Origin of the sequence: Nonomuraea solani (assembly GCF_900108335.1) — a bacterium.
Classification (GTDB): Bacteria; Actinomycetota; Actinomycetes; order Streptosporangiales; family Streptosporangiaceae; genus Nonomuraea; species Nonomuraea solani.
Window position 1 is genome coordinate 1 of the sequence record NZ_FNVT01000039.1, and the last position, 54,714, is coordinate 54,714.

At 70.0% G+C, this 54,714-nt stretch carries 46 protein-coding genes and 2 tRNA genes; 29 read left to right on the top strand and 19 right to left on the bottom strand.

Annotation, left to right across the window (positions count from 1 at the left end):
- Window positions 1–164: 164 nt before the first annotated feature.
- The 3 genes from C4V41_RS62565 to C4V41_RS57515 all read right to left on the bottom strand — a co-directional run bounded on the left by C4V41_RS62565 (window position 165) and on the right by C4V41_RS57515 (window position 2,289).
- Window positions 165–476, bottom strand: coding sequence for a hypothetical protein (locus tag C4V41_RS62565; RefSeq protein WP_160150499.1), 312 nt, complete (start codon window positions 474–476; stop codon window positions 165–167).
- A 443-nt stretch (window positions 477–919) separates the two neighbouring features.
- Window positions 920–1,228 (bottom strand): hypothetical protein, encoded by a 309-nt coding sequence (locus C4V41_RS62570; RefSeq protein WP_160150767.1) that lies wholly within the window; start codon window positions 1,226–1,228, stop codon window positions 920–922.
- 740 nt (window positions 1,229–1,968) lie between these two features.
- Entirely contained in the window at window positions 1,969–2,289 is a 321-nt protein-coding gene (locus C4V41_RS57515; RefSeq protein WP_103964516.1) for a hypothetical protein, read from the bottom strand.
- Window positions 2,290–2,482: 193 nt separating this feature from the next.
- Between C4V41_RS57515 and C4V41_RS57520 the strand changes: the two genes are divergently transcribed.
- The 9 genes from C4V41_RS57520 to C4V41_RS57560 all read left to right on the top strand — a co-directional run bounded on the left by C4V41_RS57520 (window position 2,483) and on the right by C4V41_RS57560 (window position 12,332).
- Complete coding sequence (locus C4V41_RS57520) at window positions 2,483–3,334, top strand: alpha/beta fold hydrolase (protein ID WP_235031043.1); 852 nt, start codon at window positions 2,483–2,485, stop codon at window positions 3,332–3,334.
- A gap of 45 nt (window positions 3,335–3,379) precedes the next feature.
- Window positions 3,380–4,561 carry an adenylyltransferase/sulfurtransferase MoeZ gene (gene moeZ / locus C4V41_RS57525; RefSeq protein WP_103964518.1) on the top strand — a complete coding sequence of 394 codons (1,182 nt, stop codon included), beginning with the start codon at window positions 3,380–3,382 and terminating at the stop codon, window positions 4,559–4,561.
- A gap of 37 nt (window positions 4,562–4,598) precedes the next feature.
- Window positions 4,599–5,342, top strand: a complete 744-nt coding sequence (locus tag C4V41_RS57530; RefSeq protein ID WP_235031044.1) for a hypothetical protein — start codon at window positions 4,599–4,601, stop codon at window positions 5,340–5,342.
- A complete protein-coding gene (locus C4V41_RS57535; RefSeq protein ID WP_235031045.1) occupies window positions 5,330–6,577 on the top strand; it encodes a S8 family serine peptidase in 1,248 nt (415 codons plus the stop codon). The genes C4V41_RS57530 and C4V41_RS57535 overlap by 13 nt, the downstream gene beginning before the upstream one ends.
- A gap of 158 nt (window positions 6,578–6,735) precedes the next feature.
- Window positions 6,736–7,536: a hypothetical protein gene (locus tag C4V41_RS57540; RefSeq protein WP_103964520.1), complete on the top strand. Its 801-nt coding sequence runs from the start codon at window positions 6,736–6,738 to the stop codon at window positions 7,534–7,536.
- On the top strand, window positions 7,530–8,684 hold the full coding sequence (locus C4V41_RS57545; protein ID WP_103964521.1) for a S8 family serine peptidase: 1,155 nt from the start codon (window positions 7,530–7,532) through the stop codon (window positions 8,682–8,684). The genes C4V41_RS57540 and C4V41_RS57545 overlap by 7 nt, the downstream gene beginning before the upstream one ends.
- A 22-nt stretch (window positions 8,685–8,706) precedes the next feature.
- Entirely contained in the window at window positions 8,707–9,075 is a 369-nt protein-coding gene (locus C4V41_RS57550; protein ID WP_103964522.1) for a hypothetical protein, read from the top strand.
- Window positions 9,063–9,377 carry an MGMT family protein gene (locus tag C4V41_RS57555; protein WP_103964523.1) on the top strand — a complete coding sequence of 105 codons (315 nt, stop codon included), beginning with the start codon at window positions 9,063–9,065 and terminating at the stop codon, window positions 9,375–9,377. The genes C4V41_RS57550 and C4V41_RS57555 overlap by 13 nt, the downstream gene beginning before the upstream one ends.
- Window positions 9,378–9,584: 207 nt before the next feature.
- Complete coding sequence (locus C4V41_RS57560) at window positions 9,585–12,332, top strand: CDP-glycerol glycerophosphotransferase family protein (RefSeq protein ID WP_103964524.1); 2,748 nt, start codon at window positions 9,585–9,587, stop codon at window positions 12,330–12,332.
- Here C4V41_RS57560 and C4V41_RS57565 read toward each other — a convergent pair.
- Together C4V41_RS57565 and C4V41_RS57570 are read right to left on the bottom strand one after the other, a co-directional pair.
- A complete protein-coding gene (locus tag C4V41_RS57565) occupies window positions 12,329–12,955 on the bottom strand; it encodes an NUDIX domain-containing protein (protein WP_103964525.1) in 627 nt (208 codons plus the stop codon). The two genes, C4V41_RS57560 and C4V41_RS57565, sit on opposite strands and share 4 nt — an antisense overlap.
- 78 nt (window positions 12,956–13,033) lie before the next feature.
- Window positions 13,034–13,696, bottom strand: a complete 663-nt coding sequence (locus tag C4V41_RS57570) for a class I SAM-dependent methyltransferase (protein WP_200824987.1) — start codon at window positions 13,694–13,696, stop codon at window positions 13,034–13,036.
- Window positions 13,697–13,940: 244 nt separating this feature from the next.
- Between C4V41_RS57570 and C4V41_RS57575 the strand changes: the two genes are divergently transcribed.
- Both C4V41_RS57575 and C4V41_RS57580 read left to right on the top strand, forming a co-directional pair.
- On the top strand, window positions 13,941–17,210 hold the full coding sequence (locus C4V41_RS57575; protein WP_407670175.1) for an ATP-dependent helicase: 3,270 nt from the start codon (window positions 13,941–13,943) through the stop codon (window positions 17,208–17,210).
- On the top strand, window positions 17,204–20,485 hold the full coding sequence (locus C4V41_RS57580) for an ATP-dependent helicase (RefSeq protein WP_103964527.1): 3,282 nt from the start codon (window positions 17,204–17,206) through the stop codon (window positions 20,483–20,485). The genes C4V41_RS57575 and C4V41_RS57580 overlap by 7 nt, the downstream gene beginning before the upstream one ends.
- On the opposite strand, the gene C4V41_RS57585 is transcribed toward C4V41_RS57580, so the two are convergent.
- From C4V41_RS57585 to C4V41_RS57600, 4 genes are read right to left on the bottom strand one after another with little or no spacing between them, the layout of a single operon-like run.
- On the bottom strand, window positions 20,445–21,509 hold the full coding sequence (locus C4V41_RS57585) for a type III PLP-dependent enzyme domain-containing protein (protein WP_103964528.1): 1,065 nt from the start codon (window positions 21,507–21,509) through the stop codon (window positions 20,445–20,447). The genes C4V41_RS57580 and C4V41_RS57585 overlap by 41 nt on opposite strands.
- Window positions 21,506–23,038: an IucA/IucC family protein gene (locus C4V41_RS57590; protein WP_103964529.1), complete on the bottom strand. Its 1,533-nt coding sequence runs from the start codon at window positions 23,036–23,038 to the stop codon at window positions 21,506–21,508. The genes C4V41_RS57585 and C4V41_RS57590 overlap by 4 nt, the downstream gene beginning before the upstream one ends.
- A complete protein-coding gene (locus C4V41_RS57595; protein WP_103964530.1) occupies window positions 23,039–24,499 on the bottom strand; it encodes an IucA/IucC family protein in 1,461 nt (486 codons plus the stop codon).
- On the bottom strand, window positions 24,496–25,635 hold the full coding sequence (locus tag C4V41_RS57600) for an ATP-grasp domain-containing protein (protein WP_103964531.1): 1,140 nt from the start codon (window positions 25,633–25,635) through the stop codon (window positions 24,496–24,498). The genes C4V41_RS57595 and C4V41_RS57600 overlap by 4 nt, the downstream gene beginning before the upstream one ends.
- Window positions 25,636–25,780: 145 nt before the next feature.
- Between C4V41_RS57600 and nudC the strand changes: the two genes are divergently transcribed.
- Entirely contained in the window at window positions 25,781–26,755 is a 975-nt protein-coding gene (gene nudC, locus C4V41_RS57605; RefSeq protein ID WP_103964532.1) for an NAD(+) diphosphatase, read from the top strand.
- Here nudC and C4V41_RS57610 read toward each other — a convergent pair whose 3' ends face one another.
- Window positions 26,756–27,004, bottom strand: coding sequence for a mycoredoxin (locus C4V41_RS57610; protein WP_103964533.1), 249 nt, complete (start codon window positions 27,002–27,004; stop codon window positions 26,756–26,758).
- 69 nt (window positions 27,005–27,073) lie between these two features.
- Window positions 27,074–27,973: an alpha/beta hydrolase gene (locus C4V41_RS57615; protein ID WP_235031046.1), complete on the bottom strand. Its 900-nt coding sequence runs from the start codon at window positions 27,971–27,973 to the stop codon at window positions 27,074–27,076.
- 144 nt (window positions 27,974–28,117) lie between these two features.
- On the opposite strand from C4V41_RS57615, the gene C4V41_RS57620 reads away from it, so the two are divergent.
- The 4 genes from C4V41_RS57620 (at window position 28,118) to C4V41_RS57630 (ending at window position 31,889) form a co-directional block, all read left to right on the top strand.
- Window positions 28,118–30,160, top strand: a complete 2,043-nt coding sequence (locus tag C4V41_RS57620; protein WP_103964534.1) for an ATP-dependent DNA helicase UvrD2 — start codon at window positions 28,118–28,120, stop codon at window positions 30,158–30,160.
- A gap of 82 nt (window positions 30,161–30,242) precedes the next feature.
- Window positions 30,243–31,112, top strand: coding sequence for an acyl-CoA thioesterase II (tesB, locus tag C4V41_RS57625; protein ID WP_103964535.1), 870 nt, complete (start codon window positions 30,243–30,245; stop codon window positions 31,110–31,112).
- 113 nt (window positions 31,113–31,225) lie between these two features.
- Complete coding sequence (locus C4V41_RS61450) at window positions 31,226–31,492, top strand: hypothetical protein (RefSeq protein ID WP_146104228.1); 267 nt, start codon at window positions 31,226–31,228, stop codon at window positions 31,490–31,492.
- Between the two features lie 127 nt (window positions 31,493–31,619).
- A complete protein-coding gene (locus C4V41_RS57630) occupies window positions 31,620–31,889 on the top strand; it encodes a WhiB family transcriptional regulator (protein WP_103964555.1) in 270 nt (89 codons plus the stop codon).
- A gap of 832 nt (window positions 31,890–32,721) precedes the next feature.
- Here the strand turns inward: C4V41_RS57630 and C4V41_RS57635 are convergent.
- A complete protein-coding gene (locus C4V41_RS57635) occupies window positions 32,722–33,345 on the bottom strand; it encodes a hypothetical protein (RefSeq protein ID WP_103964536.1) in 624 nt (207 codons plus the stop codon).
- A 70-nt stretch (window positions 33,346–33,415) separates the two neighbouring features.
- Here C4V41_RS57635 and C4V41_RS62575 point away from each other — a divergent pair, with 70 nt between their 5' ends.
- On the top strand, window positions 33,416–34,468 hold the full coding sequence (locus C4V41_RS62575; RefSeq protein WP_160150768.1) for a TetR/AcrR family transcriptional regulator: 1,053 nt from the start codon (window positions 33,416–33,418) through the stop codon (window positions 34,466–34,468).
- Window positions 34,469–35,611: 1,143 nt separating this feature from the next.
- Here the strand turns inward: C4V41_RS62575 and C4V41_RS57645 are convergent.
- Window positions 35,612–36,946 carry an ABC1 kinase family protein gene (locus tag C4V41_RS57645; RefSeq protein WP_103964537.1) on the bottom strand — a complete coding sequence of 445 codons (1,335 nt, stop codon included), beginning with the start codon at window positions 36,944–36,946 and terminating at the stop codon, window positions 35,612–35,614.
- A gap of 62 nt (window positions 36,947–37,008) precedes the next feature.
- On the bottom strand, window positions 37,009–38,577 hold the full coding sequence (locus C4V41_RS65715) for a ThiF family adenylyltransferase (RefSeq protein WP_160150769.1): 1,569 nt from the start codon (window positions 38,575–38,577) through the stop codon (window positions 37,009–37,011).
- 338 nt (window positions 38,578–38,915) lie between these two features.
- Between C4V41_RS65715 and C4V41_RS57655 the strand changes: the two genes are divergently transcribed.
- From C4V41_RS57655 to C4V41_RS57665, 3 genes are all read left to right on the top strand, one after another.
- Complete coding sequence (locus C4V41_RS57655) at window positions 38,916–39,698, top strand: enoyl-CoA hydratase/isomerase family protein (RefSeq protein WP_103964538.1); 783 nt, start codon at window positions 38,916–38,918, stop codon at window positions 39,696–39,698.
- A 67-nt stretch (window positions 39,699–39,765) separates the two neighbouring features.
- Complete coding sequence (locus C4V41_RS57660; RefSeq protein WP_200824988.1) at window positions 39,766–40,281, top strand: M48 metallopeptidase family protein; 516 nt, start codon at window positions 39,766–39,768, stop codon at window positions 40,279–40,281.
- A complete protein-coding gene (locus C4V41_RS57665) occupies window positions 40,278–40,874 on the top strand; it encodes a glycosyltransferase family protein (protein WP_103964540.1) in 597 nt (198 codons plus the stop codon). The genes C4V41_RS57660 and C4V41_RS57665 overlap by 4 nt, the downstream gene beginning before the upstream one ends.
- On the opposite strand, the gene C4V41_RS57670 is transcribed toward C4V41_RS57665, so the two are convergent.
- The 3 genes from C4V41_RS57670 to C4V41_RS57680 are packed head-to-tail and all read right to left on the bottom strand — an operon-like array spanning window position 40,855 to window position 43,704.
- Entirely contained in the window at window positions 40,855–41,847 is a 993-nt protein-coding gene (locus C4V41_RS57670; RefSeq protein WP_103964541.1) for an endonuclease/exonuclease/phosphatase family protein, read from the bottom strand. The genes C4V41_RS57665 and C4V41_RS57670 overlap by 20 nt on opposite strands.
- A gap of 37 nt (window positions 41,848–41,884) precedes the next feature.
- The gene (locus C4V41_RS57675) at window positions 41,885–42,445 is read right to left on the bottom strand and encodes an NUDIX hydrolase (protein ID WP_103964542.1); all 561 of its coding nucleotides are present in this window, start codon (window positions 42,443–42,445) and stop codon (window positions 41,885–41,887) included.
- On the bottom strand, window positions 42,442–43,704 hold the full coding sequence (locus C4V41_RS57680) for a zinc-dependent metalloprotease (RefSeq protein WP_235031047.1): 1,263 nt from the start codon (window positions 43,702–43,704) through the stop codon (window positions 42,442–42,444). The genes C4V41_RS57675 and C4V41_RS57680 overlap by 4 nt, the downstream gene beginning before the upstream one ends.
- A gap of 79 nt (window positions 43,705–43,783) precedes the next feature.
- On the opposite strand from C4V41_RS57680, the gene C4V41_RS57685 reads away from it, so the two are divergent.
- The 9 genes from C4V41_RS57685 (at window position 43,784) to C4V41_RS57725 (ending at window position 53,505) form a co-directional block, all read left to right on the top strand.
- Window positions 43,784–44,857, top strand: a complete 1,074-nt coding sequence (locus C4V41_RS57685) for an NAD-dependent epimerase/dehydratase family protein (protein WP_103964556.1) — start codon at window positions 43,784–43,786, stop codon at window positions 44,855–44,857.
- A gap of 17 nt (window positions 44,858–44,874) precedes the next feature.
- Window positions 44,875–45,300 (top strand): molybdenum cofactor biosynthesis protein MoaE, encoded by a 426-nt coding sequence (locus C4V41_RS57690; protein ID WP_103964544.1) that lies wholly within the window; start codon window positions 44,875–44,877, stop codon window positions 45,298–45,300.
- Between the two features lie 10 nt (window positions 45,301–45,310).
- Window positions 45,311–46,357, top strand: coding sequence for a YlbL family protein (locus C4V41_RS57695; protein WP_103964545.1), 1,047 nt, complete (start codon window positions 45,311–45,313; stop codon window positions 46,355–46,357).
- A gap of 129 nt (window positions 46,358–46,486) precedes the next feature.
- Window positions 46,487–49,441, top strand: a complete 2,955-nt coding sequence (locus tag C4V41_RS57700; RefSeq protein WP_103964546.1) for a UPF0182 family membrane protein — start codon at window positions 46,487–46,489, stop codon at window positions 49,439–49,441.
- A gap of 57 nt (window positions 49,442–49,498) precedes the next feature.
- Window positions 49,499–49,575, top strand: a tRNA-Met gene (locus tag C4V41_RS57705).
- Window positions 49,576–49,695: 120 nt separating this feature from the next.
- Window positions 49,696–49,769: transfer RNA gene (locus C4V41_RS57710), tRNA-Met, on the top strand.
- A gap of 86 nt (window positions 49,770–49,855) precedes the next feature.
- Window positions 49,856–50,323 carry a group II truncated hemoglobin gene (locus tag C4V41_RS57715; RefSeq protein WP_103964547.1) on the top strand — a complete coding sequence of 156 codons (468 nt, stop codon included), beginning with the start codon at window positions 49,856–49,858 and terminating at the stop codon, window positions 50,321–50,323.
- 9 nt (window positions 50,324–50,332) lie between these two features.
- Complete coding sequence (locus C4V41_RS57720; protein WP_103964548.1) at window positions 50,333–52,828, top strand: sensor histidine kinase; 2,496 nt, start codon at window positions 50,333–50,335, stop codon at window positions 52,826–52,828.
- The gene (locus C4V41_RS57725; RefSeq protein WP_103964549.1) at window positions 52,825–53,505 is read left to right on the top strand and encodes a response regulator; all 681 of its coding nucleotides are present in this window, start codon (window positions 52,825–52,827) and stop codon (window positions 53,503–53,505) included. Before C4V41_RS57720 ends, C4V41_RS57725 begins: the two co-directional genes overlap by 4 nt.
- Here the strand turns inward: C4V41_RS57725 and C4V41_RS57730 are convergent.
- Entirely contained in the window at window positions 53,475–53,666 is a 192-nt protein-coding gene (locus tag C4V41_RS57730; RefSeq protein WP_235031048.1) for a hypothetical protein, read from the bottom strand. The two genes, C4V41_RS57725 and C4V41_RS57730, sit on opposite strands and share 31 nt — an antisense overlap.
- A gap of 76 nt (window positions 53,667–53,742) precedes the next feature.
- Window positions 53,743–54,141 (bottom strand): hypothetical protein, encoded by a 399-nt coding sequence (locus tag C4V41_RS57735; RefSeq protein WP_103964551.1) that lies wholly within the window; start codon window positions 54,139–54,141, stop codon window positions 53,743–53,745.
- Between the last annotated feature and the right edge of the window lie 573 nt (window positions 54,142–54,714).

Genomic DNA, 54,714 nt, shown 5'->3' on the forward strand with positions numbered 1-54,714 from the left:
CAGGCGTAGTGCCCGTATTCGGTGGGTGGACGTCGTGCCGTGTGGTCGAGGTCGCTTCCGGTGAATACGGGCACTGATGGGCGTGTCGGAGTTCATCGTGTGGGGGGACTCCTGCGGCGTTGGTTAGTGCGCCGTGGGTTCAGCCCGTGTCTGCCTGGGGTCGCTCACTTGCCCCAGCCGTGGTGGTTGTGGTTGCGGTTGACGATGACGATGCGGATCCGGCCCACGCCGTGGTGACGGCGCCAGCCGCCCCAGCCGTGGTTGCGGCGCCAGCCGCCCCAGCCGCGGCCCCAGCCCCAGCCGCAGCGGCGCCGGGCCTGGCAGCCCCATCCGGTCAGGACCGAGGTCTGCGTGCCGGCCTGCGTACCGCTCTGGACCGCGCTGGCCGAGGCGGTGGTCGCACCCGCGGCCACCACACCCCCGCTCAACGCCGTGCCGATGGCCAGACCCGCGAGAACACTCTTGAACTTGGGCATTTGAGATTCCCCCCTAAAGGTTCGATTGCCCTGTTGCCCGCAGCCGCCACCGAAACCCTGCCAAGCGAAACGCGAGGACGGCGGACCCGGTAGCGGATGCCGCGGACACCCGGAAGAAAAACCGGGATCCGCACTCCTGCATATAACCGGGCGAAACACCAACAAACCGGCATTGTCTTCTTTTGCCCGATAACAGAAGAAACCACAACCACCCCCCTCTCGCCCCGGGCAACACGAAGAGGGCCCCCCGGCAGACGCCAGTGGAGCCCTCAATAAGAATTGCCGTGAAGACGAGGAGAAGGAATCTCAGGTCCGATCCGCACCCCCGTACGGGCCGCTCCCAAGAATTCGAAATCCTCCGGTCGAAATCCACGCCTAAAGTATGGACGGCGTCCATCAATGGATGGCGATCCCTCTCCCCTCGTCCTTAGAGCACGGTCATGTCACCATTTCCCGTTGCTCGGGCCGTTGTCGTTGCGGTTGTGGTTGCGGATGACGATGCAGATCTTGCCGTGGCCGCCGCGGTGGCCGTTGCCCCAGCCGCGGTGGCCGTTGCCCCAGCCACCCCAGCCGCCCCAGCCGCGGTTGTGGTGACGGCCGCAGCGGTTCTTGCGGCGGTGGTGGTGGCCCCAACCCCAGTTGTCGCCCTCGACGAAGGACGTGCCAGTGGTGACCGGGGCGGCGACGGCGGGTGTGGTCCCCATCGCGACCACGGAGCCGGTCATCGCCGTGCCGATGGCGAGTCCTGCCATAACACTCTTGAGCTTGGGCATTGTGTTTTCCCCCTAAAGGATGGATTGCCCCGTTCGAGACGTTTCCTGGTACCTGAAACAGGTCTTGGACGGCTGCTGAAGAGTCATCCGGTTAATGTCATTTCCGGGGCGACGGGCGGGCAAACAGGAATCACCCTATTTTGCTATGCATTAACAATCTTATTGCTTGGATTAAACATCTATCCCATGAAATGACACCATATGTCCGATTGGTCCGCAAACGGGAGGCGTCAGGGCGTGCGGGAACCCCCGGCCGTTGAATGGTGAAAGATTTCAGGCATGGCGAATGGTGCCCGCTTCAGGCGTGACGGCCCGGCTTTTCGCGTCACCATAATGGCGTCCGCCAGTATCGCCCGGCTGAATTTGAAATCGGGCATGGACGGCAATCGTCATTCTCCGAGGAGGGTGTCGATCCGCCCCGAAAAGGTGTCGCTCGCTGTTGTGCGTTCCCCGGCGAGGTCTCTGCCCGGCCCGCTCCACCAATACGGTGGGTGCCGGAAGCGTCGCTGACGGTGTCGCACTGGCAAAGATGCTTTCCGGCTGTGGCCGTCATAAACGACATACGGCAGCTTTTGCCACTCTGTTGCCCTGCCATGAGGCTGCTTGGACATCTATGAAGCGAAATATCAAGAAATGTCCGATGTTGAGCCGCGTCCCAGCGGAGGGCGGCATCGCGGCGCCGCGCCCCTCCCTGAGGGTCCGTGCCGCGAAGGTTCCGTCTAGCGCCGGCCGATCTTCTTCAGGTAGGCCGCAAAGGCGAACCCCCGCCGGCCCACCTCCGTCCCGTGGATCCTGCGCCACTTCCCGAGCTTCTTGCAGCTACCCCATGTGCGATCCCCCGGATACAGCTTGTCCACGATCCGCCCGCGCGGCGCGATCCGGACGTTCAGCCTCGTTATGACGTGCTGCACCTGATACCTGCAGCCCGGCCGTTCGAGAACGGTGACGGCGCCGGCCGGGCTCGCGCCGCCCAGCGCGACGAGTACGCCACTCGCGAGCGCCGCGGCCGCGAGGCTCGCGGTGATACGGATTGTGAGCATGCCATTACCCCTTGTCAATATTTGGGGTTGTAAACGCGCTGATGTCCTGATAGGTGGGGTAAAAACCGTTCTGTACGGAATCCAGACCCCCTCCGGGGGAGATGGTTATCGTTGAGAGGATGTTCAAGACCCAGGAGGTGGAACCCCCATGGCGGCGCCGATCCCACACTGGCCGGGACGCATGATCGGCCCGGTGCACGTCCGATCCACCCCGGCGGGACGCGCCGAGCAGGCGGTGTTCGTGCACGGCCTGGCCGGCTCGGCCACCAACTGGACCGACCTGATGGACGAGCTCAAGGACACGGTCACCGGCCACGCCATCGACCTGCCCGGCGCCGGGTTCTCGCCCGAGCCCGCCGACGGCGACTACACGGTCGCGGCCCACGCGGAGGCCGTGATCGGCCTGCTCGAACACACCGGGCCCGCGCACCTGTTCGGCAACTCGCTCGGCGGCGCGGTCGCCGTCAGGGTGGCCGCCGCGCGCCCCGACCTGGTCCGTACGCTCACGCTCATCTCACCGGCGCTGCCCGACCTGCTCCCGCGCTACGGCCCCGTCCGCGTGGCCGCCGCCGCGGTGCCCATGCTGGGCGAGTGGGTGGCCGACCGGCTCCGCCTGGTCCCGGCCGAGCAGCGGGTCAACGCCTCCCATTCCATGGTCTGGGGCAACGCGAAGTCCGTGCATCCGATCCGCCTGCGCGACGCCGTCGAGGAGCTCCGCAGGCGCGACGACCTCCCCTACGCCGGCCAGGCCATGATCGCCTCGGCCCGCGGCATCGTGGCCGAATACTTCCGGCGCGGCGAGGACAACCTGTGGAACCAGGCCGCCAGGGTCCAGGCGCGCACCCTGATCATCCACGGCCGGCACGACCGTCTCGTCCGGCCGGCCATGGCGCGGAAGGCGTACCGGACCTTCCGGCAGGTGCGGCTCGTGCTGCTGCCGACGGCGGGTCACGTGGCGCAGATGGAGATGCCGCAGGTGGTGGCGGCCGAAGCACGCCGTCTGATCGGTGAGACTCGATTGGGGAATGCCCCACTGCCCAGCTAGGTTTCACAGTGGAGATAAGACCCCCTGCAAACGGGAGCGTAGAAAGTGTCGTTGCCACCGCTGGTCGAGCCGGCCGCAGAGCTGTCCGTCGACGAAGTGCGCCGCTACTCGCGCCACCTGATCATCCCCGACGTGGGGATGGCGGGACAGAAGCGGCTGAAGAACGCCAAGGTGCTGTGTGTGGGCGCCGGGGGCCTGGGCTCGCCCGCGCTGATGTACCTCGCGGCGGCGGGCGTCGGCACCCTCGGCGTCATCGACTTCGACGTGGTCGATGAGTCCAACCTGCAGCGCCAGATCATCCACGGCCAGTCCGACGTGGGCAGGCCGAAGGCGGAGAGCGCCGCCGCCACCGTGCGCGAGATCAACCCGCTGGTCGAGGTCGTGATTCACAACGAGGCCCTGACCACCGAAAACGTCATGGAGATCTTCTCCGGCTACGACCTCATCGTCGACGGCACCGACAACTTCGCCACGCGCTACATGGTGAACGACGCCGCGGTGCTGCTCGGCAAGCCGTACGTCTGGGGCTCGATCTACCGTTTCGACGGCCAGGCGAGCGTGTTCTGGGCCGAGCACGGCCCCTGCTACCGCTGCCTCTACCCGGAGCCCCCGCCTCCCGGCATGGTGCCCTCGTGCGCCGAGGGCGGCGTGCTCGGCGTGCTGTGCGCGTCGATCGGCTCCATCCAGGTCAACGAGGCCATCAAGCTGCTGACCGGCATCGGCGACCCGCTGGTCGGGCGGCTGATGATCTATGACGCCCTGGAGATGAAGTACCGCGACGTCAAGGTCCGCAAGGACCCCGAGTGCGTGCTGTGCGGCAAGAACCCGACGGTCACCGAGCTGCTCGAAGACTACGAGGCGTTCTGCGGCGCGATCTCCGACGAGGCCGCGCAGGCCGCCAGCGGCTCCACGATCACCGCGCTGGAGCTCAAGGCCATGCAGGACAACGGCGAGAACATCTTCCTCGTCGACGTCCGCGAGGTCAACGAGTACGAGATCGTCTCCATCCCCGGCGCCACGCTGATCCCCAAGGGCGAGTTCCTCAACGGCTCGGCCCTGGAGAAGCTGCCGCAGGACAAGAAGATCGTGCTCCACTGCAAGTCGGGTGCCCGCTCCGCCGAGGCCCTCGCGGTCGTCAAGGCGGCCGGCTTCGCCGACGCCGTCCATGTCGGCGGTGGCGTGCTGAGCTGGGTCAAGACGGTCGACCCGAGCCTGCCCAGCTACTAGGGGTTTCTGGGGGCCTTGGCTGGTTAAGGTCGATGGCGTGAACTCTGCCCGCCCCTGGCCCACCCTCGTGGTGGCCTCCGCGCTGACGCTGGTCTGCGCGGTGGCCGCCGGAGTGGCGGGCAGCGCGGCGGGTACGGAGCTCACCCGTGGGCCGAGCACGGCCGAGTTGCACGAGGCCGCAAGGCGTGAGGTCGCCGACCGCTGGCGCACCTGGCCCACGGGCCGTATCTTCCCCGCCACATTGCCCTACTCCGCCGAGCAGGGCGGCCAGGAACGCGCCAGCCGGATCGGCATCTCGCCGCAGACCGCGTGCGGCGACTCGGTGGACGCCAAGGCGGTCAGGGCCCTGAGCGGGGCGGGCTGCAAGGGCGTGCTGCGGGCCACCTACATCGACGCGCTGCGCGGCGTGCTGGTCACCATCGGCGTGGTGGCGCTCCGCGACGAGCTGGGCGCCGTCCGAGCCAAGTCCGCCTTCGTCCGGATGGGCGCCGACGTCGGGGTCGACGACGGCAAGCCCGCGCCGGGGCTGCGGCCGCTGGCCTTCCGCGACACCGTGTCCGACCGGTTCGGCCCGGCCGTCCGTCAGTCGGGATCTGTCCGGCAGGCGGGCCCCTACCTGGTGCTGACCACGGCCGGGCAGGTGGACGGCCGGCCCGCCGACGCGGCGGCCGAGCCACGACCGGCCATCTTCGCCTTCGCCGGTGAGATCTCCGAGCACGTGTTGACCGGCCTGAGCACGCCCAAGATGCCCGACTGCGCGTCCCCGGAGTGGCAGTGCTGACCCGGCGGGCCGCCATTACGGTTCTGACTCGGCGGGCCGCCGTCACGGCCGTGGTCGCCGTGACGCTGCTGGCGGGGGCGGGGCCCGCGCGGGCGGACGACGTACGCGGGGGGCAGCAGGCGGTGATCAAGACGCTGGAGCTGACCCAGGCGTGGCGCGCGAGCAAGGGCGCCGGGGTGCTGGTGGCCGTGCTCGACTCGGGCGTCGATCCGCGCCATCGGGATCTCGCCGGGTCCGTACGCGTCGGCAAGGATTTCACCGAGGGCGCAAATCCGCCGGGTACGGCTCCCAGCAGGCTGCACGGCACGTACATGGCCTCGTTGATCGCCGGCCACGGTCACGGGCTGAACGGAAAGCAAGGGATCATCGGCGTCGCGCCCGAAGCGGACGTACTGTCTGTAAGGGTCATCCTCGAGGACGAGGAGCCGGGTTTCCGCGAGTTCAACTCGGCCGAGCGCTTCGAGCACGTGGTGGCCCGCGGCATCCGATACGCGGTGGACGAGGGGGCGGACGTGATCAACATGTCGATCTCCAAAGAGCTGGCGACCAGGGAGGAGCGCGCGGCCATCCGCTACGCGATCTCCAAGGGCGTCGTGCTCGTCGCCGCCGCGGGCAACGAGGGCGACAGGAAGATCGACGCCGACTTCGCCCCCTACTCCTATCCGGCCGCCTTCCCCGGGGTCGTCTCGGTCGGGGCCACCGACCGGCGGCTGAAGCGGGCCGCGTTCTCCAACTGGAACTCTTCTGTGCTGGTGGCCGCCCCCGGCGTCGACATCATGGGCGCGGGCCCCGGCGACGAATACTGGGTCGGCAGGGGCACCTCGCAGGCGACCGCGCTGGTGTCGGGAGTCGCAGCCCTCATTAAGGCAAAATTTCCGGACATGTCGCCGCCGCTCGTGGCACGCGCCCTCGCCGACAGCGCCACCGACCGGCCCCCGGGCGGCTACGACACCGGCACCGGCTTCGGCGTCGTCAACGCCGCCAGGGCCCTGTCGGAGGCCGGCGAACTGGCCCACCACACCGAGACCGCGAGAGTCGGCCGGGTCCAGGATCCCGCCGAACCGGTCGCGGGGGGCAAAGGAGGCCCGGTCAAGGTCATCACCAGGGACGAGCAGCGCGTCACGGCGTACACGGCGATCGCCGCGGCGGCCGCCGCCGGCGCGCTCGCGTCTTTGAGCGTCATATTCATCCTGGTCAGACGCGTACGCCGGGCACACAGCTCACAAGACGCATGATCCGCCCATCAAGGGGGACGAAATAGACACATGTCGAATGCGGGAACGAGGCGGTGGTGAAGGCACGTAGGTCGACCTCAGGGCTACCGCGCGCCGGGGGAGAAGCCACGCCGGGGGGGAGAAACCCGCTTGGTACCGCGACCGGCCGCCGCTCACGCGTGCGCTCGTGGCCGGCGGCGGACTCCCGCAGGCGAGCGGCCGCCAAAGAGCGCGCCGAACTGGTCAGCCTGCGCCAGGGGGTGCGCTACCGGCGCATGTTCGTGGCGCTGCTCGGCGTCATCGTGGCCGTGTCGGCGGTCGTCGTGCTGCTCGGCACGATCGGCCTGCTGGCCGAGACCCGGTCGCGCCCGTTGACGTCCTCTGAGCAGAACCAGTACAAGCAGGAGGAGATCGCCCGGCGCTGGCAGGCGTGGCCCGCCACCGGCGTCTTCCCCGACGAGGTCAAGTATCTCGGGCTCGACCGCGCCCAGCAGTACGCCAAGCGCGTCGGCATCGCCCCCGAGACCGAGTGCGCCAAGGGCGTGGACGCCTCCGTGGCCGGGGTGCTGCAGAGCCATGGCTGCCTCACCATGCTGCGGGCCACGTACATCGACCAGACGGCCTCGTTCGTGTTCACGGTCGGCGTGGCGGTGCTGAAGGACGAGGACTCCCGGGTCTCGGCCACCGAGGAGCTCACCCAGGACGACCGCGTCGGCGTGCTGCCCGTCGCCTTCCCCGGCACCGTCACCGAGCGCTTCGGCCCCGACCAGCGCCAGCGCACCGCGTGGGTGGGCGCGGGACCCTATGTCGTGTTCTCCACGGGCGGCTACGCCGACGGGCGCACCAGGGCCGCGATCCCGCCCGAGGAGATCCTGCACAGCGAGCTCTGGCCGGCCGCAAAGTCCATCGGCAACCAGATCGCCTACTTCCTGGCGGACCCGCCCAAGGTGCCGCCCTGCACTCAGGGGAACGTGTGCTGACCGCCGTACGCGCGCTCACGGCCGCGCTGCTCGTCCTCCCGGGCCCCGCCGCCGACCCCGTCAGGGAACAGCAGCAATGGGTGCTCGACGCGCTCAACGTCGAGCAGGCGTGGTCCATCACCAAGGGCGAGGGCGTCACCGTCGCCGTCGTCGACAGCGCCGTGGACGACCGGGTCAAGGAGCTGAAAGGCCGGGTCACCGCCGGTCCCGACATGAGCGCGGGAGCGGTCGAGCGGCGGCTGCCGCCCGGCAGGCACGGCACCGCCATGGCGGGTCTGATCGCCGGCTCGGGCGAGGACGACGGGCTGATCGGCGTCGCGCCGGGCGCGCGCATCCTGTCGCTGCCGATGATGACCGACGACGAGCCCGACGGCGGCGCCTTCCCGCCGATGGAGGACGGCGAGATCTCCGCCGAGAGCCCGCTGGCCCGCGCCCTCCGCTACGCCGCCAACCACGGCGCCCAGGTCGTCAGCATGTCGATCGGCTCGTACGGCCCCGTCAGGTCCGAGCGCGAGGCCGTCTCCTACGCGCTCGGCAAGGGCGTCGTCCTGGTCGCCGCCGTCGGCAACGACGGCCTGACCACCTACGCCAAGGACAAGGGCACCTCCTACTGGAGCTTCCCCGCCGGCTACCCCGGGGTCATCGGCGTGGCCGCCACCGACAAACAGGGCAAGCGGGCCACGTTCAGCAGCGACAACCTGTCCGTGCTGGTGGCCGCGCCGGGCGTGGACGTGCCCGTGGTCAAGCGCAAGAGCGGCTACGAGATGTCCGAGGGCACCAGCTCCTCCGCCGCGCTCGTGGCCGGCGTGGCCGCGCTGATCAAGTCGCGCCATCCGAAGCTGCCGCCCGAGCAGGTCGCCCAGGCGCTGGCCGCCGGCGCCAGGGGCCGGCCCGCCGCCGGATACGACGATCAGACCGGGTTCGGCGTGGTCGACGCGGCCGCCGCGCTCAACGCCGCCGAACGGCTGACCGGGGCCCAGCGCAGCGTCGTGCCCGGAATGCAGCATTTCGGGCAGGGGGAGGACTCTCCCGTACCGACCAGGCCGGGGGCCGATCCGCTGCGGCTGTGGCTCTACGGCGGCGGCGTGCTGATCGCGCTGATCACGTTCTGCGGGGCGATCATCGTGCTCAATCAGCGTAGAGAGTGAAGATCCGCTATGGTCGCGCGTCATGGGATACGAGCTGCGGGTGGTGCGCGAGTCGCCACTCGCCTTCGCGGAGCTCGCGAGGGCCATCGCGCCGGCCGGTTTCGAGCTGCGCAACGCTGAGGGATACGGTCAGATCGGGGCCCGTCACGGGGGCACCACGCACTCGGTGGCCCGCTGGCAGGGCCGGCTGATCGGCGAACCCGGCTCCGACTGGCAGGTGGCCCAGCTCCTGCGGTTGTCGGCCGTGCTCGGCGCCCGGCTCGTGGGCGAGGACGGCGAGGTCTACGCGGTGCGCGACGGCGTCATCGAGGTCGACTCGGGCGGCGGGATCGTGGAGATCGGCAAGTTCGACGAGATCATCGACGCCGGTCCGGCCGCATGGAGCCCATGAACCCGTTCGTCGAGCGGGTGCTCGACCTCGTCGAGCGCATCCCGCCCGGCAAAGTCATGGCCTACGGCGACATCGCCGAATATCTCGGTGAGGGCGGCCCGCGCCAGGTCGGCAAGGTGATGTCCACCTGGGGCGGCGGCGTGCCGTGGTGGCGCGTCGTGCACTCCAACGGCACCGGCGCCGCCCCTGACCACCTGCAACGCTGCCTGACCCACTGGCGTGAGGAAGGCACCCCGCTACGGGGCGAACGGGTGGACATGAGGCTGGCTCGCTGGGACGGGCGTTCAGCGGATTTTCAGTAAGTAGTTTGACCTGCGGTTTCGCCGAATGGGCGATTCTGTGACATGCGACTCCCCTTACCATGGGCAGAACACTCATGGCGGCCCGAAAGGCGGTGCCTCCCTATGGCCACCGGCGTCACAGCCCAGAGCCAGGGCGGCGATTCGCTCGCCGACCGCCTCAAGGCTGTCCAGGATCTTTGCGATCGTGGCGAGCCTCTGGAAGCGGTCATGCGAGCAGTCGGCCCAGGCGGTCGCGACGCGGCGTTCGACACCGAGGTGCTCAGCGGGCCCCTCGGGTCCCGCATCGACCTGGCGGTCAAACGCGGCCCGGCGCGACGTCGCGAAATGCTCGACCTCGTACGCCCCTACCTCGCGGCCGTGGACGCGGGGGTCAAGCGCGATCTGCCGGTCGCGCGCCGTGTCGTCGTTCATCTGATCGAGCACCGCCCCGACGACGAGCTCGTCGAGGGCGAGACGCTCGCCAAGGTCGTGACGGCGGCGGCAGAGCCGTCCAAGCGCATCCGCAAGGGCCTGCGCTGGTACGCCGACCTGCCCTTCCGCGACGAACTGTCGCCCGACCTCTACCGGCTGCGGCGCGCCGACATGGTGCCGGTGACCCACATCGACGACATCGTCTGGGTCAACGGCAGGCTGCGCGTGAGCGGCTTCGCCTACCTGGCGGGGCTCTCGGTCCGCAGCCGCAGGGCCAACTGGGCGACCGTGGTCCTGCGCGGGCCGCGCTGGCTGCCGCCGATCCGGATGCGCACACGCCGGGTGCTGGCCCCCGAGGCCACCCACGGCGCGCGCGAGCCCGGCTGCAACTACGACTGGTCCGGCTTCACCGCCGAGCTGAGCCCGTGGCCGCTGCGCTGGCGCGGCGCCGTGCGCGCGGTGGTCCACGGCGTGCGCCGCCGCATGCGGCACCGGCCCTCCGTGCCCGACGCCACGACGTGGCGGGCCGAGATCGTGTTCTGGAGCCGTGGCGCGCGGGCCACCGGTCTGCTGCGCGGCTCCTCGATCGGCCGCCCCGAGCGGCCCGCCGGGCTCAAGCTGAAGCCCGGCTGGTGGGTCAGACCGGTCTGGACGTCCGACCGGGCCCTGCAGGTCGTGCTCCAGCCCAACAGGGCCGAGCTGACCGGCGTGACGCTCGACGGCGACCGCCTCGAACTGAAGATCTCCCTGCCGGGCCGGCAGGTGACCAAGGGCCACGCCAGGCTCGGCGGCCACCGCATCGCCGCCGACTTCACGCCTTCAGGCGACGGTACGCAGGTGCTGGTCGGGCTGGCCGTGCCCACCCTGCTGCAGGAGAAGGACGGGCGGCGGCTCTGGGTCGAGCCCAAGGGCGACCCCGCGGCCTCCGTCATGCTGGGCGACCTGGTGGAGACCCGCACGCCGGTCGGCGACCGCGAGATCACCGTGCTCGGCGACCGCCGCGACCGGGTGGTCGTCTCGGCGCACCGCATCCGCCCGGTGATCACCTCGGCGGTCTGGGACGGCTCCGCGCTCGTGCTGCGCGGCGACTACCCCGACGCCGACGGCCCCCGCACGCTCACGCTGCGGCACCGGTCCGGGTTGTCCTATCTGCTGCCGATGGAGCGCTCCGGAGCGCAGTTCTCCGTACGCGTCGAGCCGTCGTCCATGGACCGTTTCGGCGAGTCCGTGCCGCTGAGCTCCGGCACCTGGAACATGTCGATCCGGCACCCCTCGGGTGAGATCGTCCCGCTGCGCATGGACCACGCGGCCCTTGCCGGGCTCGACGAGGAGCCGCGCACGCTGGGCGGGCACACGTACCGCATGATCTCCACGCGTTTCGACGTGCCGGTGATCACGGTCGAGGAGGCCAGGCCGGCCGACGAGCGCGGCGTGGCGGGCACCCACGTGCTGCGCCGCGTCTTCTACCCGGCGCAGCGTACCGAGCCGCTCAACGACGCGACCGTCTACGTCGTCAACGACGGGCGCCTCTACGCCGACAGCGTCCGCGCCATCTACGAGGAGCGGCTGCGCAGGGGCGACGACCGCGAGCACATCTGGGTGGTCAAGGACGGCGCGTTCGTGCCGCCGGGCGGCGCGAGCGTCGTCCGGGCCGGCAGCCGCGAGCACCACGCCGCCCTGGCCAGGTCGCGCCACATCGTCACCAACTCGTTCCTGCCGGTGTGGTTCCGCGCCCGCGAGGACCAGGTGGTGCTGCAGACGTGGCACGGCACCCCTGCCAAGCTGATCGGCAACGACCAGCCGCACATGAACCGCGACCCCAGGCCGCCGATCTGGCACCGCCAGGCCGCGGAGGTGCGCGGCTGGGACCTGCTGCTGTCGCAGTCGCCGTGGGCCACGCCGGTGCTGCGCAAGGCGTTCGGCTACAAGGGCGAGATCCTGGAGAGCGGCCTGCCCCGCAACGACGTGCTCAACTCGCCCGACAGAGACGCGCTGGCCGCCGCCGCGCGCGAGCGGCTCGGGCTGGCCGAGGGCAAGCGCGTGATCCTGTACGCGCCGACCTGGCGCGACTACGACCGCAAGAACGCGATGGTCAAGCTCGACCTCGCCAAGGCCCGCGAGGCGCTGGGCGCCGACCACGAGATCCTGGTACGCGCCCACCCGATGCAGGCCATGCCCGCCGTCCCCGACATCGCCCGCGACGTCACGACTTATCCGGATATCGCGGATCTGCTGTTGGTGACCGACGTCCTGGTGACCGACTACTCCTCGGTCATGTTCGACTTCGCCGCCACCGGCAGGCCGATCGTGCACTACGGCTACGACCTGGCGAAATACTCGTCGAAGCGGGGCCTCTACCTCGACCTGCCCGAGCTCGCGGCCGGCCCCGTGCTCTCGACGTCGGCCGAGGTCATCGAGGCGCTGCGGTCGATCGACGAGGTGGCCGCGGCCCACGCCGACCGCTACGACGCCTTCCGCGCCACGTTCGCCCCGCGCGACGACGGCAAGGCCACGGCCAGGGTGGTGGACCACCTCTTCTCCTAGAAGAGCTCGGGAAGATCAGGCAGCAGAAATCGCCTGGCGGGGTCATAGTCCGCGCCGAAGGCCAGATCCCTGGCCTTCGGCGGGGCCCCGCCGTCCGGCGTGAACTCGACGAGCAGGTAGAGCAGGGACGAGATGCTGGTCCCGCAGACGACCTCGCCGTTCTCGATGAGCTTCCTGACGCCGGACAGATGCACCCACTCCACCCGCTCGGCCTCCCAGGGGTCGGAGGGCGGCCCGATGTGCGTGGCCGACTCGCCCCGGTAGATGTGGTGCAGGCTGTCGAAGAACCCGTTGCTCGGCTGGATGGACAGCAGCGGCCGCAGCGGCCCCGGCCGCCAGCCGGTCTCCTCCTCGACCTCGCGCGCCGCCGCGGCCCTGGGCATCTCGCCCTCGTCGACCTGGCCGAGCGGGATCTCATATCCCCAGGTGTCGGTGATGAAGCGGTGCCGCCAGATCAGCAGCACGTGGTCGGCGGAGTCGGTGATCACGGCCCCGGCCGCCGGCGCGGACCGGACCAGCCGATGGTCGAGACGGCGCCCGTCGGGCAGCTCCACATCCGCCACCCGGACGTCCAGCCAGGGGTCGCGGTAGAGCGACTTCTCGGAGTGGACCTGCCAGCGCATGCCATCAACCTCCCGCACAGGGCGAAATGTCGACCCTACGTTACAAGGGCCCACGCTCCGTATGTGAGCGATCCGGGCTCACTTCTGGAACTCCACCTCAAGGGACAGCGGTGACTGCCGGATCTCGCAGGTCCCGAGCCCGGCCTGGGTGGTCATCCGCTCGAAATCGCCCTTCGTGTACGCCCGCCGCGGCAGGAACGACTTCAGCGCGAACCTGGTGAACATCCTGGACAGCGCACCCATCTCCATCCGGGCCACGTCCTCGTCCACGGCCTGCTTGGAGACGTCCTTGCGCAGGTCGAGGATCAGCCCGCGGCCGCCGGGCCGCAGCACGCGGCGCATCTCCCGCAGGGCCTGGACGGGGTCGGAGAAGTTCTTGAACGCGGCGCAGCAGACGAGGAAGTCGAAACCGTCATCGTCGAACGGCATGGCGGACGCGTTCCCCAGAAGGAAGTCGACCCGCACGCCGGCCTCCGCGGCCCTGGCCCGGGCGATCTGGACGAAGGTCTCGCTGATGTCGAGGCCGGTGACGGTGTAGTCGCCCGTCGCGGCGAGGCCGATCGACAGGAATCCGGGGCCCGGGGCGACTTCCAGGATCCTGGCCCCTTTCCCGGCGCGCTGCCGCACCATGGCGACCTGCTCGTCGTACCTGGTGGGGGACTTGGCGTTGTTGGTGGCGTACCAGCGGGCGATGGCGCCTTCCATGCCGATGCCCCGGTAGCCCTTGTCCGTCTTGGTCATGCGAACACGATATGTCGCGTCTTGCGGATGTCAAGATATATCTCGGTTGACGCCGCCAGCGAACATCGGACGTCGGCGTGTCGCGAAGAATCCGGATTTTGGCGGCGATAACGTAGGCGATTCGCGTGGGGAGAGCGGGCAAGTCGGCACGATCTGTCCGTGTGGTCTGGTGGAATCTAGTGCTGTGAGTGCTCAGACCTGGCGGTTGGTGCGAAGAGGTGGCGGGGGGCCCGATGTGCCCCCTGTGCTTGATGAGCATCAGCGTGCCGTGGTCGGCCATCGGCGCGGCCCCCTGCTCGTTCTCGCGGGTCCCGGCACCGGCAAGACGACCACGATCGTCGAGAGCGTCGTCGATCGCATCGAGCGGCGCGGCGTCGACCCCGAGCGCGTGCTCATCCTCACCTTCAGCCGCAAGGCCGCCGAGGAGCTGCGCCAGCGCGTCACCGGGCGGCTGCGCCGCACCACCCGCACCCCGCTGGCCCTGACCTTCCACTCCTACGCCTACGCGCTCCTGCGCCGCGAGTCCGTGCTGGCGGGCAAGGCCCCGCCGCGCCTGCTCACCGGCCCCGAGCAGCTCCTGGAGATCCGGCGGCTGCTCCACGGCGAGCTGGAGAACGGCGCGCCCGACTGGCCCGAGTCGCTGCGCGAGCCGCTCAAGACGCGCGGGTTCGCCGAGGAGCTGCGCGACTTCCTGTCGCGGGCCAACGAGCGCGGGCTCGACCCCGAGCGGCTGATCGCCCTGGGCGCCAGGCACGGGCGGCGCGACTGGGCGGCGGCCGGGCGGTTCGCCGAGCGCTACCAGGACCGGTTCGACCTCGACCCCGAGGAGACCTACGACTACGCCGAGCTGATCGGGGCCGCCTCCGCGCTGCTGGCGAGCCCGGAGGTGCGCGAGCGGGAGCGGGCGGCCCACGACGTGGTGTTCGTGGACGAATACCAGGACACCGACCCGGCCCAGGAGCTGCTGCTGACGCAGCTCGCCGGCGACGGCCGCGACCTGATCGCGGTGGGCGACCCCGACCAGTCGATCTACGGGTTCAGGGGCGCCGACGTGCAGGGCATCATGCGGTTCCCTGAGCGCTTCAAGACCCTCGACGGGCGCGAGGCGCCGGTGCTGGCGCTGCGGGTGTGCCGCCGGAGCGGGGCCGACCTGCTGGAGGCCTCGCGCCGGGTGGCGGAGCGGCTGCCGGTCGCGCCGGCGCCCGAGCACGACCACCGGCACGGCCACCGCGACCTGGCGCCGCTGCCCGACGCCGACCCCGGCAGCGTGCGGGTGCTGCTGGCCGACAGCGTCAGCCAGGAGGCGGCGATCGTGGCCGACACGCTGCGCCGCGCCCACCTGATCGACGGGGTGCCGTGGCACCGGATGGCGGTGCTGGTCCGCTCGGCCAGGCGGCAGGTGCCACTGCTGCGGCGGGCGCTGATCAGCGCCGGGGTGCCGACGATGATCGCGGGCGACGAGGTGCCGATCGCCCAGGAGCCCGGCGTGCGGCCGCTGCTCACGATGCTCAGGGTGGCGCTGGATCCGTCCCAGCTCGACGAGGGGGTGGCCGAGGAGCTGCTGACGGGCCCGCTCGGCGGCACCGACATGATCGGGGTACGCCGCCTCCGCCGCGCCCTCAAGATCGCCGAAAACGAGGCCCTGGCGGGCGGGGCTGAGCCTCCGGTCAGTGGGCCCCTGGGCGAGCCGTCGGATCCTGGTGCCGAGGATGTTCGGGACGAGCCGGGCGATTCGCCAGAGCCCGCTGTCGCGAAGGATGAGCCGGGCGATTCGGCGGAATCCGCCGCCGAGGAGGACGTGCCGTCGCGGGAGGGGGCGCGGTCGTCGGGGGAGTTGCTCGTGGCGGCCGTTCAGGACATCCGTGAGCTCACCCGCATCGAGCCCCACGTGGCCCTCCCGGCCGAGCGCGTGGCCAGGCTCCTGACCGCCGCCCGCGAGAGCGTACGCGACGAGGGCACCGCGGAAGACCTCCTGTGGGCCGTGTGGGACGGCAGCGGCCTGGCCCGCCGCTGGACCGACATGAGCCTGTCAGGCGGCCCCAGGGGCGCGCAGGCCGACCGCGACCTCGACGCCGTGGTGGCCCTGTTCGACCACGCCGCCAGGTTCGTGGACCGCATGCCCATGGCCGGCCCAGAGGTGTTCATCGACGACCTGGCCGCCCAGGAGATCCCCGGTGACACGCTGGCCGACCGGGCGCCCGACGGCGACGCCGTACGCGTGCTGACCGCCCACCGCTCCAAGGGCCTCGAATGGGACGTCGTGGTGGTGGCGGGCGTACAGGAGGGCGTCTGGCCCGACCTGCGCCTGCGCGGGTCCCTGCTCGGCATCGAAGACCTGGTCGACGTGGTCGAGGGCGGCAAGCCGAACGCCGCCTCGCTGGTCTCCAAGCTGCTGGCCGAGGAGCGCAGGCTGTTCTATGTGGCGGCCACCAGGGCCAGGCGGCGGCTGGTGGTGACGGCGGTCGGCGGCGAGGACACCGACGAGCGGCCGTCCAGGTTCCTGTCGGAGCTGATGCCGGGCGCGGTGGAGTCCGCCACGGTGGACGACCGGGCCCGCTGGCTCAACATGTCCGCGCTGGTCGCCGACCTGCGCAGCGCGGTCACCGACCCCACCAAGCCGGCGAAGCTCCGTCGCCAGGCCGCCCAGCAGCTCGCCCGCCTGGCCGCCGCCGGGGTCCAGGGCGCCCACCCCAACGACTGGTACGCCCTCACCCCCATCTCCGACGACCGCCCCCTGAGCTGGCCCGGCGACGTGGTCAACATCTCACCCTCGGCGGTGGAGAGCTTCACCAAGTGCGGCCTGCGCTGGCTCCTGGAGACGGCGGTCGGCGCCGCGGGCACCAGCACCGCCCAGGGCCTGGGCAACGTCATCCACGCCCTGGCCGTCCTGGCGGCCACCGACCTGCCCAGCGAAGACCTGCTGAGCGACCGCCTCGACGGAATCTGGGGCGAGCTGGAGTTCGGCGGCGTCTGGTACAACCGCAAGCAGCGCCAGGTGGCCGAGCAGATGATCGGCAAGTTCCTGCGCTGGCACAAGGACAACCCACGCGAGCTCGTGGCCCTGGAGGAGGCGTTCACCGCGGTGGTGTCGGAGGGCGTGCAGATCAAGGGCCGCGTCGACCGCGTCGAGCGCGACTCCGACAACCGGGCGGTGATCATCGACCTCAAGACGGGCGGCTCCAAGCCCAAGGCGGGCGACCTCGACCGCCATCCGCAGCTCGGCGTCTACCAGCTCGCCGCGCTGCTGGGCGCGTTCGCCCGGCACGGCATGACGGAGCCGGGCGGCGCCGCGCTGGTGCAGCTCGGCAAGGCGGCCGGCAAGAACGACGCGATGGAGCAGCAGCAGGGCGCGCTGGCCGACGACAAGAACCCGGGCTGGGCGGCGGAGCTGGTCGACACGGTGGCGACCGGCATGTCGGGCCCGTTCTTCCAGGCCAAGGTCAACGACGGCTGCCGCACCTGCGCGGCCAGGGCGAGCTGCCCGGTCAACGACAACGGGGGCCAAGTGTGCTGACCCCCGTCGAACTCGCCGGCAAGCTCGGCATCCTGCCCCCCACCCCCGAGCAGGCGGTGGTCATCGAGTCACCGCTGGAGCCGATGGTCGTCATGGCCGGCGCCGGCTCGGGCAAGAGTGAGACCATGGCGGGCCGCGTCGTCTGGCTGGTCGCCAACGGCCTGGTCAAACCGGAAAACGTGCTGGGCCTGACCTTCACCCGCAAGGCCGCCGCCGAGCTGTCCAACCGGGTCAGAGAGCGGCTCAACGGCCTGGCCGAGGCCGGTCTGGTCGAACCGGGCGCGCTCGACAACGAGCCGACCGTGTCCACCTACCACGCCTACGCCGCCCGCCTGGTCACCGACCACGCGCTGCGCGACGGGCTGGAGCCCACCATGCGCCTGGTGACGCCGGCCGTGTCGTGGCAGCTCGCGTCGCGGGTGGTGGCGATGTACGACGGGCCGATGGACAAGATCGAGCTGGGCCCGCCGTCGGTCACGGCCGCGGTGCTGGAGCTGGCGGGCGAGCTGTCGGAGCACCTGCGGGTGCCCTTCGACGTGCGGCGGGCCGGGATCTGGCTCCAGGACCGGCATGCCCTGCTGCCCGGCAGGACCACGCTCGCGCAGCGCAAGCCGCTCAACGTCCAGGCGGCCAGGGAGCAGCTCCTGCCGCTCGTGGAGGCGTACGAGCGGCTCAAACGCGCCCGTGAGGTCATCGACTACGGCGACCAGATGTCGCTGGCCGCCCGGATCGCCGCCCGCCACAAGGAGGTCGGCGAGATCGAGCGCGACCGCTACTCGGTGGTCCTGCTCGACGAATACCAGGACACCAGCCACGCCCAGCTCGTCCTGCTCCGCTCGCTCTACGGCGGCGGCCATCCGGTCACCGCGGTCGGCGACCCCTGCCAGTCGATCTACGGCTGGCGCGGCGCCTCGGCGGGCAACCTGCGCCGCTTCTCCAAGGACTTCCGCACCGGCACGGGAGACGAGGCCACGGTCCGGCAGCTCAGCGTCAGCTTCCGCAACGGCGACCGCGTCCTCGACGTGGCCGCCCGCGTCCAGCTCCCGCTGCGCATGGAGGCCCGCGAGGTGCCCGTGCTGGTCCCCGGCGCCAACCGCGTCGACCGGGGCCGCGTCACCTGCGCCTTCCACGAGACCGCGGACGACGAGGCGAAGTGGGTCGCCGACGGCATCGCCAGGATCCTCGGCCAGGAGGTCGCCCCCGACGGCCTGCCCTGGGGCGAGAAGGAGCGCAAGAAGACGCTGGCCATCCAGCCCCAGGACGTCGCGATCCTGGCCCGTAAGCGGTCGCAGTTCCCGGCGCTGCGCAGGGCGCTCGAAGAGCGCGACATCCCGGTCGAGGTGGTCGGTCTCGGCGGCCTGCTCACCGTGCCCGAGGTCAACGACATCGTCGCCACCCTCCGCGTGCTCTACGACGCCACCGCGGGCGACGCGCTGGCCCGGCTGCTGGCCGGGCCGCGCTGGCGGATCGGCCCGGCCGACCTGCGGGTGCTGGGCGAATACGCCAGGGAGCTGGCCCGCGAGCTGAGCGAGAGCCACCGCGAGGACGACCCGCTCGACCAGGTGGTGGCCGACCTGGCCGAGGAGCGCGGCAGCCTGGTCGACGCGCTGGACGAGCTGCCCGACAGGGAGGAGTGGCTGGAGTCGTTCTCGCCGCTGGCCCGCACGAGGCTCGTCGCGCTCGCGCAGGAGCTGCGCCAGTTGCGGGCGCACACCGCGCAGCCGCTGCCCGACCTGATCACGGAGGTGGAGCGCAAGCTCGGCCTGGACATCGAGGTGGCCGCGCGCAGCGGCACGGCGGGGGCGTTCGCGGCGCGGGCCGACCTCGACGCGTTCCTCGACGCGGCCTCCCGGTTCGCGGGCGACGCGGAGGACCCGACGCTGGGGGCGTTCCTGGCCTATCTGCAGGCGGCCGAGAGCGAGGAGTTCGGGCTGGAGGCGGGCCGGGTCGGCGAGAGCAACAGCGTCAAGCTGATGACCGTGCACGCCTCGAAGGGCCTGGAGTGGCCGATCGTGGTCGTGCCCGGGTTGTCGCAGTTGCTCAGCTCGAAGGGGACGATCGCGACGGGCAGCATGTTCCCCGCCACACCGGTCATGAACAGCCGCTGGACGGAGAACCCGCGCAAACTCCCCTACCCGCTGCGCGGCGACGCCGCCGACCTGCCCCGGCTGAGCGGGCTGAGCAAGGAGGAGCTGGCGGCGTTCGACGAGCACTGCCGCGAGCGCGACCTGATGGAGGAGCGCAGGCTGGCGTACGTCGCCGTCACCCGCGCCCACTACCACCTGATCGCCTCCGGCTACCGCTGGGGCACCGCCACCAAGCCGCTGGAGCCGTCCGACTTCCTGCTGGAGATCCGCGACACCGCCGACCGCGTCTCGTTCTGGGCCGCCGAGCTGGCGGAGGGCGCCACCAACCCGCTGCTCGCCGAGCCCGCCGAGGCCGTCTGGCCGGTCACGCCCGAGGGGCTGCGCTACGAGTCCGTGCTCGACGGCGCCCAACTGGTCGAGGACGCGCTGGCGGGCACGCCGGCCCCGGAGGAGGAGGACGAGCCGCTGCGGGCGTACGAGGAGGAGCGGCTGCGGGCCTGGGAGCGCGACACCGACCTGCTGCTGCGCGAGCGCGAGCTGCAGCGGCGGCGGCCCGCGACCATCGTCGAGCTGCCCGCCAAGCTCACCGTGTCGTCGCTGGTCACGCTGGCCACCGACCCGCGCGAGCTGGCCCGCAGGATCCGCCGGCCCGTCCCGGTCAAGCCGGCGCCGCTGGCCCGCCGTGGCACCTCGTTCCACAAGTGGCTGGAGACGCGCTGGGACCAGCAGCGGCTCATCGACGACTTCGAGCTCTACGACGAGGAGATGGAAGAGGTCGACGTGCGGCTGGCGGAGCTGCAGGAGCGGTTCGAGCGGAGCGAGTGGGCCGACCGGCGGCCGGTCGATCTGGAGGTGCCGTTCGAGACCATGATCGCCGACCGGCTGGTGCGCGGGCGGATGGACGCCGTCTTCGAGCGCGACGGCGGCGGTTACGAGGTCGTCGACTGGAAGACGGGGCAGCCGCCCAGGGGCAAGGCGGCCAAGACCGCGTCGGTGCAGCTCGCGGCCTACCGGCTGGCCTGGGCCCACCTGGCGGGCGTGCCGCTGGAGCAGGTGGGCGCGGCCTTCCACTACGTCCGCGCGAACCGGACCGTGCGCCCCGTCAACCTACTCGACGAGGCCGGCCTGGTCGCGCTCATCGAGGGCGTCAGGCGGCTAGATACCGAAACGCCGGCTTCGGGTGCATGAGGAAGTCGTGGTGGGAGATGTTCCAGGCGTAGGCCCCGGCCATCTCGAACACGACGGTGTCCCCGACCTTCACCGACGTCTCGATGTCCTTCGCGAAGACGTCCTTCGGCGTGCAGAGCTGGCCGACGAACGTGACCGGCCCGTCCACCTCCGGCCCCTTTCCGGTGGGAAGCAGGGTGAAGGGCTGGTCGTGTCCCTTGGTGACCGGCGTGCGCAGGTGGTGGGTGCCGCCCAGCAGGATCGCGAACGCCTGCCCGCGCACCCGCTTCACGTCCACGACCTTCGTCACGTAGGAGCCGCAGTAGACGGTCAGCGCCCTGCCGGGCTCGATCCGCAGCCGTCTGCCCGCGCCCAGCTCCGCCAGCCCCGCCCCGTACGCCGCCCAGTCGAACCGGGTCTCGGAGGTGTACGACACCGCCATGCCGCCGCCCAGGTTGACCTCCTCGTAGGAGTTGTCCAGCAGCGTCCGGGCCAGGTTCAGCAGCTCGGGCGCTTCGAGACCGCTGGCCAGGTGGGTGTGCAGGCCGCGCAGTCGCACGCGGTCGCCGAACAGCGGCAGGCACTCCGCCACCCCGTCCTCGTCCATCCCGAACGGCCCGCTCATCGTCAGCGCCGCGCCCTCGACCGCCAGGCCGGGGTTGAGGCGGAGCAACACGTCGGCCTCCAGGCCGGTGCCGAGCAGGCGGCGCAGCTCGTTCGGGGACTCGACGTGCAGGCGGTGGTGCGGCAGGCGCAGCTCGGCGTCGGTCTTCCCGGGCCCGCCCAGCGCCACCGGCAGGCCCGGGAACAGGGCCGTGACGTGCGCGTGCTCGCCCGCCGACGACACCTCGAACCCGTCCACGTGCCGGGCCAGCACGCGCAGCAGCTCGGCGTCCGGGTTCGCCTTGACGGCGTAATAGAGCTCGGTGGCCCCCAGCGCCCGCCGTACTGACGCGACGTGCCCGTCCAGCGCGGGCAGGTCATAGAGATAGGCGGGAGCCTCCGCGAGGCTCAGAGCGGCCTCCTGGACGCGCGGGGCGATCATGCGAGCGGGTTCGCGATCGGTACGTACCCGGCAGCCCGGTCGGCGGCCCTGGCCCAGCGCACGCCCAGGTTCGCCTTGGCCGGCAGCGGCGCGCCCGCGAGCAGATCCGAGAGCGGCAGCGGCCGGCCCAGGCCGGCGGCCTGATCGGCGAGCAGGTCGCGGGCGATCCGCCACAGCTCGCGCAGCAGCTCGTCGTCGCGGCCCGCGAGCGTGGCGGCGATCTCGGTGAGGTGGTTGACGAGCAGGCAGTAGACCACGCGGGCCCAGCCGCGCTCGGCGTCGTAGGTGAGCGCGCGGGCCACCTCGGGAGGCAGCCCTGACAGGTCGTGCCGGCCGGCGACGAGCTTGGTGCCCTCCAGGTCGCGGAAGACGCCCTCGGCGGGCATCCCGGAGCCGTCCAGCCCGACCAGGACGTTCTGCAGGTGGGGTTCCAGCACGACGCCGTGCGCGAAATACAGCTCCAGCACCGGCAGCGCGACCACGGACACGTACGCCCGCCACCACGCGGCCGGGTCCACCGCCGGCGTGCCGAGGGCGAGGGCGGCGGCCATCACCGGCGTCACGCCGGGGGAGCAGGCGGCCCACGGGCTCTGCCGGACGATCACGCCCAGCCCTTCGTGCAGGCGGGTGCCGAGCGCGGCCGATCGGTAGCCGGGTTCGGGGAGCCAGCGGGTGGTGGGGTGGGTTGCTGATATTTCCTTGAATATCGGGCCGAGCCGGTCGGTCAGCTCCACCGCCCCGGCCAGCTCGTACCAGGCGTTCTTTCGTACACAGTTCGTGATCCGTACATCCAGGGAGAACTTCAGGCAGACCTCGGCCTCCGGGAGATACACGGTCCGCACCGACGAGGTCGGCATCACCACCGGCCCGGGTCCCAGATCGACCAGCTCGTCCCCGAACACCGGCCGCAGCAGATCGAGCTGCCACGGATGCGCGGGCAGCACCCGGTAGCCGGCCGGCGCCCGCCCCAGCGCGTCGAGCACCTCCACGTCGCCGCCCTCCGCCAGCACGTCCTCGCGCACGCCGAGCAGCCGGACGGGGAACTCGGCGTGCGCCTCCGGCGCGTACCGCAGCCAGTCGGAGCCGCCCCGCGCCTTCGGGCTGGGATGGAACGGGTGCCCGTAGACGAGCGCCTGCTCGGAGGCCAGCCACGGATCGGCGGGCGGCACGGCCTCGGCCCTGGCCCGCAGGATCGCCGCCACGGCCTCCCTGCTCGCGGCCACCTGCCCGGCGAACTCGCCGTTGTGCCCCCGCAGCTCGGCCTCGACCAGCGCCACCAGCTCATCGGTGGTCAGCGGCCGCCAGGCGCCGCCCTCCAGCCGCTCCGGCCGGCCGTCGAAGCGCAGCGCCGCCCCACCATGGGTACGCGCCCGCAGCAACGTGCCCCCCACCCGCAACTGCAGGTACGGCGGCGCTGGCCACACCAGCCCGCGCGGCCCGGCCACCTCCCGCACGCAGCAGCGCAGCAGGGCCGCCAGCGTCGCCTCCTCGGCCAGGCCGGAGGGCGCGTCGATGGCCAGTCCGTGCATTCAAGCTCTCCTCAGATAGTTGGGCCCGCTGGTGCCGTAGAACTTGTTGATGTCGCGGGCGCCGGAACGTTCCTTCGCGACCAGCGTCCCGGCGGTGATCATGGACTTGCCGGTGAGCCGGGCCGCGTCGAGCGTCCTGGCGCGCAGCAGTCTGGCCATGGGATGGTCGCCGTGCTCGCCGAGCGCCTCGGCCAGCGTGTCGCGCAGCAGCGTGGCGGCCCGCGCGTGCGGCAGCGCCCCGAACGTCACGGCGGCGGCGGCCAGGTGCAGTGTGATGGTGACGAACACGTCGGCCAGCGCGTGCGGGTCGTCGTTCAGCATCCGCTCGTCGCCGAAGTCCGGCACGGTGATCCCGGCGGCGGCCAGCCTCGACGGGGAGGCCAGCAGCCCGTCGTTGTCCTTGACCAGCAGCCGCAGGCGGTCGTCCTGGAAGACCAGCGCGAGGTTCTGCTGGTGGGCTTCGAGCGCGACCCCGTACCGGACGAAGAGCCGCACGTTCCACCGCAGCAGCAGCCGCAGGTAGTCCGGGAGCACGTCGCCCAGTTCGTCGAGCACGCCGGGCACGCCGAGGGCGGCGACCGGCACGATCTTGCCCTCGGGCAGCCGCCTGACCATCCAGGCGAGGTACTCGTGGCCCGCGTGCGCGTGGGTCTGCTCGTCGGCCAGCAGCACGTCGGGGTCGGCCAGCTCGCGCAGCAGCAGCTCGGCCTTGGCCCCGTCGCTCAGCGTGCCCGGCTTGATCGAGCGCCGGTTCCTGACGCCCAGGGTGCTGATCGGGAGGGGCAGTTTGAGGTGGACGCGCGGTGAGACCTCGACGGTCCGCATCGACAGGGTGGGCCGGACGGTGACGGCGGGCTCGTCCAGCACGCGCACGCCGTTGATCTTCGCCACCTCGTCCACGGTCAGCGGGTGCACGGGGAAGAGCGTCCCGTCGAGTCCGGGAGGCCGTACGTCGGCGGGCAGGGGCACGCCGGCGCCGGGCACCACCGCCCACCTGAGCCGGAACGACGGCCCGAACTCCGGCGCGTAGTCGGCCAGCAGGCGCTCCGGGAGCCCGATCCGCGCGCGCGAGGTCGGATAGACGGGATGGTCGGCGAAGGCGGCCAGCGTCTCGTACGAAGGGTCGCGCCGCAGCACCTCGTCCCTGCGGGCGTCATGTGCCTCCAGCGCCGACAGGGCGGACAGGCACTCCTCGAAGAAGGCCGCCACCCCTTCCGCGTCCGCCGGGTCCGCGACCTCGACCAGCGTCTCCAGCACCTGTTCCAGGCCCAGCCGCTCGTCTTGCGCGACCACGAAGTCCTGGAAGAGCACCCCGGGCGCGAGGCGTGCCCATCGGCCGTCCGCCAGCAGCAGGCCGACGCCGTTCTTGGTCCTGGTGACGCGGGAGGCCAGCCCTCCGTAGTTCTCGCGCAGCAGCGCGTCCAGGACCCGGGCGGCCAGGTACGCCTCCCGAGAGCTCATTCGACCACCCACGGCCGCGCGGCCCGGTATTCCTCGACGGCCCGGTCCACCCGCGCGCGATCGGGCCCGACGGCCCGGATGACGCCCAGGTAGTCGCGGTTCGTGTGCGTGAGGGTGACGACGTCCCCCACGTCGCGCAGCGGCCGGTGCCACAGTCGCACGCCGCCGCCGACCACGCTCTCGTGACCGGGGGCCGACTTGATCGTCCCGGACCGGTCGGCGACCAGGCTGAGCGCGCTCCCGTACCCGGTGGACTCGGGCGGGGCGGGCATCCGCTCCCCGAGGTGCACCCGCAGGATCCACTCGAACAGCGGCACCCCGAGCACGTCCGCCACCAGGAAGTCGCAGTGGTCCCCGATCACCCGGTAGTTCACCTCGACGATCCGGGGGCCGCCCGCGGTGACCACGTACTCGGTGTGGCAGGCCCCGAACCCGGCCCCGAGCGCCCGCAGCGCCGCCAGCACGTGCGTGTGCGACGCGTCCGCCGGCGCCCAGTCCAGCCGCTCCTCGACGAAGTAGGGGAGCGCCCCCAGCGTCGTCTCGAACCCCCCGAGCACCCGCACGCCGTCCGCGTCCCCCAAGGTCTCCAGCGTGCGCAGCGGCCCTTCGAGGTATTCCTCCACGACCAGCGCCTCACCCGGCCGCCGCTTCCTGACCTCGGCCACGGCCCCGGGCAGGTCGCGCTCCACCAGCATGACGTCCTCGCTGGCCACGCCCTCCCGTGGTTTGAGCACGACGGGGTAGGGCAGCCGCTCGGGAACCGGGTCGCCGGGGGCGAGCCGCATCGAGAACACCTGCTCGATCCCCGCCTCAAGGAGCCTGCGACGCATCAAGAACTTGTTCTTGGCCGCCGCGCACGCCCGCCAGTCCTTACCCGGCAACCCGAAGTAGGACGCGGCCAGCGCGGTTTCCGCCTGCAGGTGGTCGGAGTTGGAGAAGATCGCGTCCGGCCTGCCCAGATGTTCGATGGCGTCGATCAGGGCCCGCGGATTCTGTACGTCGCACTCGACCGCGTCCGGATGTTGCCCCGGCCGGTCCGTCAGGATGGTCACCTCGCAACCGAGAGCGCGAGCCGCGGGCAGGAAGCCGTCGGTCACCGAATCGGTTGGTTTGAGCGCGGTCAGATAGAGCCGCAACGCGAAGGCACCCCCGGAGGAATCAGGTAAGGCTAACCTAACTCGTTGATCTTAGCGCCAGCGAGATCACCACGGGGCGCGGATACCGTAATCGGCGGCTAACCGCGAGGTCATAGGATGACATGGGATTAAGAAGGGGCGGCCAGTGGAGAGCACCACGGAAGAGCAACTCATCGGACCGCTGCTTCTCGCACGCGGCACCATCGACAGGTCCGCCGCGCTGCGGGCCGACGAGCGGTGGCTGGAGCGAGCGTGGTCCGACCCCGCCACCCGGGTGCTGGTGATCGACAACGGTCACACGCTGGTGCGCCGCGTGGGCGACGAGGTGCAGGCGGTGCTCTACGCGCCGGCCGACGCGCCGCCGGGGCCGCGCTTCCTGCTGGGCGTCGAGGGCGGCATCGCCTACTTCGCGGTCGCCGCGCCGCTGCCCGGCGTCACCAAGGGCGACGTCAACGGCCGGGTGACGATCCCGATGAGCCTGCGCGACACGCCGGAGGGCCGGCCGGTGCCGGCCGGGCTGCGCCAGGCGGGTGGCCTGCTCGGCGACCGGGACGCGGGCCTGCTGGTCTACGCCGTGGCGCTGGAGGCGTGGCACACGACCCACGAATACTGCCCGCGCTGCGGTTCTCGTACGGAGGTCCAGGCGGGCGGCCACATCCGGGTCTGCCCGCGCGACTCCAGCCAGCACTTCCCGCGCGTCGACCCGGCCGTGATCATGCTGGTCCGCGACGCCGACGACCGCTGCCTGCTCGCCCGCGGGCCGCAGTGGCCCGAGGGGCGGCTGTCGATCCTGGCGGGCTTCGTGGAGCCGGGTGAGTCGCTGGAGGCCGCCGTCGTGCGCGAGGTGGCCGAGGAGGTCGGCGTCGTCGTCACCAACCCGCGCTATCTGGGCAGCCAGCCCTGGCCGTTCCCGCGCAGCCTCATGCTGGGCTTCTTCGCCGAGGCCACCACGACCGCGCTCATCCCCGACGCGGAGGAGATCGCCGAGGCGCGGTGGTATTCACGGGAGGAGCTGACGCGCGCCCTGGAGTCGGGCGAGCTGCGCCTGCCGCCTCCCGTGTCGATAGCCCGCCGCCTGATCGAGACCTGGTACGGCGGCGCGCTCACCGGTGACTGGTGATCAGGCCGCTTCGAGCAGGGCCTTGACCTCACGGGCGGAGGGATTCGTGCGCACGACACGCCCACTGGGGGTGTCGATCACGACGGTCGGCACCACCTGGTTGCCGTTGTTGACGCTCATCACGAATTCGGCGGCCGAAGGGTCACGCTCGATGTCGATCTCATCGAACCTGATGCCCTCGCGGGTGAGCTGGGACTTGAGCCGCTTGCAGGGGCCGCACCACGTGGTGCTGTACACCGTGAGCGCCATGTTGAGAAATCCCTCCAACGTCAGGAATAAGGCGCTTCGTGCAACAACGCGAAGTTCCGGGTTAATCCCCTACCCGATGCGCTCGGAAATCCACGTCTGCACGCGCTCCGCCACGCCCGGCTGCCGGTAGAGCGGCGAGCTGTGGTTGATCCCCGGCACCGTGAACACGCTCACCGGCACGCCCACCTGTCCGAGCATCTGCCGCAGCAACTGACTCTGCACCGGCGGCACGAACTCGTCCTCCGAGTGGATGGTCAGCATCGGCGCGTCCTTGCGGCTGGCGTGCCAGGCCACCTCCATGCTGGCCCAGACCCGCGAGCACTTGCCCTTGGGCGCGCAGCCGCCGGCCAGCTTGATCGCCGCAGTGCGCAGCCGGCGCCTGTTGGGGTCGGTCGCCTTGGCGCCGTCGGAGAAGGCCCGCAGCGGCGAGATGATCGGCGAGAGCCCCACCACGCCCTTGAGCCCGCTGACCCCGTCGCCGTAGGTGCCCACGGCCGCCGCGATGTGCCCCCCGGCCGAGAAGCCCATCACCACGTAGTTGCCCGGATCGAACGCCCACCTGTCGGCGTGCTTGCGCGCCAGCGCGATCGCGCTCAGCGCGTCGGTGCGCTGAGCGGGCCAGGCCGCGTCGCCGGACAGCCGGTAGTTGAGGTTGAAGACCGTGTAGCCCAGGTCGGCGTAGCTGCGGGTGATCTCCTTCATGTACTTCTTGTCGCCGCTGGACCACCAGCCGCCGTGCACGAGGAAGATCCCGGGCCGCTGCTGGCCGTCGGGGGTCCACCAGACGTCCATGGTCTGGCGGGCGTGGGAACCGTACGCGATCGTCTCCAGGGACAGGCCGCCGAGGCCGCTGTTGTCGATCGGGTTGTTCACCGAGGGGGTGGGCTCCTTGGTCGTCGCGCTCGCGGCGACGGGTGTGAGCACAACGGCAGCGAGCGCGAGCGCGCCTGCGGAAACCGCGATTCGCACGGCCTTCCTTTCCCCCATGCAGATGGTCGGCCCCATTGTGGGGGAAGAGACCAGTTCTTTGCATCTAGATGACTATGAACATACGTCGGCCCGCATGTTGCCAGAATAAAGTGCTTCACCGCCAGCGCTTGGGAGGATGTACGGGTGAACAACGCGGACGACGTACTGATCGGACTCGATCCCGAGCAGCGCGCGGTCGCCGAAGCCGTGCGCGGGCCCGTGTGCGTGCTGGCCGGCGCCGGGACGGGCAAGACCAGGGCGATCACCCATCGCATCGCCTACGCGGTGCGCAGCGGAGCGGTCGATCCGCAGAGCGTCCTTGCTGTGACGTTCACCACTCGCGCGGCCGGCGAGCTGCGCCAGCGGCTGCGAACCCTCGGCGCGCCCGGGGTCCAGGCGCGCACGTTCCACGCCGCCGCGCTGCGCCAGCTCACCTACTTCTGGCCGCGCGTGATCGGCGGCGCGGCGCCGTCGGTCATCGAGTCCAAACTCCCGGTCCTGGTGGAGGCCTGCCGCCGGCTGCGCAGGAGCCCCGACCGGTCCGAGCTGCGCGACATCGCCGCCGAGGTCGAATGGGCCAAGGTCACCCAGATTGGCCCGGAAGACTACATCGCGGCCGCCGCGAAACACCACCGCACGCCCCCGGTCCCGGCCGAGGAGGTGGCCCGCCTCTACGACGCCTACGAGCAGCTCCGGCGCGAGCGCCACCTGGTCGACTTCGAGACCATCCTCGAACTCACCGCCGCCGTGATGACCGAGCACCAGGAGGTGGCGACGCAGATCCGGCAGCAATATCGCTACTTCGTGGTGGACGAGTACCAGGACGTCAACCCGCTGCAGAAGCTGCTGCTCGACACCTGGCTCGGCGGCCGCGACGACCTCTGCGTGGTCGGCGACCCCAACCAGACCATCTACTCCTTCACCGGCGCCAGCCCGCGCTATTTGACCGGGTTCGGGGTGGAGCACCCGGACGCGGCCGTCATCCGGCTGGTGCGCGACTACCGGTCGACGCCGCAGGTGGTCGACCTGGCCAACCTGGTCATCGCCAAGGGCAAGTCGCCGCACCGGCTGGAGCTGGTCGCGCAGCGTCCCGACGGTCCCAGGCCGTCCTTCTCCGACTACGACGACGAGCCCGCCGAGGCCGCCGGTGTCGCCAGGGCGATCAGGAAGCTGCTCGACAAGGGGGTGCACTCGCGGGAGATCGCGGTGCTGTTCCGGGTCAACTCCCAGTCGGAGTCGTACGAGGAGGCGCTCGCCAAGGCGGACATCCCGTACATCCTGCGCGGCGCCGAGCGCTTCTTCGAACGCCCCGAAGTGCGCCAGGCGGTCGTCCTGCTGCGCGGCGCCGCCCGCTCGTCGGCCGGCGAGCCCCTGGCCTCCGAGGTGCACCACATCCTGGCCGGCGTCGGCCTGACCCCCTCGCCGCCCGGAGGTGGCAAGGCCAGGGAGAAGTGGGAGTCGCTGAAGGCGCTGGCCGACCTGGCGGAGGACATGGCGGCGGAGGGCGCCGACCTGCCCGCGTTCGTGGCCGAGCTGGAGCGCCGCGCCTCGGAGCAGCACGCGCCGCCCGTCGAGGGCGTCACCCTGGCCTCTCTCCACGCCGCCAAGGGCCTGGAGTGGGACGCGGTGTTCCTCGTCGGCGTCACCGACGGCATGCTGCCCATCATCTACGCCGAGACCCCGGAGCAGATCGAGGAGGAACGCCGCCTCCTCTACGTCGGCATCACGCGTGCCAGGGAGCACCTCTCGATCTCGTGGGCCCTGTCGCGCGCGCCCGGGGGCCGCAAGAGCCGCCGCCCGTCACGCTTCCTCGACGGGCTCACGGGCCGCGCCTCCTCGCCGCCGCGCATCGCCCCCGCCCAGCGCGAACGCCGCCAGGTGGCCGCGCCGATGAGCTGCCGGGTGTGCACGAAGACGCTGGTGGCGGCGGCCGAGCAGAAACTGGGCCGCTGTACGACGTGCCCGGCCGACTATGACGAGGCCCTGCTCGAACGCCTGAAGGCCTGGCGTACGGCGACGGCCAAGGAGGCGAAGCTGCCCCCGTACGTCATCTTCACGGACGTGACGCTGCAGGCGATCGCGGAGCGGGCGCCCGTCACGGAGCAGGAGCTGCGCACGATCGCCGGCATCGGCAAAGTCAAGATCGACCGCTACGGCGAGGCCGTCCTGGACCTCTGCCGGGGCTGAGTTCGCGAGGCCCACCTTTGGGCACGGGCGGGCGACCCGTCACACTTGTCCCAGAAGCGGAAGTCATGAGGGGGACCGACACGTGAACGAGGCGCTGAAGGAGTTGCTCGATCTGCTCGACTTGGAGCAGATCGAGCTCGACATCTTCCGGGGGCGAAGCCCGGAAGAGCGCATTCAGCGCGTCTTCGGTGGCCAGGTGGCGGCCCAGGCCCTGGTGGCGGCCGGCCGTACGGTGCCCGGCGACCGCAACGTGCACTCGCTGCACGCCTACTTCATCCGGCCGGGCGACCCCTCGATCCCGATCGTCTACAACGTCGAGCGCCTGCGCGACGGCCGTTCGTTCACCACCCGCCGCGTCGTGGCCGTCCAGCACGGCAAGGCGATCTTCACGATGTCGGCGTCGTTCCACATCCTTGAGGAAGGCGTGGAGCACCAGGCGTCGGTGATGCCGTCGGTGCCGGACCCGGAGACGCTGCCGACGTTCCAGGGCAGGATGCACGAGCTGGTCGGCGACAACCCGGAGCTGCGTGACTGGCTGTCGCGGCCGCGGCCGGTGGACGCCAGATACGCCTCGCCGCTGACGTGGGAGGCGCACCAGAACCCGGAGCTGCGCAGCGCCCAGACGAACGTGTGGTTCCGCTATCACGCCGATCTGCCGGACGACCCGCTCCTGCACGTGGTGCTGGCGGCGTACGCGTCGGACTTCACGCTGGTCGACACGATACTGCTGGCCCACGGCCTGGCCTGGGGCGCCTCCAACATCATGGGCGCCTCCCTCGACCACGCCATGTGGTTCCACCGCCCCTTCAGGGCCGACGACTGGCTGCTCTATGCTCAGGAGTCCCCGTGGTCGGCGGGGGCCCGGGGCCTTGCCCGGGGTGAGATGTTCACTGCGTCGGGTGACCTCGTCGTCTCGGTCGTTCAAGAGGCGATGATCCGCCGGACAAAGTGATGAAATCGCAGGTAGAAAATATGTTGCCCCTTCCCGGCTCTCCGGTTTAGGGTCATGGTCAAGCGAGTCGGACACTCCTGTTCCGACGATCCCAAGAGTGGAGGTGAGTCCCGGTGATCAGCAGCACGATGGTGAACCCGATGTGGCTCGCCTCCGCATGCCGTGACTCGGTGAGACTCGTTGATGGTCCCGCCAAGCTGCGGCAGGAGAAGTCTGCCCGTAGCCAGGCCGCCGCCGTTTTCGCCGCGCACGCCCACGTCGGTGCGGCTCCGCAAGGCGCTCCTATCTATGTGGCACGTATCGAACTGCCGGCCAGCCAGCTCACCAATGGTGGACTGCGTGGTCCGTATCCCTGGAGGGATATCCCGGTCATAACCTGACCGGGAATTGCCCCCCAGGCCGCGGATCCGCAGACAGGATCCGCGGCCTTCTTGTTTGTCCGTGATCCCCGACCACCTACGAGGTGTTCCGAACAAGATCAAAAAGCTCGATCCGAAGGAGAAGCAGATGGGGGCGAAGACGATCATGGACCTGATCGACGAAGCCAAGATCCCCTGTCGTACCGACCCTGACCTGTGGTTCGCCGAGTCGCCGGAGGACGTTGAGTTCGCCAAGGCGCTCTGCGGCGGCTGCCCGATCCAGAAGGCCTGCCTGGCCCGCGCGCTCGAGCGCGAGGAGCCGTGGGGCGTCTGGGGCGGCGAACTGATCCTCCGGGGGACCGTCGTTCCCCGCAAGCGTCCGCGCGGGCGTCCCCGCAAGCACCCGGTCGCTGCCTGACCACCACACCGCACCAACCAGCAGAAAGAGCAGACCAATGAACGTTCACCCGACGAGGAGCCTCGCAGTGCCGGATCTGATTCATGACTTGGTCAACGACCGAATACAAACCCTCCACCGAGAGGCTGCGGAGCAGCGCCTCATCCTGCGCGTCAGTCGCGTGCAGCGAGCGCGCCGCGAGCTCAAGCGGGCGAACGAACGCCTTAGCAGAGCTCTGAGTCGCCAGCTCTGATCTGGAAGATCCTGCCGCCGGCGCAGGATCTTCCACCGGATCCTCCAAGAGAGCCGGGCGCAAGCCAGCGCCCGGCTCTCGCCGTTCCCCTGGGAATCAGCGCACGACCACCACCTCCAGGTGTCCGATCAGCCGATGGGACAGCACGTTCTCCACCACCTGCCGCTCACCGGGACGACATGCGCTCACCACTTCCCGGCGTCCGCGTTGGCTGGCACGCAGCCACCACCCTCCGGCGCAACCTGTCGCTCGGCGTTACCTTCCTGGACGACTTGTTGGGCGGCGGCGCGGTATGCATCCACTGCCTTCGAGTGCGACCTGTCGGCCGAGGGGCCGGAACACGCCCACGACCTTCCGGCGCGACCTGTGGGCCGGCGGGCTGAAAGGCGTTCACCGCCTTCCGGCGCGACCTGTCGCGCATCGGGAGCTTCCACCTCCCGGGCATCCACCACTCGGGGGAAGCATGCACTTCCCGCAGCAACGGGGCATCATCGGCCCCCACGGGCATCATTCGCGCCGGCAGGCATCATTCGCGCCCGCGGGCATCATCGGCCCCCAACGGACATCATTGGCCCCGACGAGTATCATCGGCCCGCGACCTCACCCGGTGGGCCGCACACCACGCCGCGCCGACCGTACCGCGGGCTCCCTGACCTCCTCATATGCGAGAGCCTTCTCCTCGGTGGCCCAGAGCCGCGCCGACATCCAGGCGACCCCGGCCGCCGCCACCAGCAGCCCCGCGAGATACACCGGCACCGGCACCAGGTTCCGCAGCGACCCCGGAAGCATCCCGACCGCGTAGAGCAGCACACCCACCACGGGCATGACCCCACTCCTGATCGCCGCCGCACTGAACGTCAGCGCCCCGGCCACCAGAACCACCGACGTGACGAGGAACGCCCGCCCGGTACTCCCGGCCAGCAGCCCGCTAACCGTGCCTCCGCCCAGGTAGGGAAAGACGAAGTGCAGGATGTACTCGATCGCGAACGCCCCGGCCAGCCCGGCCGAGTTGAGCACGTACCCGACGAGCCCGAGCGTGCCGGCCGTGCCCCGGATGACCAGATAGATGCCGGTGATCGCGAGTAATCCCGTCAGCGCACCGAAGGGCGCGATGGCATGCGTGAGTGCGTTCTCCGGCAGAAACCCGGCCCGACGCGCGGAGTTGACCACGAGCAGCACCGCACAGACGAACCCCGCCACCGCGGCGACCCGATGTACACGCATCTGGTGAGTCCTTTCCTCTCGACTGATAACGCTCGTTATGATGCGCGTTATAGCCCGATAAAGTGAGAGGGTGCCGAGAGCCGTAAGCACCCCGAAAGAACTCGGCGCACTGCGCCAGGACCTGCTCGACGCGGCGCTACGCATCCTCCGCGACCAGGGCGCCCTCTACCTGACCCTCCGGCGCGTGGCAGACGCCGCCGGCACTTCCACCATGGGCATCTACACCTGCTTCGGCGGCCGCACCGCACTACTGGAAGCAATCTACGAACACGGCTTCCGCCTCCTCCGCCAGGCAATGACCACACCCCTGAACGAAGAAGCCACCCCTCTACCCACAGCCGACAACGAAGCAGCCTCCCCGCTCGGAGCCGACAACGAAGCCACCCCTCTGCCCGGAGCCGACTCCCCGCTCCGAGTCAACGAAGCACCCACCTCTCTTCCCCGAGCCGCCGAAGAGCCCGTTCCCCTTAAGGAAGGTGCCCCTCCAGCCCAGAGCGACGAGGCCACCTTTTCGGCCCAGGTCAGCCCCGACGTCGCCCTTCTGACTCAGGTCGGCACCGAGGCCGCCCCTCTGCCCCAAGTCGGCAACGAGGTCGCTTTTCCGCCCCAGGTCAGCGCCGAAGTTGCCCCTCCGGCTCAGGTCGGCGACGAGGCTGCCCCTCCGACTCCTGCCAGCAATGAAGTCGCCCTTCGGACCTCAACCAGCGATGAGGCCGCCACCCCTGTGGCCCGAATCCTGGAGATCGCCTTCGGCTACCGGCAATTCGCCCTGACCGACCCCGCCCTGTACGCCCTGATGTTCGAGCGCCCCCTCCCCGACTTCGACCCCTCACCCCAGCAACGCGACGACGCCCTCCGCCTATGCTTCGACCTCCTCGCCGAAGCCACCACGGCAGCGACCCAGGCGGGCCTCATCAACGCCACAACCCCAGAACGCGCGGCCTACCTGGTGTGGACCACGATCCACGGCCTCGTCAGCATCGAACTCACCTGCTCACTCCGCACCCCACTCCCGGGCTGGTTCCTCAACTCCCGAGAGGAAGGCGAACGAGTCCTTCAGGAAGGCGTCCAAGCCCTAATATCCGGCCTGGGAACCGCCCCCGAATCTCCGAAGGGCTCATGAGGGGGCGGCGGGAGGGCATCGGCGAGCAGTAGCCCCGGAACTCCTGCAAGCGCATTGCCCTCCCGCCGGCGAGCTGCCCACCGCCCCTCCCGTCAGGTTCATGCGGAAGAGTGAAAACCTGGCGAGAACGGTGCAGACGAGCAGCTCGTTCAGGTAACCGACCGCATGCGAGCCGTACCGGCGATCCCGCAGAACCCCCGACGACCCAGCACAGTTCCGGCCGGCGTCACGCAGTCAAGAAACGCCGATGCGACCAACGGGTACGCCCAGACTCACCGGCCCACCCCACCCCGCAACCTCTCCAGCCCCGGTAACCAGGCCCGCAGATCGACACATTGCCGCCCCTCCAGAAGGTAACGGTTCGCATCCATATAATTACACAAAGTACTCAAGAGATACAGTGCATTCCGCAAACTCCTCCCCACCGTCCCCATATCCACCACACTCCGGATCCCAGCAACCCCCTGAACAGTGCCAACGGTCGGGCCGCTCCACCCGCTCGGAGAGAAGAGGGCCGACCGACTCTCTGCCACAGCGAGGGAAGAGGGAAGACCGACCCGCTGCCCCAACGAACCTGGAAAGGACCGACCGGTCCCTGCCCACAACAGATCTAACGGGGACCAGCCGACCCCGCCACGCCGCACAGGGCCGCCAAACCGCATAAGACCATCGGGCCGCATGAGACCGTCGTGCCGCACGGCTGCCACGCTGCTGCCTGCCACGTCGCGCGGGCCGTCACGTCGCGCGGGACCGTCAGGCCGCCCCCGCTGCAACGCCGCACGGCCTACCACGTCGTGCAGAGCCGGCGTGTCACGCGGGGCCGCCATGTCTCAGGGAACCGTCGCCGTCGCATGAGACCGGCACGCCGCACGGAGCCGGCATGCCACACGGGACCGTCGCCATCGCGCGGGACCGGTACGTCGCGCGGAGCCGGCACGTCGCATGGGACCGGTATGCCGCGCGGGACCGTCAGGCCGCACGGCCCGCCACACCGCACGGCCCGCCACACTGCGCCAGGACGATCAATGCCGCAGCCGTCCGGAGCGCCCCGTCGACGGCTCCAGCGGTTGGCTCGGAATGGGGCGTTTGCTGGGGCCGTTAGGTTCGGATTCTCAACTGCTCAGCGCGCGTCATAGGGCCTGGTCAGCCGATTGCCAGGGGTTCATCGTCGGGATCGTCGGAGAAGCCGGGCACCCAGCGGATCACCTCGTCACGGAAGCGTGCCGTGGCGCCGAGTTGGCACAGTACGCCGATTCCGGCCGCGTGGACCCGATGGATGAGGACGTACGACGTCGGGAGGTTGAGTTGGCGGATCACATTGGTCGGGCGCAGGTCCGTGACGCTGGCCGCCTGTGCCTGCAGCCACTCCCGGCTGAACGTGAACTCCTCCACCGCCGTCGGCTCGACATACGGAGCGAGAAAGGCCCGCAGCGCGTCGGGGTCGATCTCGATGTCCTGCCGGATGAAGCCCTCCTGCCGCAGCCCCGCCGTGACGGTTGCCATGTCGCCCTGGTTGAAGATGCGCGTCAGCTGCCCGAACGCCTTGGGATAGCCTCCCGGCAGCCGGTTGACGGCGCCGAAGTCGAGGACGCCCAGCTTGCCGTTGGCCAGCATGCGGAAGTTGCCAGGGTGCGGATCGGCGTGCAGCATGCCGACCCTCGCGGGGGAGCAGAACAGGAAGCGCACGAAGAGCAGCCCGGCTCGGTCACGCTCCTCCTGGGTGCCGCCGGCGATGATGCGCGACAGCGGTGTGCCCTCCATCCACTCGCTGACCAGCACCATCTCGTTCGCCGCCACCACGTCGGGGACGTGGAAGTCGGGATCCCCGTTGAACTCCAGGGCGAAGGCGTGCTGGGCCTCGGCCTCCTTGAAGTAGTCGAGCTCCTCGGCGATCCGCTCCTTCAGCTCACCCAGGACCGCCTTCATGTCCAGCCCGGGCAGCAGCACGCCGAACAGCTTGCCCAGGCGAGCGAGCTGCGCGAAGTCGCCGAGCAGCGCCTTGCCCGCCCCCGGATACTGGATCTTGACGGCGACCTCGCGGCCGTCGTGCCACACGGCCTTGTGCACCTGGCCGATCGAGGCGGCGGCTGTCGGCTGGTCGTCGAAGGACAGGAAGTGCTCCCGCCAGCCGTCACCCAACTGCTCGGCCAGCACCTTGTGGACGGTGGACACGGGCAGCGGCGGCGCGGCGTCCTGCAGCTTGGTCAGCGTGGCGCGATAGGGCCCGACGACCTCCTGCGGTAGAGCCGCCTCGAAGATCGACAAAGCCTGCCCGAGCTTCATCGCCCCGCCCTTGAGCTCGCCAAGGACCTTGAAGACCTGCTCGGCGGTACGCTGCTGAACCTCCTGAGCCACCAGCTCGGCCGACTTGCCGCCGATGCGCTTGCCCAATCCCAGGACAGCGCGACCGGCGAAGCTGAGCGGAAGGGTGGCCAGCTTGGCGGAACGCGTGACAGCACGACGCGGAAGATCGCTCACACTGATGCGCGGAACCTCTGAGAGATGCCGCTTCCCCCCTTCATGGCCGTCCCCGGAGCACGTCAGTCGCGGTCGGGTGCCATGACCATTCTTAGCGAATATGGATTGTTTCGCGAGCAACGACAATGTGGGTGAAGCTTCCACGACCGCCTTTTCCAGCGCCAATCAGGGGTAACGTCCATTGTGCCGTTGGTCACAACAGACTCTCTGCCATCAAGGAACGCAAGCGCATGGCCCACGGCCTCGGCCGCGACCACCGTCGCGAGCGTCGCGTCACAGGCGATCTCGCCGGGCGGATAGCCCCCGAGCCGGGCGGTCACGATCGGCCAGGCGGGGTCACGGTCGCGCCTGGTGAGATCGAGACAGTGCAGGCACGCCGTGTCGCCGGGCAGCACCAGCGGCCCGACCGTCCCGTGCCCCTCGAAGGCGGACGCCAGGAGATGGGGGATCTCCAGGGAGTTCAGCTCGTTGACCAGAATCCCGTCGAGAGGGGTGACGGGGGTCAGGATGACGAGATCGGGCCGATCGGACTTGTCCCCAAGGTACGGCCCGCCGGCCAACGCGTTCACCGTCGGCCTGATCACTTCGGCACAACGCTCCTCCTCGTCGACCTCATCGGCGTCCGTCGGAGCAGGGATCGTCCCCCGAGACCCGCTGGCGAGCGGAGCGCCTGCGGACGGCGCCCTCGGTGCGGTGGTGGGTGCGGGATTCGTGGACGGCCCTCTTGGCGGAGCGTCGGCTGCGGAACCTGCGAACGGTTTCTTCGTTGGGGTGGCGGTTGCAGGGCCCGCGGATGGCGTTTTCGGTGGGGTGGTGGGTGCGGGGCCTGCGAACGGTGCCTTCGGTGGGGCGGCGGGGGAGGGGCGTGGGGGTGCCTTTGGTGAAGTGGCGGCACCGGTCCGGGCGGCCTGGACACTTTGGACGGCTCGGGTGGTCGCGGTGGGCTGGGCGGCTCGGCGGCTCGCTTCGGCTTGGGTGCTCTCGGAGGCTCTGGAAGTTCGTGAAGATCGTGCTGTTCGGGGGCCGAGGCGAGGTGTTCGGGGTGCGCCTTTGAGGGTGGCGTCCGGCTGTGCGGCGTCGGTGGGTTCGTGAGGGTTGCCGAACTCGTCGGTTTCCATGGGGTCCGCGCCACCTGATGTCAGTCTTCTGGCGACCGCTACGGCTCCGGCCTCGCGGGGCATGCCTACCTCTGCCCATGTCAGGCCGCCGGGCGTGATGTCGCTGGGTCTGGCGGTGCCCGGGTCGATCACGCGGACGGTGCCCACGCCGCTGGCGGCCAGCAGGGCGACGACCTGGGCGCCGACCCGGCCGGCTCCATAGACGCGGACCCGTGTCATTCTGCGGCGTTCGAAGCGGGCGATCACGCCGTCGGGGGCGGTGGAGGCGAGGTCCAGGGCGTCCAGGTCGGGCTTCAGGCGGTCTCTCTCGGCCAGCGGGAGGTCACGCAGAAGACCGGGATCGGTGCCCGCGTCGTGGAGGGCGCCCTGGGCGGCGAGTTGGTTGAGCATGGATCTGGCGCGGATTTCGTCGAGGCCGGCGAGCGCGGCTTCATGCAGGACGCACTCCAGATCACGGGTGCCGTCGAGGCTCTCGACCCACTCGCGGACAGGTTTGGTCAGACCGCTCAGCATGACGGCTCGGAGGGGATGCGAACCGTATTGAAGGGTCTGCTCGTCACGGAGAATGCGCCGGAGGGAGGGCTTCAGACGTGGCCTCATGGCGGGCAAGGTTTCCACGCCGGAGCAAGATCCCGAGCGGGTTCGGCGCGGGCTGTGGACAACTACGTCGCAGGACCCTCGCTTGTGGATAGGCAAGGTCCTCAGAAGAAGATCAAGATGGTCAGAGACGCCGAACGTGTTCATAGAGGGGCGAGCTGTCCCGTGTCGCTCCAAGAGGGTGGGGCGGACAAGCGACGGTACGGGATTCGACGGCGGTAAAGCCGATGACCGCTCGGGTTACGCTTCCCCGCATGAGCGAGCTCTTGGTCGATCGCAGCGACGACGGCGTCGTACAAGTCACCCTCAACCGCCCCGACCTCCGCAACGCCATGACCGACGCCATGACCGCCCAATGGCTGGAGACCATGTCCGGCCTGGCCAAAGACCGGGACGTCCGCTGTCTCATCGTCACCGGCGCGGGCACGGCGTTCTCCTCCGGCGGTGACCTGTCCTGGATAGGCGAGCGGAACACGGAGGCCGTGCCACAACTTCGGGACCGGATGCTGGCCTTCTACCGCACCTGGCTGACGATCACCGAGCTCGAGATCCCCACGATCGCCGCCGTCAACGGGCCGGCCGTCGGGGCGGGGCTGTGCGTGGCGCTGGCCTGCGACCTCGTGTACGCCGCCGACGACGCCAAGCTCCTGGCCCCGTTCACCACGCTGGGCCTGCATCCGGGCATGGCGGCCACGTACCTGCTGCCAAGACGCGCGGGCGCGAGCCTGGCCCGGGAGATGCTGCTGACAGGTCGCGTGATGATCGGCGTGGAAGCGGCGGATAAAGGGCTCGTAAATCAATCTTTCCCGAAAAATGACCTAATGTCGGAAGTACGAGCCATCGCCACGAAGATCGCCCAGAACGCGCCCATTGCCACAAGGCTCACAAAAGTAGCCCTCAACCAAGACCATCAAGACCTGGAAGCCGCGCTGAGGTGGGAATCCTTGGCCCAGCCCGTGACCATGGCATCCTCCGACATGATCGAGGGTCTGGCCGCGCATCGGGAAAGGCGCATGCCCAAATTCACCGGCTCTTAATCATCTGACCAGCAGAAACAACGTCCACCCTCTGTGGAATTTCGTCAGTCTCGGCTAACGTGCATATGTGCCCCCCGAGACAGTCGAGGTTCGTCGCAGTTCTCGTCGCCGGCGTACGGTCTCCGCCTACCGCGACGGCGACAAGACGATCGTGCTCCTGCCCGCCTGGCTGAGCGGCGAAGACGCGGATGAATGGGTGAGCCGGATGCTGGATCGGCTGGCCGCCAAGGAGCGCCGGCGAAGGCCCACCGACGAGGCGTTGCTGGAGCGGGCCAAGGAACTGTCGATCAAATATCTGAACGGCAAGCCCGACCCGGTGAGCGTGCGCTGGGTCGACAACCAGCATCACCGCTGGGGCTCGTGCACCCCGGAGAACGGCACGATCAGGATCTCGACCCGGCTCAAGGGCCTGCCCGAGTGGGTCATCAACTACGTCATCATCCACGAGCTCGTGCACCTGCTGGTGCCCAGCCATGGAGCCGCGTTCTGGGCGCTGGTAGAACAGTATCCGAAGGCGGAGCGGGCGCGCGGGTTCCTCGAAGGGTTCTCCGCCGCGGCCAACATGGCACCGGAGGAGTGTTGACGCGGATCGCCGCGGTTCTGGTACGACGGCACATGGCCCAGGCGGCGCCCTCAGGCGTCGACCCCGGGAAGTTCCTCGAAGCGGTGGCCGAGGACACCTACGAGATGGTCGCGGGGCTCGAACTCGTCACCCCGGTCCTCATCACCAGCGTCCCCGCCCTCGACGACATCGTCTGGCCGGGCACCGAGGTGATCGTCATCGACGACGACGAACCCCTGAAGAACGTGCTCGGCCGTCTGCGCGCCGACCAGGCCGCCGTCATCAACGCCGACGCCCCCGACCTGCCGCCCCTGCTGGTCGGCAAGCTGTTCAGGGAGCTGGGCCGGGCCGAGATCACGATCTGCCCGGCTGAGAACGGCGGCGCCGTCGCCATGGCCTGCGCGCTTCCCGCGCCCGCCTGGGCCGACCCCGACCTGGACGCCCCCGACGTGGCCGCCGCCCTGCGCGCCCAGGCCCCCGGCCCGCGCCGGGTCGCCACCACGCCGGGCTGGCACCGCCTGCGCAGCCGCGAAGACGTCGAACGCCTCGACCCCGGCCTCGAAGGCTGGGACAACACCCGGGCCCTGATCTCGATCAGGGGACAGGGATGGTGAGCCGGGCCAGCACGGCCCGGTGGTCGGTGCCCGGCACGTCGCGCACGCTGACCTCCTGCACGCCGACCCGCTCGTCCACCAGCACGTGGTCGATCGTGATGATCGGCGGCACCCGCTTGTTGGCCGGCCACGTCGGGATCAGCCCGGCCCCCACCTGGTCGGCCGCGTCCTTGTAGCCACGGGACAGCAGCCCGCGCATGGCCGAGTGGTCGAGCGAGGCGTTGAAGTCGCCCGCGATGATCCGTACGACGTCGGGGGAAGCGGACGGAAAGGCCGCCAAAGCCTGTGTCCACTCGCTGACCTGCGGCCCCAGCGGCGGGAATGGATGCGCGTCGATGAACTCGATCGCCTTGCCCCCCGGCAGGGTGATCCGCGCCGCGGGCATCTGGTGCCCGACGGGCGGCATCAGGTTCTCCAGCTCCTGCGCCGGATGCTTGGAGAAGATCCCGCTGCCGCCGGCGCTCCACTCGTCGTACAGCACGCGATGGGGCATCAGCTCCTTGAGCCCGGCCGCGTCCAGGTCGGTGACCATGCCGGGGGTCAGCTCCTGGGTGCTTAGCACGTCGGGGTCGAACTCGCGTACGAGCCGCATGACGGTCGCCACGTCGGCCCGGCCGAACAGCGTGTTGAGCGTCAGGACCTTGAGCGAACGGCCCGTCGCCGCGTCCGCCGTGCCCAGCGCCCTGGGCAGGACGCTGAAGCCGAGCGCCGCCGTCGCGAGCAGGGCGACGGCGGTCGCGGCCCGCTTACGCCCGACCGCGGCGATCAGGAGGGGGACCAGCGAGCCGGCCGCCGCGTACGGCGTCGCGGTCATGATCTGCGTGGGCAGCGACCCGCGTTCGAGCCCCGCCACCCTGGCCACCGCCCAGGCGGCGAACGGCGTCACGGCCACCCACGTCAACGCCGTCCCAGGAAACTTCAAGCGCTTGCGCTGCGGTGTCACGATCGTGCCGCCGACGGCAGAAGTCTCCACGCAGGGCCCCTCCCATTTTGGAACGACACAAAAGACTCTAGCCAAGCACGCGTGAGCCCGAGTTGAGCGCGGCCTGTCCACGTTGGGCCAAGCGCCGCGTCGCCTCGTCGGACGGCTCCGGAATGCGGTTCACGGGGAACCAGCGCAGGTCGAGCGACTCCTCGCTCATCACGGCCTCGGCCCCGGCGGGGGCCACGGCCGCGTATTCGACGTCGAGGTGCCAGCTCCGCGGCGGATGGCACCACACCTCGTGCCGGTCGAGCGCGAGCGGCCCGGGCAGCAGCTCCAGCCCGGCGATGCCCGACTCCTCCAGCGCCTCCCGCAGCGCCACGCCGGCGAGCGAGGTGTCGGCCACCTCGCAGTGACCGCCCATCGGCAGCCACATCTTGGCCTTCGGGTGCAGCGTGAGCAGCACCTGGGACCCGTCGTGCGACAACACCGCCGTCGTCGCCGTCAGATGCCCTGGGGCGCATGCACGCGACATCGCGTCGTCGTGCGCCCGCAGGTGATCGAGGAACTCCGCGCGCAGCGCCTCTTCCCCGAGTGTGGGCGCGGTCCAGCCGGACAGCACCGCCACCGCGTCGTGGTGCAGGCTCAACTCTCGTCGCCCTTGCCGTCGTCGTCGGGCTTGGCCTCGAGCTGGGAGATGTCCCACGCGGCCTCACCGCGTACGAACGCCTCGGGGTCGTCGAGATCGTCGGCCGTCGGCATGAGGTCGGGGTGACCCCACAGCGCGTCGCGCCCTTCGAGCCCGCGCTCGCTCTCCAGCGCCCGCCACAGCGCCGCGGCCTCGCGCAGCCGCCTGGGCCGCAGTTCCAGCCCCACGAGCGTCCCGAACGTCAGCTCGGCGGGCCCGCCCGTCGCGCGGCGGCGGCGTACGGTCTCCGCCAGCGCCACGGCCGAGGGCAGCTTGCCCTCGGCGGCCTTGTCGACCACGGTGGCGACCCAGCCCTCGACCAGCGCGAGCATCGTCTCCAGCCGCGTCAGCGCGGCCTTCTGCCGCTCGGTCTCCTCGGGCTTGAGCAGGTTGCCGCCGCTCAGCGCCTCCTGGATGGCCTCGGGGTTGTTGATGTCGAGCCCGCGGATCTGCTCTTCGAGCGCCGAGGTGTCGACCGTGATGCCCTTGGCGTATTCCTCGACCGCCCCCAGCAGATGCGAACGCAGCCACGGCACGTGCTGGAACAGCCGGTGGTGCACCGCCTCGCGCAACGCCAGGTAGAGCCGGATCTCGTCGGCCGGAATCTCCAGGCCCTCGCTGAAGGAGGCGATCCCGCCGGGCAGCAGCGCGGCCGTGTCGGAAAGCGGCAGCCCGATGTCGGTCGTGCCGATGACCTCACGCGCCAGCGAGCCGAGCGCCTGCCCGATCTGCTGGCCGACCATCATGCCGCCCATCTGCTTCAGCATGCCCATGAGCGGCCCGGCCATCTGCGCGGCCTCGGGGGGCATCCCCGCGCCGCCGAGGGCGCCGCCCATGGTGTCGACCATGCGTTCGGCAATGGGTTCGCAAAGCTTGCGCCAGATCGGAACCGTGTTCTCGATCCACTCGGACCGGCTCCAGGCCTGCGGATTCGACACGCCGCTTGGCAGCGTCGTCGCCTCGTTCAGCCACAGATCGGCCAGGCTGAGCGCCTCGACGATCTGGCGGCGCTCGCCTTCCATGACGCTGGGGTCGCCCTCGGCGACCACGGCGTGCCGGGCGATGTTCTTGGCCATGTCCCAGTTGACAGGGCCTGAACCCTGGGGCGCCGACAGCATGTCGGCGAACTGGCGCATCGCCTGAGCCATCTGCTCAGGGTTGCCGAACATGGCGAACGGGTTTTCGTTGGGGTCGTTTTCGCGACCTGGCAGGTCAGTCACCGCTCTACCTCGTGCAGGATGGAGGAGTCCACATCCGCCACGTTAGTCGTCCTACGGCGGATCAGTGCAAAGTGAGGACCTGGTGCCTACCTCGAAACGCCCGCGCCAACCCGTCGTCGCCGTCACGGGCGCGGCCTCCGGCATAGGCCGGGAGCTGCTCGCAAGGCTCGTATCCGCTGCGGATTTCCGCAGAGTGGTGGCCATCGACGAGGAGCGTGGCGACGTCCAGGAAGCCACGTGGAGGGTGATCGATGTCCGAGATCCGCTCTTGGCGAACCGGATCTCGGACATCGACGTGCTGGTCCATCTGGCCGGTGACTACGCCGTCGACTCCGACCCCGGTGAGCGGCGGGCGTACAACCTGCGCGCCGCCCAGACCGTGCTGACGGCCTGCGCCGCCGCGCGCGTCCGCCGTGTGGTGCTGGTCACAAGCGCGATGGTGTACGGCGCCGCGCCCGACAACGAGGTGCCCCTGGCCGAGGACGCCCCGGTGGCGGCCGAGCCCGACACCGGCGTGGTGGGCGACTTCCTGGAGATCGAGTCTCTCGTACGCCGATCGCCGCGCAGCCACCCCGGCCTCGAGGTGACCGTGCTGCGCCCGGCCGCGGTCGTCGGCCCCGGCGTCGACACGGTGATCACCCGCCACTTCGAGTCGCCCAGGCTGCTGACGGTCAAGGGCTGCAACCCGCACTGGCAGTTCTGCCACATCGACGACCTGGTGTCGGCGCTGGAGCTGGCCGCGCGCGGCGGCGTCAGCGGCATCGTGGCGGTCGGCTCCGACGGCTGGCTGGAGCAGGACCAGGTCGAGGAGCTGTCCGGCATCCGCAGCCTCGAACTGCCCGCCGGGCTCACGTTCGGCACCGCGCAGCGCCTGCACCGGCTCGGCATCACCCCGGCCCCGGCGACCGACCTGCACTACGTCGTCTACCCGTGGGTCGTCGACTGCTCGGCGCTGCGCGAGGCCGGCTGGAAGCCGTCGTGGACCAATGAGGCCGCGTTCGAGCAGCTCCTGGAACTGCGCGAGAACAGGACGACCGTGGTCGGCCGGCGCCTGCCCGTCAAGGAGGCCACGCTCACCGCCGCCGGCGCCACCGTGGCCGTGATCGGCACCGCCGCCATCGTTCGCCAAGTACGTAAGAAGCGGCGCCAGTAGCGAGTTAGGCTCTTTCCGTGGACGTCATCCGCTTGCTCGGCATTCGCGACACCCCGCTCTCCGTGGACGAGGTGCTGGCCGCCGTGGGCGACCACGCCGCGGGCGGGACCACGTTCTTCGTCGGCACCGTGCGCGAGCAGGACCACGGCAAGCCGGTGACCGGGCTCTCCTACTCGGCGCACCCCTCGGCCGAGGCCGAGCTGCGGCAGGTGGCCGAGAAGGTGGCCGCCGACTTCCCCGTGACGGCGCTGGCCGCCGTTCATCGGGTGGGCGACCTGAGGCTGGGCGACACGGCCGTGATCGTCGCCGTGGCGGCGCCGCACCGGGACGAGGCGTTCCTGGCCGCGCGCCGGTTGATCGACGATCTGAAGGCCCAGGTCCCCATCTGGAAACACCAGGTGTTCGCCGATGGCGAGACCGAGTGGGTCGGCGCCGGCGAATAAGCTCATCGACATGTCACGACGCGCCCTGACGCTGCTGCTCGCGGGTTTCCTCGTGCTCGCGCTCGGAGTGGTGGGCGCGTTCCGCCCGGTCCCCTATGTCGTGCTGAGCCCGGGTCCGACGGAGAACACCATCGGCGAGGTCGACAAGAAGCCGGTGATCTCGATCAAGGGCCGCGAGACCTTTCCGACCGACGGCGCGCTGAGCCTGGTCACGGTGGCCTACCAGGGTGGCCCGGCCGCCCGGATCGACCTGCTGACGGCGCTGCGCGGCTGGCTCGACCCCTCCGTCGCGGTGGTCCCCGAGGAGACGATCTTCGCTCCCGACCGCGACCCGAAGGAGGTCGAGGAGGAGAACACGGTCGAGATGACCAACTCCCAAGACTCCGCCACCGCCGCCGCGCTCACCGAGCTCAAGATCTCTTACGACATGGTCGTGACGGTGGTGTCCACGGAGAAGGGCAAGCCGGCCGAGGGCAAGCTGCAGAAGGGCGACGTGATCGCCGCCGTGGACGGCAAGCCGGCCAAGGACGTCAACGCCGTGAGCGACGCGGTCAAGGCGCACAAGCCGGGCCAGAGCGTGCGGTTCAACGTCACCCGCGGCAAAGAGAAGTTCGACGTCACGCTGGACACGGTGGCGGGCCCCAAGGGCCAGCCGCTCGTGGGCGTGCTGATGCAGGCGCAGTACAAGTTCCCGTTCGACGTCGACATCAACGTGGGCGACGTGGGCGGGCCCAGCGCCGGGCTGATGTTCTCGCTCGGCATTCTCGACAAGCTGACGCCGGGCGCGCTCACCGGTGGCAAGCAGATCGCCGGCACCGGCACCATCCAGCCGACGGGCGAGGTCGGCCCGATCGGCGGGATCGCGCAGAAGATGGTCGGCGCCGTGAAGTCGGGCGCCACGATCTTCCTCACCCCCGCCGACAACTGCGCCGAGGCGATGAAGGCCGTGCCCGACGGGCTCCGGCTCGTGCGGGCCGACACGCTGCACGACGCGGTGCAGTCGATCGACGCGCTGCGCACGGGCAAGGGAAACGTGCCCGCGTGCGAGGCCGGATGAAACTTCTGGCGATCGTCGTGCGTTAGCCGTACGGCTGGCACAGCGGTGTAGGTTGCCAGACACGGACCGTTTCTTCATTACGACGAGGGGTTGGCCTTGAGCTTCCGGACCCCAGGAGCCGGCAGGGCGATGCGCTTGCCCCGCCGACCGCGACTGCTTCTGCCTGTGGCGATCGCTCTCGTGGCGATTGTCGCCCTATTTTTTCTCTTTTCGGGTATTTACACCGACTATTTGTGGTTTGACGCGACCGGCTTCACGTCGGTCTTCAGTGGTGTTCTGCTGACCCAGATCGTGCTGTTCCTGGTCGGCGCCCTCCTGATGGTGGGCATCGCCGGCGGCAACATGTTGCTGGCCTTCAGGACGCGGCCGATGTTCGGCCCCGCGATCTTCGGCGGGGGCAGCGGCGCCGACCGTTACCGCATGGCGCTCGACCCCCACCGCAAGCTGATCTTCATCGTCGGCATGGGACTTCTCGCCCTCTTCTCCGGCTCCTCGTTCTCGGGGCAGTGGGAGACGTGGATCAAGTTCATCAACGGCGCGGAGTTCGGCCAGCCGGACAAGTTGTTCGGGTATGACATCTCGTTCTTCACCTTCGATTACCCGTTCATCCGGATGGTGCTGAACTTCCTGTTCACCGCCGTGATCATCTCGATCGCGCTGGCGGCGATCACGCACTACCTCTACGGCGGGTTCCGCCTGCAGTCGCCGGGCGTGCACGCCTCACGCGCGGCCCGCGTGCACCTGTCGGCGCTGCTGGGCGTCTTCGTGCTGCTCAAGTCCGTCGCCTACTACATCGACCGCTTCGGGCTGGTCTTCTCCGACCGCGGCTTCGTGCACGGCGCGTCCTACACCGACGTCAACGCCGTGCTGCCGGCCAAGAACATCCTCGCGATCATCGCGCTGATCTGCGCCGCGCTCTTCTTCGCCGGCGTAGTGCGCCCCGGTGGCATGCTGCCCGGGGTCTCCTTCGGCCTGCTCGTGCTCTCGGCCATCCTGATCGGCGGCGTCTATCCGGCGCTGGTCGAGCAGTTCCAGGTCAAGCCCAACCAGCAGGGCAAGGAGTCGGCCTACATCCAGCGCAACATCGAGGCCACACGGCAGGCGTACAACGTCGATAAGACCGAGGTCGAGACCTACAACGCGCAGGCCGACCCCACCAAGGTCCAGACCAACGGTGACACGTCGGTCTCCGGCGTGCGCCTGCTCGACCCGGCGCTGGTCTCCTCGACCTACGAGCAGACACAGCGGATCAGGGGTTTCTACAACTTCGCCGACCCGCTCGACGTCGACCGCTATCCCGACGGCTCCGGCAAGCTGATCGACCACATCGTCGGCGTGCGTGAGATCGCCGGCCCGGAGGCGAGCCAGAACAACTGGATCAACCGGGCCCTGGTCTACACCCACGGCTACGGCTTCGTCGCCGCGCCCGGCAACCAGGTCGACTCCAGCGGACTGCCCGCCTACGACGCCAAGGACATGCCGGTCACCGGCCCGCTGGTGACCAGCACCGGGCTCAAGGAGCCGCGCGTCTACTACGGCGAGAACATGGGCACGACCGAATACGTCATCGCGGGCGGCAACCCGAGCAGGCCCCAGGAGCTCGACTACCCGAAGACGGGCGGCACGGGCCAGGAGAACACGACCTACACCGGCAAGGGCGGCGTGCCCGTCGGCTCGTTCCTCAACAGGCTCGTCTACGCCGCCAAGTACGGCGAGGCGAACATCGTGCTCTCCGGCGACGTCAACGACAACTCCAAGATCCTGTACGTCCGCAACCCGCGTGACAGGGTCCAGAAGGTCGCGCCCTTCCTCACGCTCGACGGCAACCCCTACCCGGCGATCATCGACGGGCGCATCCAGTGGATCGTCGACGGTTACACGACGTCCAACGACTACCCGTACTCGCAGAGCGAGAGCCTCGACGACATGACGCGCGACACGTCCACCGACCGTCGCGTGATCGCCCAGCAGCCGAGCGACAAGATCAACTACATCCGCAACTCGGTCAAGGCCACGGTCGACGCCTACGACGGCACGGTCAAGCTCTACGCCTGGGACAACAACGACCCGGTGCTCAAGACCTGGAGCAACGCGTTCCCCGGCGTCATCCGCCCGGCCGCGGAGATGAGCGCGGACCTGCGCCAGCACGTCCGCTACCCGGAAGACCTGTTCAAGGTGCAGCGCTACACCCTGTCGCGCTACCACATCACCGACCCGGCCGCCTTCTACAGCGGCCAGGACTTCTGGAACGTCCCCGGCGACCCGACCCAGAACAACAAGAACATCAAGCAGCCGCCCTACTACCTGACCACCACGATGCCGGGCGGCACGCCGACGTTCTCGCTGACGACGACGTTCGTGCCACGGCAGGGGCCCAACCTGGCGGCGTTCATGGCGGTCGACTCCTCGGCCGGCGGTGACTACGGCCGGATGCGCATCCTGCGCATGCCGTCGAGCACCCCGATCCCTGGTCCCGGCCAGGCGCAGAACGCCTTCCAGAGCCGCTTCGCGGGGGAGCTCAACCTGCTCGGCGTCGGTGCCTCGTCCGTCCGGTACGGAAACCTGCTGACGCTCCCGTACGCGGGGGGCCTGGTCTACATCGAACCGGTGTACATCCAGGTGGCCGCGGGCGGTGGCCAGGAGCCGTACCCGATTCTGCAACGGGTGCTGGTGTCGTTCGGCACCAAGATCGGCGTGGCGCGCAACCTGGAGGAGGCGCTGGCGCAGGTCTTCGGCGGGGAGCAACAGCAACAACCCGCCGAGAACGAACAGACGCAGACGCAACCCAACCAGAGCAGCGGCGCGCTGAACACGGCGATCGGCAACGCCAAGAAGGCGTACGCGGACGCGCAGAAGGCGCTGCAGGCCAGCCCGCCCGACTGGGACGCCTACGGCGACGCCCAGAAGCGGCTGGAGGAGGCTCTGAAGGCGCTGGAAGGGGCGAACGCGCAGCCGGCGCCGTCGGCCAGCCCGTCAGCGAGTCCGTCGGCCAGCCCGTCGGCCAGCCCGTCGGCCTCGCCTTCCGCGTCACCGAGTGTTTCGCCGACAGGTTCGCCGCCGCCGTCCCCGTCACCAACGGGGTAGCAGCGCATTCAGTTTGCGCCCACCCCGCGTCACCGGTAGCCTTACAGAGCACGACGACGCGGGGTGGAGCAGTTCGGTAGCTCGCTGGGCTCATAACCCAGAGGTCGCAGGTTCAAATCCTGCCCCCGCTACCAACCGAGAGGCCCGGGATCCGGAAACGGATGCCGGGCCTTTGTCGTGTGCGGGATGGGTGTTCTGAGGCGTGTGGTTCGAGCACTCCTGGAGAGCCTGTATAGTTCTTATTAACACACCGACGCGGGGTGGAGCAGTTCGGTAGCTCGCTGGGCTCATAACCCAGAGGTCGCAGGTTCAAATCCTGTCCCCGCTACTAGAGAAAGTCCCTGGTCACCGGTTCATCCGGTGGCCGGGGACTTTTTTGTTGCCCGGCACCCGCCTTGCTGATTACATGATTACATGACTGAAAAGGCAGTGCCCACGCTCTACGAATGGGCCGGTGGCACCGAGGCTTTCGAGCGGCTCACGGAGACTTTCTACCGCAGCGTCGTCAAGGACGACCTGATCGGGCCGTTGTTCGCCCACATGGACCCCGACCACCCGAGGCATGTGGCCATGTGGCTCAGCGAGGTGTTCGGCGGCCCCGACCGCTACACCCAGGAACGCGGCGGCTACTCCAACATGCTCCGCCACCACCTCGGCAAGGCGATCACCGAGCCGCAGCGCCGCAGATGGGTCAGCCTGCTCATGGACGCGGCCGATGAGGTCGGTCTTCCCGACGATCCCGAGTTCAGGGCGGCGTTCGCCGGCTACATCGAATGGGGCACCAGGCTGGCCAGGCACAACTCCGCGCCCGGGGCGACGCCTCCGCCGCACGCTCCGGTGCCGCACTGGGGGTGGGGGGTCGCGCCGCCGTACCAGCCGTAACCTGGAGGAATGGGAGGCAGGCCCAGGGGGCGGCTACGCGTCTACCTGGGCGCGGCGCCCGGGGTGGGCAAGACGTACGCGATGCTGTGCGAAGGCCACCGGGCCGCCGAGCGCGGCAAGGACGTGGTCGTGGGTTTCGCCGAGACCCACGGCCGGGACCGTACCGCCCGCCTGCTCGACGGGCTGGAGACGCTGCCCAGGCGCACGAGCGTGCATCGGGGGGCGACGTTCGGCGAGCTCGACCCCGGCGCGGTCATCGAGCGCGCGCCCAAGCTCGCCCTGATCGACGAGCTCGCCCACACGAACGCCCCCGGCTCCCGCAACGCCAAGCGCTGGCAGGACGTCGAGGAGATCCTCGACGCCGGGATCGACGTGGTGTCCACCGTCAACGTCCAGCACCTCGAATCGCTCAACGACGTGGTCGAGCGGATCACGGGGACGCCGCAGCGGGAGACCGTACCGGATGAGGTGGTGCGGCGGGCCGACCAGATCGAGCTGGTGGACATGGCGCCGGAGGCGCTGCGGCGGCGGCTGGCCCACGGCAACGTCTATCCGCCCGAACGGGTCGATGCCGCGCTCGCCAACTACTTCAGGGTCGGCAATCTGACCGCTCTGCGGGAGCTCGCCCTGCTCTGGCTGGCGGACAAGGTGGACGAGCAACTCGGCCGTTACCGTACGGACCACTCCATCGCGGGCACCTGGGAGGCCCGCGAACGTGTGGTGGTCGCGCTCACGGGAGGGCAGGAGGGCGACACGCTCGTACGCCGGGCGGCGCGCATCGCGGGCAGGAGCAAGGGCGCCGACCTGATGGCCGTGCACATCGTCCGCGCCGCCGGCCTGGCCACCGGCGACGACCCCGCGAACCTCGTCCGCCAGCGCACCATCGTCGAGGACCTGGGCGGCACCTACCACCAGCTCGTCGGCGACGACGTGCCGCGCGCGCTGCTCGAGTTCGCCCGTGGCGTGAACGCCACCCAGCTCGTGCTCGGCGCGTCGAGACGGCGGCGGCTGCTGTCGCGGGGCGTCGGCGTGACGACGGCGGCGCTGTCGGGGGCGATCGACGTCCACATCGTGCCGCACGAGGCGACCGGGAAGGGCCGGGCGCGGTCGCGGGAGGGGGCGGCGCTGACCGGTGCCCGGCGGAGGACCGGTTGGGGGCTGGCGCTGTTGGGGGTGCCGCTGCTCACGGCGGGCCTGTCCGCCACCGAGCTGACGCTGCCCAGCCAGATCCTGCTCTTCCTGCTGCTCGTGGTGGGCGTCGCCCTGGTGGGCGGCATGTGGCCGGCGCTGACGGCGGCGGTGCTCGGGTTCGGGCTGCTCAACTGGTTCTTCACGCCGCCGCTGCACACCTGGCGGATCGCCGCGCCGGAGAACGTGCTCGCGCTGGCCATCTTCGTGCTGGTGGCGGCCATGGTGAGCACCGTCGTCGACCTGGCGGCCAGGCGCAGCAGGGAGTCGGCGCGCTCCCGGGCCGAGGCCGAGGTGCTGTCCACGCTGGCCGGTCACGTGTTGCGGGGCGAGTCGGCGCTGCCGTCGCTGCTGGCGCGGATGCGGGAGACGTTCGGGCTGGCATCGGTGACGCTGCTCGAACGGACCGGTCCGCCCGGCGAATGGCGCATCGTGGCCACGTCGGGCGGGGAGCCGGCCACGAGCCCGGGCACGGCCGACGCCGACGTCGTGATCGACGACCGGCTCCTGCTCGCCGCGCGCGGACGGGGCCTGGAGGCCGGTGATCGGCGGGTCCTGGAGGCGTTCGCGGCCGAGGCGGCGGTCGCGCTGCGGCAGCAGCGGCTGCGGGAGGCCGCCGAACGGGCCGAGCCGCTGGCCGAGGCCGACCGGATGCGCACGGCCCTGCTCGCGGCGGTCGGCCACGACCTGCGCACCCCGCTGGCCTCCGCCAGGGCGGCGGTCGAGAGCCTGCGCGGCACCGACGTCACCTGGTCGGCGGCGGATCGGGCCGAGCTGCTGGCCACCGCCGACGAGTCGCTGATCAAGCTGAACCGGCTCGTCTCCAACCTGCTCGACATGAGCCGCCTGCAGGCGGGCGTGCTGGGCGTGACCCTGGAGCCGGTGGCGATCGAGGACGTCCTGCCGCACGCCGTCGACGAACTCGGCCCGCTGCGCGACCGCCTGGCCAGCGACATCTCGCCCGAGCTGCCCGAGTTCATGGCCGACCCGGCGCTGCTGGAACGAGTGCTCGTCAACCTGATGACGAACGCCGTCCGCCACAGTCCCGCAGGTGAGCCCGTACTCGTCAGTGCGAGCTGGCACGGCGAGAACGTGGAGATTCGCGTCATCGACCGGGGCCCCGGCATCCCGCAGGAGGCGCATGAAAGGGTGTTCATGCCGTTCCAGCGGCTCGGCGACCGCGACAACCACGCGGGCGTGGGCCTCGGCCTGGCGCTCTCGCGCGGACTCACCGAGGCGATGGGCGGCACGCTCGTTCCCGAGGACACTCCCGGAGGAGGCCTGACCATGACCATCTCGCTGCGGAGGACCGCATGACGCGCGTGCTCGTGGTCGACGACGAGCCGCAGATCCTGCGGGCGCTGCGCGTCAACCTGGCCGCCAGGCAGTACGACGTCGCGCTCGCCTCCGACGGCGGCACGGCGCTGCGGCAGGCCGCGGACTGGCATCCCGACCTGATCATCCTCGACCTCGGGCTGCCCGACCTCGATGGGGTCGACGTCATCGCGGGCCTGCGCGGCTGGACCTCGGTCCCGATCATCGTCCTGTCGGGGCGGGCCGACAGCACCGACAAGGTGGACGCGCTCGACGCCGGCGCCGACGACTACGTGACCAAGCCGTTCAGCATCGACGAACTGCTCGCGCGGGTGCGCGCGGTGACGCGCCGCACCGGTCAGCACGGCGAGGAGTCCGTGACGGTACAGGTGGGCGAGCACGTCATCGACCTCGCCGGCAAGACGATCTCAGGAGGGGTACGCCTCACGCCCACGGAATGGCACTTCCTGGAGATCCTGCTGCGCAATCCCGGCAAGCTCATCAGCCAGCGCCAGTTGCTGACGGAGGTCTGGGGCACGTCCTATCTCAAGGAGACGCACTACCTGCGCCAGTACATGGCCCAGCTGCGCCGCAAACTCGAACGGGATCCCGCGAACCCGGAGCACCTGCTGACCGAGCCGGGAATGGGTTACCGGTTCCAGCCGTCCGCTTCCGAGTAGCCCCTGCTGATCATCACGACCGCTTTCTGTACGGCCCAGCCCAGCAGCAGGAATCCGAAGATGACCTGCGTGATGCGCATCCAGAAGGCAGAGGTCTGGTCCGCGTAAATAACGACGCCGACCCACATCAGGCCAAATGTCCCGACCAGGATGACTGCCAACCAGTTCAACCTTCGCTGCCACATATGCGCAGTCTTGCAGCCGGGTAACCAAGGGCGGGTATGCCCTGAGTTGTAGTTACGTGGGAAGTATGCGGCTGGTGCCGATGCACCGGCGCAGGCGCATCTTCTGCGGGCGCGGCGGGGTGGCGTCCTCGACACAGGCGAGCAGCGCGGCCGCCGTACGGGCGTCGGACAAGATCTGCTGTACGGCCTCGCCGTCCTCCGGCAACTGACCGCGCGCGGCCAGCTCCTGCCTGACGAACACCGTCGGCTCGGGCGCGCCCACCGCCTCGGCGGCCACGGTCGCCCGCGCGGCGGTGAGAAGACGCAGATAGTGGGTACGGAGGACGGCCTCGTGCATCCGGGCGTGTTCGAGGTCGTCGATCAACGTCCTGGCGACTCTCAGCAGGTCTCCAGCGTGGGTCGCCTCATCAGAGAGGAAGGCGCGGATGTCGTCGAACTCCGACCGGGTCATAGCGGGCACCTCCGAGAGCGCAGTCTGCTCGTAGGTACTTCGTACAGAGGGACGATTGCGGATGACTTGCCGACGGCTTGCCTGCGGGTGTCGGCCTGGAGGTCTGCCGGCGAGGTTTGAGCGTCAGGTGGCCAGGGAACGACCTCTGGATTACCTGTTGTGGGCCAGAGTGGGTGCGGCGCCCTGCTAGAGTTGCTTCTCGCAGGGCGGCCAAGAGGTTCCTAGAACCCCTCGGAGATGCCCGGCAAATCCCACTACCTTCTCGGTTCTCTCGATGGTGCGAAGCACTTCGGAGGGGCTGGTAAGTTAGAGGGGTTGTCCCCGAAAGGGACAGCACTTAATTACCGCAGGTCGAGCGAGTCGGGTCAATTTGACAGGGACTTGAACGGCTGAAAGAATTAAGTCATAACGAACGGAAAGTGAACGCCTCCGAGCGGGGATCACGAGAGTGGTTCTGGTGAAGGAAGTACGCGTCCGTTTCTTGAGAACTCAACAGTGTGTTAAAAGCCAGTGCATGATGCACAACCCCGTCATATTGATTGACGGATTCCTTTGGTTGGCATTCATCTTTGG

Excerpts from the sequence above, each read along its gene's own strand:
- C4V41_RS57515 (WP_103964516.1), bottom strand. The coding sequence starts at position 2,289 with ATGCTCACAATCCGTATCACCGCGAGCCTCGCGGCCGCGGCGCTCGCG.
- C4V41_RS57610 (WP_103964533.1), bottom strand. The coding sequence starts at position 27,004 with ATGGCGCTCACGGTGTACAGCACCACGTGGTGCGGCCCCTGCAAGCGG.
- C4V41_RS57555 (WP_103964523.1), top strand. The coding sequence starts at position 9,063 with ATGGAGCCCATGAACCCGTTCGTCGAGCGGGTGCTCGACCTCGTCGAG.
- C4V41_RS57560 (WP_103964524.1), top strand. The coding sequence starts at position 9,585 with ATGCGAGCAGTCGGCCCAGGCGGTCGCGACGCGGCGTTCGACACCGAG.
- C4V41_RS62570 (WP_160150767.1), bottom strand. The coding sequence starts at position 1,228 with ATGGCAGGACTCGCCATCGGCACGGCGATGACCGGCTCCGTGGTCGCG.
- C4V41_RS57720 (WP_103964548.1), top strand. The coding sequence starts at position 50,333 with ATGGGAGGCAGGCCCAGGGGGCGGCTACGCGTCTACCTGGGCGCGGCG.
- C4V41_RS57565 (WP_103964525.1), bottom strand. The coding sequence starts at position 12,955 with ATGCGCTGGCAGGTCCACTCCGAGAAGTCGCTCTACCGCGACCCCTGG.
- C4V41_RS57550 (WP_103964522.1), top strand. The coding sequence starts at position 8,707 with ATGGGATACGAGCTGCGGGTGGTGCGCGAGTCGCCACTCGCCTTCGCG.
- C4V41_RS57735 (WP_103964551.1), bottom strand. The coding sequence starts at position 54,141 with ATGACCCGGTCGGAGTTCGACGACATCCGCGCCTTCCTCTCTGATGAG.
- C4V41_RS65715 (WP_160150769.1), bottom strand. The coding sequence starts at position 38,577 with ATGCTGAGCGGTCTGACCAAACCTGTCCGCGAGTGGGTCGAGAGCCTC.
- C4V41_RS57630 (WP_103964555.1), top strand. The coding sequence starts at position 31,620 with ATGGGGGCGAAGACGATCATGGACCTGATCGACGAAGCCAAGATCCCC.
- C4V41_RS57570 (WP_200824987.1), bottom strand. The coding sequence starts at position 13,696 with ATGACCAAGACGGACAAGGGCTACCGGGGCATCGGCATGGAAGGCGCC.
- C4V41_RS57700 (WP_103964546.1), top strand. The coding sequence starts at position 46,487 with ATGCGCTTGCCCCGCCGACCGCGACTGCTTCTGCCTGTGGCGATCGCT.
- C4V41_RS62565 (WP_160150499.1), bottom strand. The coding sequence starts at position 476 with ATGCCCAAGTTCAAGAGTGTTCTCGCGGGTCTGGCCATCGGCACGGCG.
- C4V41_RS57725 (WP_103964549.1), top strand. The coding sequence starts at position 52,825 with ATGACGCGCGTGCTCGTGGTCGACGACGAGCCGCAGATCCTGCGGGCG.
- C4V41_RS57715 (WP_103964547.1), top strand. The coding sequence starts at position 49,856 with ATGACTGAAAAGGCAGTGCCCACGCTCTACGAATGGGCCGGTGGCACC.
- C4V41_RS57585 (WP_103964528.1), bottom strand. The coding sequence starts at position 21,509 with ATGATCGCCCCGCGCGTCCAGGAGGCCGCTCTGAGCCTCGCGGAGGCT.
- C4V41_RS57655 (WP_103964538.1), top strand. The coding sequence starts at position 38,916 with ATGAGCGAGCTCTTGGTCGATCGCAGCGACGACGGCGTCGTACAAGTC.
- C4V41_RS57595 (WP_103964530.1), bottom strand. The coding sequence starts at position 24,499 with ATGAGCTCTCGGGAGGCGTACCTGGCCGCCCGGGTCCTGGACGCGCTG.
- C4V41_RS57635 (WP_103964536.1), bottom strand. The coding sequence starts at position 33,345 with ATGCGTGTACATCGGGTCGCCGCGGTGGCGGGGTTCGTCTGTGCGGTG.
- C4V41_RS57695 (WP_103964545.1), top strand. The coding sequence starts at position 45,311 with ATGTCACGACGCGCCCTGACGCTGCTGCTCGCGGGTTTCCTCGTGCTC.
- C4V41_RS57590 (WP_103964529.1), bottom strand. The coding sequence starts at position 23,038 with ATGCACGGACTGGCCATCGACGCGCCCTCCGGCCTGGCCGAGGAGGCG.